A 55,130-nucleotide genomic window follows, 5' to 3' on the forward strand; every position below is an offset into this window, starting at 1 on the left:
ATGGTGGGGCTCGGGATCGACTTCGCGATCCACCTGATGGCGCATCTCGAGGAGGATCTGGCGGCCGAGCCGCTGCCCGGCGCGCTGCGGGCCTGCGGGCGCCGGCTCGGCGGCGCGCTGGCGCTCACCGCGGCGACCACGGCGGCCGCCTTCCTCGCCTTCGCGGGCACCGATTTCATCGGCATGGCGCAGCTCGGGCTGATCGGCGCGATGGGGGTGGTGATCGCCTTCCTCGTCGCCATCACGCTGCTGCCGGCGGCGGTGGCGCTGCGCCCCCGGCTGGCCGCGGCGCCGCGCCGCCGGGCGGTGCCGGCGCTGCCGCCGATGCCGCGGCTCGGGCGGCTCGGCGCCGGGCTCGCGGCGGCGCTCGGGCTGGCGGCGCTGCTGCTGGTGCCGCAGGCCCGCTTCGATGCCGACCCGATGAGCCTGCGCAACCCCGAGGCGCGCTCGGTCGCGGTCTATGGCTGGCTCGCCGCCGATCCGCTGCGCGCGCCGCTGCGGCTCAGCCTGCTGACGGAGACCGCCAAGCAGGCCTCCGCCGCGGCGCGGGCGCTGAAGCCGGTGGTCGAGGTCGACGGCACCACCTGGCTCGGCGATCTGGTGCCGAAGGACCAGGATGCCAAGCTGGCGCTCTTCGACATCGCCTGGCCCTCGATCGACTTCGCGGTCAATGGCGAGCCGGTGGCGCTCGCCGAGCCGGGCTCGGGCGATCCGGCCGCGCTGGCCGCGGCGCTCGGCGCGGAAGGCGCGGCGGGGCGGCTGGCGGCGGCGCTGGCGGCGCTCGGCGCGGCGCCGGAGCCGGCCACCCGCGCCCGCGTCGAGGCGGCGCTGTTCCGCCATTTCCCCGCGCTGATCGGCCGGCTCGAGGCGCAGCTCGGCGCCGACCGGGTGACGCTGGAGAGCCTGCCCCCGGCGCTCGCCGCGCGCTATCTCGCCGCCGATGGCCGCTACCGCGTCGAGATCCGCGCCGCCGCCGACATCTCCGACCCGGCGGCGCGGGCGCGCTTCGTCGAGGCGGTGCAGCGCGTCGCGCCGGAGGCCGGCGGCCCGCCGGACCAGATCGAGGGCGCCGCCCGGGCCGTCGCCGGCGCCATGCTGCAGGCGGTGCTGGTGGCGCTGGCGGCGACCGCGGGGCTGGTGCTGCTGGCCGCTGGGCGGGTCTGGCCGCTGGTGGCGATCCTCGTGCCGGTGGCGCTGGCCGGCGCGGTGACCGCGGCGGCGACGGTTCTGCTCGACATGCCGTTCAACTATGCCAACGTGATCGTGCTGCCGCTGCTGATCGGGCTCGGGGTCGATGCCGGGGTGCATCTGGCGCTGCGCACCGAGCGCTCGGCGGCGGTCTATGCCACCTCGACGCCGCGCGCGGTGCTGGCCTCGGCGCTCACCACCATCGGCGCCTTCGCGACGCTGGCGCTGTCGGACCACCGCGGCACCGCCTCGATGGGGGTGCTGCTGGCGATCGCCGTCGGCGCCGCCGTCGCCATGGCGCTGGCGCTGTCGCCGCCGCTCGCCCGCCTCGGCGCCCGCGCCCGAGGCCGCGCCCGTTCCCGCGTCGCCCCGGCGCCGCCGCAACCCGACCCGAATGAAGGAGACCGCAGATGACCCGTCTCGCCCGCCTCGTGCTCGTCCTCGGCCTTGCCGCCGGGGCTCTGCTGCCGGCAGCCGCCGGCGCCGCGGAGACCGAACCCGCCGCCGCCCGCGCCACCGCCGAGGCGCTGGTCGAGGGCGCCCATGGCGCGCTGGCCGATCCCGGCCTCGACGAGGCCGCCCGCAACGACCGCCTGCGCGCCGCCGTCTCCGAGGCCTTCGCCTTCGACATCTGGGAGCGCTTCCTGCTCGGCGAGCGCGGCGACGGCTTCTCGGACGCCCAGCGCACCGCCTTCCGCGCCGCGCTGCCGGGCTTCCTCGCGCATCTCTACAAGAGCCAGTTCGGCAAGGGGCTGGAGGCGAAGCCGGAGATCCGCGACACCCGCGCCGTGCGCTCCGACGTCATCGTCTCCGCCGGCATCCCGCGCGCCAACGGCAAGACCCTGCCGGTGGACTGGCGGATCCGCGAGTTTGCGGCGCGCGGCGCGCTGGTGATCGACGTGATGGTGGGCGGGGTCTCCTTCCTCGTGCTCAAGCGCGAGGAGTTCGGCGCCATCCTCGACGAGCGCGGGCCGGAGGGCCTGCTCGCCTTCATGGCCGAGAACAGCATCTGAGCCGGCTGCGGCGGCCGCGGCGGCATTGCGGGGGCGGCGCGCCGCCCCCGCAATGCCGCCGGCTAGCTCTTCGACTGCTTGGCGATCATCTCGGCGAGGCGTTTCTCCAGCGCGGCGATCTTCTTTTCGAAATGGGCGCTCTGCTGCTTCTCGTATTCGGCCATGCGCTTGGCGTAGTCCTGCCCCTCGGCCCGCACCTCCTTCACCATCCGCTCCAGATAGTCGGTCTGCTTCTTCTCGTAGACCTCGAGCTTCTTCACCCAGTCGCCGATGCCCTTGTCCAGGTCGCTGACCTTCTTCTCCAGATAGTCGGTCTGCTTCTTCTCGTAGTCCGTGTTCTTCTTGACCCAGTCGCTGACGCTCTTGTCGAGGTCGCTGACCTTCTTTTCCAGATAGGCAGTCTGCTTGGTCTCGTAGACATCGAGCTTCTTGACCCAGTCGCCGATGTTCTTGTCGAGCTCGGCGATCTTCTTGTCGGTATACTCATTGGCCTTGCGGCCCTGATCGCCGAGGGTCTTCTGCAGCTGGGCGAGCTGCTTCTTGACCTCTTGGGCGAGCTTGAGCGCCTCCTTTGCCGTGTCGGCCATGGTTTTCCTCCGCCATTGCGGAGCGCTCCGGTGCCGGGCCCCGCTTCCCCGGGGCCCAGCCTGCGGGTTCGGCGCCCGCACATCAAGCATCGCGTTCCGTCAGGGCAGGAGGCCCGCGCCGGGCCGGCCGGCACGGGCCGGCCGGGTCACTCCCGCGGCAGCAGGCGCAGGCCGAGCTCGCGGAGCTGCTCGTTGGTCGCCTCGGAGGGCGCCTGCATCATCAGGTCCTCGGCGCGCTGGTTCATCGGGAACATGATGACCTCGCGGATGTTCTCCGCCCCGGCCAGCAGCATCACGATGCGGTCGACGCCGGGCGCGATGCCGCCATGCGGCGGGGCGCCATAGCGGAAGGCCGAGATCATGCCGCCGAAATGCTCGTCGACGAAATCGCGCGACTTGCCGGTGATCTCGAAGGCCTTGTACATGATCTCCGGCCTGTGGTTCCGGATCGCGCCGGAGCTGAGCTCCACCCCGTTGCAGACGATGTCGTACTGGTAGCCCTTGATCTCCAGCGGATCCATGGTCTCCAGCGCCTCGAGCCCGCCCTGGGGCATCGAGAAGGGGTTGTGGCTGAAGTCGAGCGCGCCGGTCTCCTCGTCGCGCTCATACATCGGGAAATCGACGATCCAGCAGAAGCGGAACTCCTCCTTCCAGGCCTCGTCCGGCTGCAGCTCGGCCCAGATCACGTTGCGCGCCTTGCCGGCCACGTCGATGAAATCCGCCGGCCGGCCGCCGAGGAAGAACGCCGCGTCGCCGGCGCCGAGGCCGAGCTGGGCGCGGATCGCCTCGGTGCGCTCCGGCCCGAGGTTCTTGGCCAGCGGGCCGGCGCCGACCGTCGCGCCGCCCTCGTCGCGCCAGAAGATGTAGCCCATGCCCGGCAGGCCCTCCTTCTGCGCCCAGGAGTTCATCCGGTCGCAGAACGCGCGGGAGCCGCCCTTGGGCGCCGGGATGGCGCGGATCTCGGTGCCCTCGCCCTCGAGGATCCTGGCGAAGATCTTGAAGCCGGAGCCGGCGAAATGCTCGCTGACCACCTGCATCTCGATCGGGTTGCGCAGGTCCGGCTTGTCGGAGCCGTATTTCAGCATCGACTCGGCATAGGGGATGCGCGGGAACGTGGCCGTCACCGGCCATTTCCCCTCGCCGTGCGCGCGCTCCGGGGCGAACTCCTCGAAGACGCCGCGCATCACCGGCTCGATCGCCTGGAACACGTCCTCCTGCTCGACGAAGCTCATCTCGATGTCGAGCTGGTAGAACTCGCCGGGCGAGCGGTCGGCGCGCGGGTCCTCGTCGCGGAAGCAGGGGGCGATCTGGAAATAGCGGTCGAAGCCGGCCACCATCACCAGCTGCTTGAACTGCTGCGGCGCCTGCGGCAGCGCGTAGAACTTGCCCGGATGCAGCCGGCTCGGCACCAGGAAGTCGCGCGCGCCCTCGGGCGAGGAGGCGGTGAGGATCGGCGTCTGGAACTCCATGAAGCCCTGGCCGGTCATGCGGCTGCGCAGGCTGGAGATCACCTTCGAGCGCAGCACGATGTTGGCATGCAGGCGCTCGCGGCGCAGGTCGAGGAAGCGGTAGCGCAGCCGCGTCTCCTCCGGGTAGTCGAGCTCGCCGAAGACCGGCAGCGGCAGCTCCTCGGCGGCGCCGAGCACCTCCACCGCGCGGGCATAGACCTCGATCGCGCCGGTCGGCAGCCTGGGGTTCACCAGGTCATCGGCGCGGGCCTTCACCTCGCCGTCGATGCGGATCACCCATTCCGCGCGCACCGTCTCGATATCGGCGAAGGCCGGGCTGTCCGGGTCGGCGAGGACCTGGGTGATGCCGTAATGGTCGCGCAGGTCGAGGAACAGCACGCCGCCATGGTCGCGCACCCGGTGGACCCAGCCCGAGAGGCGGACGGTCTGGCCGACATGGGCGGTGTTGAGCTCGGCGCAGGTATGGCTGCGATAGGCGTGCATGGGGCTCCCTCCGGATCGCGGTTGCGGCCCGGATAGAGCCCCTGCCGCGCGCGATGTCAACGCCCCGCCGGCGCGCGGTGCCAAACCGTGGCGAAAGCGGCGCGCCGTGGCCGCCCGGGCGCCGCCGAAGGGCGGGGGTGCCGCCGAAGTGCGGGGAGCACGGCCGAGAGGACAGGGACGCTGCCGAAGGGCTGCGCTCGGCCGAAATGCGGACGGCTTTGCCGAGAGGCAGAGGACTCGACCGTAGGACGGGGGCTCGGCCGGAGGGCCGGAGGCTCGGCCGAATTGCGGGCGGCTTTGCCAAGAGGCAGAGGACTCGGCCGAAGGACCGGGGACTCGACCGAAGGACCGGGGGCCCGGTCGAAGCGCAGAGGGTTCGGCCGGAGCGCCGGAGGCTTTGCCAAGGGGCAGCGGAACCGACCGAAGGACCGAGGGGCTGGGGCGCCGCCGAATGACGGGGGCTCGGCCGACGGGCTGGCAACTCGGCCGAAGGGCAAGTGGCTCAGCCGAAGGGCCGGCGGCTTGGCCGAAGGGCGAGTAGCCCGGCCAAGGGGTGGCCGGCGTTGCCAAGGGGCACGGGACTCGACCGAAGGACCGGGGCTCGGTCGAAGCGCAGGGGGCTCGGCCGAGGGGCTGGGGCGCCGCCAAAGGGCGGGGGCTGGGCCGACGGGCGGGCAACTCGGCCAAAGGGCTAGTGGCTCAGCCGAAGGGCCGGCGGCTTGGCCGAAGGGCAAGTAGCTCGGCCGAACGGTGGGCGACTTGGCCGAAGGGCAGGGAGTACGGCCGAAGGGCAGGGAGTACGGCCGAAGGGCAGGGAGCTCGGCCGAAGGGCAGGGGAGCTCGGCCGAAGGGCAGGGGAGCTCGGCCAAGGGGCAGGGCTCGGCCAAGGGGCGAGCGAGCTTGGCCGAACGGCCAGGGAGTCCGGCCATGCGGCAGCGAGCCCGGCCAATGGGCGGGGCCCGGCCGCAGGGCGGGTGCGCTCAGCCGAAGGGCAGGGGGGCGATGCCGGCGAGCTTGCCGGTGAGGCCGGTCAGCCCGGCGGCGAGGCCGAGCGCGAAGGGCAGGGCGAGCCAGGCCGCCTCGCGCAGCGCCGAGGGGGCGCGGCCCGAGAGCCGCGGCCGGTCGCCGTCGGTGCGCACCAGGACGCGCCCGCCGGTGGGATCCTCGACGGTGCGGGTCTCGGCGACGAAGCGGCGCCGGCGGCCGGTGCGGTCCTCGTAGGTGATCACCGGGTGGAAGCCGCCGCCGATCGCCGGCTCGGCCTCGACCACCTTGCCCTCGGCGACCCGGGCGATCAGCCGGGCATGCAGGAGCTGCAGGAGCTTCACCAGGCTCACCGCGAGGCAGAGCGCGGCCAGCGCCAGCAGCCCGGCGCCGATCAGCCCGGTCTCGATCCCGTAGCCGAGCAGCAGCTCCTCGACCCCGGCGGTGACACCGCCGGATGCGCCGCCGGTCTCCGGCTCGGGGGCCTTCAGGAATTTCGCCATCACCCTCTCCTATGCCGTTGCATGACACCCCAGGCCGGGGATACGGCAGAATCGCCGCGGTTTCCATGCCCGGCGCATCGCCGCCGGCCACAGCTTTGCGCGAGACACGGGCGCCGCCCGCCGCTATCACGGGCGCGGCCGGACCGCGGCAGCCGACAGGATGGAGAGAACCGATGAGCCGAGCGCTTGCCAGCATCGCCCGACGCCTCGCCCCGCAGGGCATGCGCAAGGCGGTCGCCGCCGAGGTGATCGAGGGCCTGCGCGCGGGCTTCCGCGCCCAGCTCGCGGCGCAGCCGCAGGTGGAGCTCGGCGCCCGCCATCTCGCCAGCACCGTGGTGCTGCCGGATCGCGAGGCGATGCTGGAGCGGCTGCCGAAGGGCGGCCGGGTGGCCGAGATCGGCGTGGCGGCGGGAGACTTCACCGCCGAGATCCTCGCCCGCACGGCCCCGGAGCGGCTCGACCTCGTCGATGTCTGGGGCAGCGCGCGCTATTCCGGCGACCTGATGGAGAGCGTCGCCCGGCGCTTTGCCGGCGAGATCGACGCGGGCCGGGTGCGGATGCATCGCGGCCTCTCCACCGAGATCGGCCCGGGCTTCGCGGACGGCTGCTTCGACTGGGTCTATATCGACACCGATCACAGCTATGCCACCACCCGCGACGAGCTCGCGCTCTATGCCGCCAAGGTGAAGCCCGGGGGCATCCTCGCCGGGCACGACTACACCTCCGGCAGCTGGGTCAGCCTGCTGCCCTATGGCGTGATCGCCGCGGTGCACGAGTTCTGCGTCGCCGAGGATTGGGAGCTCCTCTATCTCACGGCCGAGCAGCGGGTGCCGCCGAGCTTCGCGATCCGGCGAATCGGCGGCTGAGCGCCGGGGTGCCGGGCGGCCCGCCGCCTCAGGGCGTGCGGCCCACCGCGCCATGATAGAAGAACACCCCTAAACCCGAGGTGAACATGATCTGCCCGGCCAGCGCGTGCAGCAGCACCGCGAAGAGGAAGCAGTTGGAGCGCAGATAGGCCGCGCCGAAGATCGCCCCGGCGACCACGGTGGAGAGGATCGTCACCGGGTTCATGTAGAACAGGTGGCCGAGCCCGAAGGCCGCAGCATTGGCCGCCAGCGCCCAGCGCTCGGAGCGGAACAGCCCGCCATAGCGGCGGAAGAACAGCGGCCGGTAGATCAGCTCCTGCGGCAGCGCCGAGGCCAGCGGGTAGAGCAGCATCACCATCAGCCAGAGCCTGGTGTTGTCGCGCGGGAAGGCGAGGTAGCGGTCGGGCACCAGCCAGAGCGCCAGCGCCGAGCAGATCACGAAGGTCGCGATCCCCATCAGCACCGCGATCAGCGCCGAGCCGGGGGCGGGCCAGCGCAGCAGCTCGCGGAAGCCGAAGCCGGGGGTGATCGCCAGCAGCCCGGCGGCCACCACGGTCAGCGCGATCAGCACCGGGAACAGCGGGTAGCTGCCGAAGAAATACGCCATCAGCACCGGCACGCCGACGAAGAGCGCCAGCATCTCGCCCCAGAGCCGCAGCCGCGTCGGCCGCGACATCGCGGCGGCGGCGGGCTCGCGCGCGGCTGCATCCATGAATCGCCTCCATCTCGGGTCACGGCGCCCGGCGGAGCGCCCGCAAAGGCCGGGGCCCCGATCACCAGATCGGGACCCCGGGCGGTCATTGCAATGGACGGCCCGCGGCGGATCGCGCCGCGCCGCGGTCAGGCCTGGGCCGGGATGATGACGATCTCCACCCGCCGGTTCTCCTGGCGGCCCTGCGGCGTCTCGTTGCTGGCGATCGGCTGGCTCTCGCCCATGCCGAAGGAGGCGACGCGCCCCGGATGCACGCCCTGGCTGCGGAAGAAGTCGGCCACCGCCAGCGCCCGGTCCTCCGAGAGCCGCTGGTTGTACTCGTCGGTGCCGCGGCTGTCGGTGTGGCCGATCAGGTCGATGAAGCTCTCGGGGTATTCCTGCAAGGTGATCGCGATATCGGCCAGCGGGCCCTGGAAGCCCGGCGCGATGCGCGCGCTGTCGGTGGCGAAGGTCACGTTGCCCGGCAGGATCACCACCAGCCGGTCGCCGCGGTTCTCGACATAGGCGCCGGTGCCGGCGAGGTTCTGCTCGAGCGCCGCCTGCTGCTGGTCGAGATAGACCCCGACGGCGGTGCCGGTGAGCAGCCCGATGCCGGCGCCGACCAGCGCGTTGCGGCGGTCGTCGCCGCCGGCCAGGGTGCCGAGCGCGGCGCCCGCGCCGGTTCCGACCACCGCGCCGCCGGCGGTGTAGGCGCCGGGTGTGTCGCAGCCCGAAAGGGCCAGGGCTGCGGCCCCGGCGATGAGAGTGGTCCGGATCATGCTGGTCTCCCTCGCAACTTGCGATCTCACTGCCCGCCCGGCGGAGGCCGGGCGCCTGTGCCCAATCATCTATGGCGATCCGGCGCGGATCAAGGGGCTGCCCCGCCGGCTGCCCCCGCGACAACCTGTGCCGTCCCGCGGGCGATTCGAGGGCGGTTCAGGCGATTGCACAGCCGTCGGGGTCGGTCTACAACGTGCGACCATGCAGCCAGTGACCGATACGGATACGCTCGCGGCGCTGTGCCGCGCCTATGCCGACGCCCCCTTCGTGACCGTCGATACCGAGTTCATGCGGGAGCGCACCTATTACGCGCAGCTCTGCCTCGTGCAGATGGCCCGGCCCGAGGGCTCGGGCGGCGGCGACGGCCTTGCCGATGCCGTGCTGATCGACCCGCTGGCCGAGGGCATCGACCTCGCGCCGCTGCTCGAGCTGATGGCGCGGCCGGTGCTCAAGGTGTTCCACGCCGCGCGCCAGGACGTGGAGATCTTCTTCAACCTCGCCGACGAGATCCCGGCGCCGCTGTTCGACACCCAGATCGCCGCGATGGTCTGCGGCTATGGCGAGCAGGTCGGCTACGAGACCCTGGTGCGCCGCATCGCCAAGGCCGAGCTCGACAAGAGCTCGCGCTTCACCGACTGGTCGCACCGCCCGCTCTCGGCCAAGCAGCTCACCTATGCGCTGGCCGATGTCACGCATCTGCGCCCGGTCTACGAGGCGCTGGCGAAGCGGCTCGACGAGTCGGGCCGCGCCGGCTGGGTCGCCGAGGAGATGGCGGTGCTGACCAGCCCGGAGACCTACCGGACCGATCCGGACGAGGTCTGGCGCCGGGTCAAGGCGCGCTCCACCAGCCCGCGCTTCCTCGCCGTGGTGCGCAGCCTCGCGCGCTGGCGCGAGCTCACCGCGCAGGCCCGCGACGTGCCGCGCAACCGCATCCTCAAGGATGACGCGCTGGTCGAGGTCGCCTCGGCGCGGCCGACCAGCCCGGAGGAGCTGCACAAGCTGCGCCTGCTGCAGCGCGAGGGGCGCAAGGCCGAGACCTCGGCCGAGATCCTCGCCGCGGTGGCCGAGGGGCTGGCCTGCCCGGAGGACCGGCTGCCGCGGGTGCCGCCGCCGCCCCGGCGCAAGGAGGGCTCGGCCGCCGTCGCCGATCTGCTGCGGGTGCTGCTGAAGGCGCGCGCCGACCAGCTCGGCATCGCCTCCAAGCTGCTCGCCTCCTCGTCGGATCTCGACGCGCTGGCGGGCGAGGAGGCGCCGGACCTGCCGGTGCTGCGCGGCTGGCGCTTCGAGAGCTTCGGGCGCGACGCGATGCGGGTGCGCGACGGCGAGGTCGCGCTCGCGGTCGGCCGCCAGGGCATCGAGCTGATCGAGCACCGCCCCGCCGCCGGCTGAGCCCGGCGAAGGCCGCGCGGCCGGAGGGCGGCGCCCGGGTTCCGGCCGTGCCGGCGGCGCGGCTCTCCGGGCGGCGCCGGTCCCGGCAGGTGTCGATGCCGCGGCGGTTCCGCGGTCCGGAGCGGGCCGGGGTCGCCGGGGGCCTTGTGCGAAGCGTAGGTTGTGCGAAAAAACCCTGCGCCGACACGACACAAGGAGAACGCCATGAAACCCGCCATCATCGCCCTGGTCGCCACGCTGTCCGCCGCCCTCCCGGCGGCCGCGCAGGACGGTGCGAAGCCGGCCCTGTCCACCGTCATCGCCGGTCTCGAGGCCGACGGCTACCGCGTCACCGAGGTGGATGTCGACCGCGACGCCATCGAGGTCGAGGCGGTCACGCCGGACAGCCGCCGCGTCGAGCTCCGCATCGACCCTGCGACCGGCAAGATCCTGAGCGAAACCCCCGACGACTGACGCCCGCGCCCGCCACCACCGGCGCACCCGCGGCGGCCCCCGGACCGGACCAGCCAGCGCCCGCGGCCCGTTGCCACCGGCGTGCCCACGGCGGTTGCCGGACCGGACCAGCCGGCAATGCCGCGCGCGCGGGCGGTCGGGCACGTCAGCGGAGCGGGTGCGCCAAGCTGGCCGGCGCGCTTGCCCCGTAGCCCCGCCATGACCGCGGCCAGCGCGGACGGACGGCCGGGCGGCGTCGGGCAGGGCCGGGTTTCAGGGGGCATGGAGGCCGGCAGGGCTCGGCTCCGTCCTCACTTTCCGGATCGCGGCGACGACAACGGCTGCGGCGGCGACGACAGCAGCGGCGGTGCCGTAGCCCGGGGGCCGACCGCCGCGAAACCAGCCCTGTCCACCGCAATCGCCGGGCGGCCCGGCCGCCTCCGCGGCGCGGGCGTGCCCTGCCTGTCGGCGCTCTCGCCCCGCGGCCCCGTCAAGACCGCGGGCCGCGCGGACGGGCTGCCGGGTTGCGCGTGCCGGGCCGACCTTCGGGGGTATGGAGAACGGCAGGGCTCGGCTCCGGCCTCCCGGCGGCTGCGCAGGCAACCGCGAAACCGGCCTTCTCTACCGTCATTGCCGGGCGGTCCGGCCGCCTCCGCGGCGCGGGTGCGCAGTGCCTGCCGGCGGGCTTGGCTCGCGGCGCCGGCATGACCGTAGCCCGCGCGGACGGGCTGCACGGGCAGGGCCGACCTTCGGGGGCATGGAGACCGGCGGGGCTCGGCTCCGGTCTCCCGGCGGCTGCGCAGGACGGTGCGAAACCGGCCCTGTCCACCGTCGTCGCCGGGCGGTCTGGTCGCCTCCGCGGTGCGGGCGCGCCCTGTCTGCCGGCTGGTTTGCCACGCGGCCCCGGCATGGTCGCAGCCCGCGCGGACGGGCGGCCGGCCTGCGCGGGGCAGGGCCGACCTTCGGGGGTATGGAGACCGGGAGGGCTCGGCTCCGGTCTCCCGGCGGCTGCGCAGGACGGTGCGAAGCCAGCCCTGTCCACCGTCATCGCCGGCCGGCCCGGCCGCCTCCGCGGCGCGGGCGTGCCCTGCCTGTCGGCGCGCTCGCCCCGCGGCCCCGGCATGACCGCGGCCCGCGCGGCCGGGCTGCGCGGGGCAGGGCCGGCCTTCGGGGGGCATGGAGACCGGCAGGTCTCGGCCCCGCCCTCCTGGCGGCTGCGCAGGATGCCGTGAAACCGGCCCTGTCTACCGTCATCGCCGGGCGATCTGGTCGCCTCCGAGGTGCGGGCGCGCCGTGCCTGCCGGCGGGCCGCGGCCCCGTCAAGACCGCGGGCCGCGCGGACGGGCTGCCGGGTTGCGCGTGCCGGACCGACCTTCGGGGGTATGGAGACCGGCAGGGCTCGGCCTCGCCCTCCCGGCGGCTGCGCGGGATGCCGCGACGCCGGCCCTGTCCACCGTCGTCGCCGGGGGGTCGGGGCGCCTCCACGGTGCGGGCGCGCAGTGGGCTTGCCCCGCGTCCCCGGCATGATCGCAGCCCGCACGGACGGGAGGCCGGGCTGCGCGGGGCAGGGCCGGTTTTCGGGGGGGATGGAGGCCGGCAGGGCTCGGTTCCGGCCTGCCTTCCCGGATCGCGGCGGCGACGATGGCTGCGGCCGTGGCGACAGCAGTGGCGGCGGTGGTAGCGGCGGTGCCGTGGCCTGGCGGGCGGCCGCCGCGGCTCCGGCCGGCCGGGGCGCCGCGGGTAGAGCCGCGGGAACGGGGGTTCGCCGCGGCGCGGTTTCGCCGGCCGGGAGGTTCGCGCGAACCTCCGCCTGCGCGCCCTGGCGCCGCGCGAACCGATGTTCGCGCGAACAGGTGTTCGCTTAGGCCGCGGCCGGGATGCGCAAAAGTTCCGGGGAACGGGGTTTCCGGGAACGAAGGTTCAGAAGAACATCTGCACGCCGCCGACGGTCGCGTGCACGCGCACCCCGCGGGCGGTGCGGGCGGTGTCGATCTGGAGCTCGGCATCGGCGCGCACGGCGCGGGCCTTCAGCGTGCCCGGCGGCATCGTCAGCCCGCGCGGCGGGGTGTCGACCACGAAGTCGTAGTCCAGCATCCCGTCCGAGGCCGGGGCGCCGCCGCGCCGCGCCACCAGCCGCGGGTTGGAGAAGCCGAGCCCCGGCGCGGTGCCGTAGGCGGTGAGCATCAGCCCGGCGCGGGTGCGCCCGATCTCCAGCCGCTGCACCGCCTGCACGTTCTCGGTCTGCACCTCGATCGCGGAGAGCACCTCCGGCGGCGCGGCCTCGCCCTCGGCCTCGTCCGAGCCGAACAGCGAGCAGCCGCCGAGCGCCGCCAGCGCCGCCGCCGCCGCCATCGTCCAGATCAAACGCAAACGCATCGCCACCTCCCTCGAGCTTTGCCTCTCGATATCATCAGCCCGCGCCGATGAAAGGGGAAATCCGCCGCAGCGGTGCCGGATCCGCCATTCCGCCGCCGCCGGACTGGACGGAGCCCGCCGCTGCGCTTAAGTCGAGGGCACGTTACGGGAGGACCGCATGGCCTCAGAGGCTTTCGAGGACCTGGTCGCGGAGTTCGAACTCTTCGACGACTGGGAGGAGCGCTACCGCTACGTCATCGAGCTCGGCAAGGCGATGCCGCCGCTCGGCGAGGGCGAGCGCGTGCCGGCGCACAAGGTCGAGGGCTGCGTCAGCCAGGTCTGGCTGGTGCCGGAGCTGGCCGGCGCCGGCGCCGATGCCCGGCTCGATTTCCGCGGCGACAGCGACGCGATGATCGTGCGCGGGCTGATCGCGGTGCTGCACCGGCTGTTCGCCGGCCAGCGGCTCGCCGACGTGGCGCGCACCGACGCCCATGCCGAGCTCGCCCGGCTCGGGCTCGACACCGCGCTCTCGGCGCAGCGCTCGAACGGGCTGCGCGCCATGGTGGCGCGGCTGCAGGGCCTGGCGCGGGCCGCCGCCCCGGCCTGAGCGGCCCCCGGCTCGCCCGGCCTGACGGCTTCGGCCCGGCCTGACGGCCCCGGCTCGGCCCTGTCTGACCGGCCCGGTCTGTCCCGGTTGGCCCGACCCCGCGACCTGGCCCGGCCTGACCTGCCCCGGCTCGCCCGAGCTGGCCCCGCCTGACGGGCCTGACCTGCCCCGGTTGGACCAATCTGGCCCGGCCGGACGGGCCAGATCTGCCCCGGCTCGCCCGAGCTGGCCCGGCCTGACCTGCCTGACCTGACCCGGTTCGCCCGACCTGACCTGGCCTGACGGGCCTGACCTGCGCCGGCTCGCCCGTGCTGGCCCGGCCTGAGCGGCCTGTCCTGCCCCGGTTCGCCCGTGCTGGCCCGGCCTGAGCGGCCTGACCTGCCCCGACTCGACGGACGCGGCACGGCCTGACGGGCCTGACCGGATTGGCCCGACCGGCCCGGCCCGGTCTGTCCCGGCTGGACCGGCTCGACGCGCCCGGCAGATCGCCCCGGCAGTCCGCCCCGCGAGGCCGCCCCGCGAGGCCGCCCCGCGAGGCCGTCCCGCGAGGCCGCCCCGGCCTGGCCGGCGGTGCCATTTGCGTGACCTTGGCGGCGCCCCTATAGGATGGGGCCACGCGACTCATGGAGGATCCGCAGATGACCGATGCCCTCACCGCGCTCCTGGCCCGGCGCGACTGGCTGCTGCTCGACGGCGCCACGGGGACCAATCTCTTCGAGATGGGCCTGCAGTCCGGCGAGGCGCCCGAGCTCTGGAACCTCGACGCGCCGGAGAAGATCCGCGCGCTGCATGACGGCTTCATCGAGGCCGGCTCGGACGTGATCCTGACCAATTCCTTCGGCGGCTCGCGCTACCGGCTGAAGCTGCACGCCGCCGAGGACCGGGCCTACGAGATCAACCGGGCCGCCGCCGCGATCGCCCGCGGCTGCGCCGACGCCTCGCCGCGCGAGATCATCGTCGCCGGCTCGGTCGGCCCCACCGGCGAGATCCTGGCGCCGGTCGGCTCGCTCTCCGAGGACGATGCCGCCGCCGCCTTCGCCGAGCAGATCCGCGGGCTGATGGATGGCGGCGCCGACGTGATCTGGGCCGAGACGATCAGCTCCGAGGAGGAGATGCGCGCCGTGCACCGCGCGGCGGCCGGGCTCGGCGCGCCGTTCTGCGGCACGCTCAGCTTCGACACCGCCGGGCGCACCATGATGGGCGTGACCTCCGAGGGCTATGCCGCGCTGGCCGCGGGCCTCGCGCCGCAGCCGATCGCGATCGGCGCCAATTGCGGCACCGGCGCGCCGGACCTGCTGCGCACCGTGCTCGGCATCACCGCCGCGGCGCCGGAGCGGGTGGTGATCGCCAAGGGCAATGCCGGCATCCCGAAATATGTCGACGGGCACATCCACTACGACGGTACGCCGGAGCTGATGGCGGATTACGCCCGCCTCGCGCGCGATGCCGGGGCGCGGCTGATCGGCGGCTGCTGCGGCACCAAGCCCGAGCATCTGCGGGCGATGCGCGCGGCGCTCGAGGCCCATGTGCCGGGCGCCCGGCCCGGGCTCGAGGCGATCACCGCGCGGGTCGGCGGCTTCACCTCGGCCTCGGACGGCACCGGCGACGACGAGGGCGCCGAGGGCCGCACCCGCCGCCGCCGCCGCCGGGGCTGACCCGCCGCCCCTGCCGCCTGGGCTGATCCGCCGTCGAGGCGGACGGTGCTCGCGCGCCGCCGCTGCTGCGGCCGGGGCAGGTCCGCCACGGCCGAGGCAGATCCGCCGCCGCCGCCGCCGCCGGGGCTGACCGGCAGCCGTCGAGGCGGACGGTGCTCGCGCGCCGCCGCTGCTGCGGCCGGGGCAGGTCCGCCGCGGCCGAGGCAGATCCAACGCCGCTGCCGCCGCTGGGGCCGACCGGCAGCCGTCGAGGCGGACGGTGCTCGCGCGCCGCCGCTGCTGCGGCCGGGGCAGGTCCGCCACAGCCGAGGCAGATCCGACGCCGCCGCCGCCGCCGGGGCTGACCGGCAGCCGTCGAGGCGGACGGTGCTCGCGCGCCGCCGCCGCTGCGGCCGAGGCAGGTCCGCCGCGGCCGAGGCAGATCCGCCGCCGCCGCCGCCTGGGCAGATCCGCCGCCGCCGCCGCCTGGGCAGATCCGCCGCCGCCGCCGCCGGGGCAGATCCGCCGCCGCCGGGGCAGATCCGCCGCCGCTGCCGCCTGGGCTGATCCGCCGCCGCCGCCGAGGCGGACGGGGCTGACCCGCCACCGCTGTCGGATCACCCCGTCGGCAAACCGCCCGCTCCCCGCCACGCCCATCCCGAACCGTTGCAGGCGCCAGCGGACGTGCTCGCGGCCGAGCGGACCGGCGACGTCACCGCGGCCCCGGACAAGAGGGCAGCCGGCCTGCGCGCAGCCGCGCGCGCCGGTGCCTTCCCCGCAACCTCGGACGACACCGGCGGCAACAAGGGCGCCCAAAGCCGCACCCGCCGCCGCCGAGGCAGATCCGCCGCCAGACCGCCCACCCTCCGCCACGCCCATCCCGAACCGTTGCAGGCGCCAGCGGACGTGCTCGCCGCCGCGCGGACCGGCGACGTCACCGCGGCCCCGGACAAGAGGGCAGCCGGCCTGCGCGCAGCCGCGCGCGCCGGTGCCTTCCCCGCACCCTCGGACGGCACCTGCGACAACAAGGGCGCCCAAAGCCACCCGCCGCCGCCGAGGCAGATCCGCCGCCAGACCGCCCACCCTCCGCCACGCCCATGCCGAAACACTGCAGGCGCCAGCGGGCCTGCTCGCGGCCGCGCGGATGGACGACGTCACCGCGAACCCGGCTAGCCCCGGCGACGCCAGGGGCGCCGAGGCCCGCTTTCACACCGCCGCCAGGGCTGATCCGCCGCCGCTGCCGGAGCGCCCCGCCGGCAGGCCGCCCGCCCTCCGCCATGCCCATGCCGAAACCTTGCAGGCGCCTGCGGGCGTGTTCCTGGCAGCACGGGCCGGCGATCCCGCCGCAGCCTCGGACGACACCTGCGACGACGCGAGGCCCGAGGGTCGCACCCGCACCCACCACCGCCCCCGAGGCCGACGCGCCGCCGCGGGGGTGTCCCGCTACCAGACCGCCCGCATCTCTCCCAGTCCTTGCCGAGGGAAGCCGAGGGCAGCCGCCGTCGTCGTCGCGGCGCGGGCAGGCGGCTTCACCGCAGCTTCGGTCGGCACCAACGACGACGAGTGTCCCGAGGGCCTCCACCCCCGCCATCGCCGGGGCAGATCCGCCGCCGACGCCGGATCACACCGCCGGCAGATCGTTCGCCCCCTTCCCTGTCTTCGCCATGTGATGCCGAGAGCCGCCGGCGTGATCGTGGCAGCGCTGGCCGGCGACTTCCCTGCAACCTCGGACGACACCGGCGGCGACGAGCGTCCCGAGGACCGGCACCCCCACCATCGCCGGGGCAGAGCTGACGCCGGCGCCGGATCGCACCGCCGGCAGATCGTTCGCCGCCTTCCCTGTCCTCGCCAGGTGAAGCCGAGAGCCGCCAGCGTGATCGTGGCAGCGCTGGTCGGCGACATCCCCGCAACCTCGGACCACACCGGCGACGACGAGGGTCCCGAGGGCCTCCACCCCACCATCGCCGGGGCAGATCTGACGCCGACGCCGGATCGCACCGCCGGCAGATCGTTCGCCCCCTTCCCTGTCTTCGCCAGGTGAAGCCGAGAGCCGCCGGCGTGATCGTGGCAGTTCTGGTCGGCGACTTCCCGGACCTTGGACGACAGCGGCGACGCCGAGGGTTCCGCGGACCGCCACCCCCACCATCGCCGGGGCAGATCCGACGCCGACGGCGGAGCGCCCCGCCGGCAGATCGTTCGCACGCCGCCCCGCACTCCCCGAGCCTGGCCGAGAGCAGCCGGTGTGCGCGGGTCGGCCGCTGCACCGCGGCTTCGGACAGCACCGGCGGCGGAGCGCACGCCGAGGGCTGGGCCCGCCGCCGGGGATGATCCGCCGCCGCAGCCGGAGCGCCTCGCCGGCAGGTCGCGGCACCCGCCATGCCCGTGCCCGGTGAAGCGGGGGCAGTGGGCGTGCTGGAGACCGCGCGGCGGGCTGACCGCTGCCGCTGGCAGGGCGCGGACGAGTTGCCTTTCCCCATGGTCCCGCACCGCCGGCCGCGCGGGCGCTGCGGGGCGGGCGCCGCTCTGGCGGCTTGCCGGGAGCGGTCCGGCGCGGAGGCATGGCAGCCGGCGCGGATCGTCTCCGGGCCGGTCGCGGTCTGCGGCGGCAAGGCCTCGGAGCCTCCGCCCCCCTATGGCTCGCGGCGCCCGTCCGGCAGCGATCCCGGCGCCCGGCATATCCCCAGCGAGCGCGACGGAAGGTCCGCTGGCGATCCGGGCGGCGGCGCGGCCGGCGCTGGCGCCATCCGTTCCGGTGTCCGCTTGGGCTCAGGGGAGGTCTGCCGCGAAGCCGGCGCCTGTCCGCGAGAGGATCTCGCCCGACGGCATTGCCGCCGTTCCGGGTGCGACAAGCCGGGCGAGGCCGGCCGCATGACCGGCACCGCCGGCGGAAGGGTGACGGTTCCCTCCCCGGTGCCCGGATGGCGGCGCCGCGCGGCTGCCCGGATACCGCCTCGGCCGCGCTCAACGGGGGCGAAGACGGCCGCAGCGCCCCGGCTCGTCCGCAGCGGCCGGGTTCGCCATTGTCAACGGCCATGGCTCGCGGTCGCGGTGCGGCATGGCTCGATGTCCCGACAACGCCGCCGGCGGGCTGCAGGGGATGCGCCTCGGCGCGCCAGACGATGTGATCAAGACACGGGCCAGCGACACCTCGCCCGAAGGCGCGGCCTGGACCGGCCGAGTGTCCGGATGATGCCGCCGGAAGGGTTGTCCCGAATGCGCTTCGGCGGCCCCGAAAGGGGGGCGACAGCCGCGGCGGTCCCGGCTCGACCGCAATGGACGGGTCTGGCAACGGCGGCGGCCATGTGCCGGGGGCCGTGCCGGGGATGATCGGCGCCATGGCCATGACTGCGACCTCGCCCGGCCCGATGTCCGGACAATCCGCCGGCGGGCAGCAGGGGATGAACCTCGGCGCGCCAGACAGTGGAACCATGACAGGGGAGACCGACACCTCGTCCGAGGGCGCGGTCTGGCCCGGCCCGGTGTCCGGATGATACCGCCGGAAGGGTTGTCCCGAATGCGCTTCGTAGGCACCGAAAGGCGGAATGACAGCCCCGGCTCGACCGGAATGGCCGGGTCTGGCAACGCCGGCGGCCATGGATTGGGGGCGTGGCGCGGCTGACCGGCGTTCCGCTCGCGGCGGCGATCTGGCCCGGCCCGATGGTCGGACAACGCCGCCGAGGGGTTGCGCCGGATGCGCTTCGGCGCATTGGACAATGGGGCAGTGGCGCAGCTCATCGGTGGCTCGCCCGGGGGCGTGGTCCTTCCGCGCATGGTATCTTGGCAGCATCGCCGGAGGGGTCCCGGGGCGCATCCCGGCCGCACTGGACGTGGGCGACGGGCGATGGCAGCCGCGGCGACCCCGGCTCGTCCGCGGCGGCCGGGTTCGCCATTGCCGGCGGCCGTGGCTCGCGGTCTTGGTCCTGCCTGGCCCGATGTCGGGACAACACCGCCGGAGGGGCTGCCCGGGATGCGTTTCGGGCGCGCCGAAAGGGGGCGACAGCCGCGGCGGTCCCGGCTCGACCGCAATGGCCGGGTTTGGCAACGCCGGCGGCCATGTCCGGAGGGCATGGTGTGGGTGACCGGCGCCCCGCTTGCGGCTGCGATCTGGCCCGGCCCGATGTTCGGAGAGCACGGCCAGCGGGGCAGCTCGGAATGCGGCCTGGCTGCGCTGAACGAGGGTGACGATGGCTGCGGCGGCTCCGGCTCGACGGCGGCGCGCGGAGTTGCCAACGGCGGCAATGCCCCCGTGGCCGTGGGGCGGGCGATCGACACCTCGAACGACGGCGCGGTCTGGCCCCGCCCGGTATCCGGGCACCACCTCCGGAGGGATCCCGGGGCGCATCTCGGCGGCACCGGTTGGGGCGACGGGTGACGGCGGCAGCGGCGGCCCCGGCTGGACCCGGTGGCGGGTTCGGCAGCTCGGCGGTCATGTCCCGGTGGGCGCGGCGGAGGGGGACGGGGGCCTTGCTCGCGGCCGCGGTCTTGCCGGGCTCGGTGGCGGGGCCATGACCGCCGAGGGGGTGTGCGGGATGCGGCTCGGCCGTGCTGGCCGGGGTGAGGAGGGCTGCGGCGGTCGGGCCTCGACCGGGGCGGACGGGGGTGCCCTTGACGGCGGCCATGTGCCGGGGCGGTGGCGCGGGGGATCGGCATCCGGCTCCTGGTTGCGGTGTGGCTCGCCCGATGCCCGGTCGGGTGCCGGATTGCGGCATCGCGGGGGCGGGCGGTTCCGTCGCTGCGCGGCTGGATCGCCTCGGCGCGCTGGGGGGCGTGCTGGCGCATCGCGAGATCTGGCTCTTGGTTGCAGTGTGGTGCGCCCGATGTTCGGTCGGGTGACGGATTGTGGCATCGCGGGGGGCGGGCAGGTCCGTCCCTGCGCGGCGTGATCACACCGCAGCAATGCGGGGCGTGCTGGCGCATCGCGAGATCTGGCTCCTGGTTGCGGTGTGGTGCGCCCGATGCCCGGTCGGGTGCCGGATTGCGGCATTGCCGGGGGCGGGTAGGTCCGTTCCTGCGCGGCGTGATCGCCTCGGCGCACTGGGGAGGCGTGCTGGTGCATCGTGAAGGCCCGGAGGTGGTTGGCTGCGGCGTGGTGTGCGGCCTGGATTGCGGTTCGGACCGGGGCCGGGACTGCGGCGCGATGGGCCGGGCGCTGTCGGCCCCGGGCTGCGCCGGCTTGTGGCTGGCCGGCTTCGGGCCGTTGCGGCGGATTGTAGTCGTCGGGCTTCGGGCCTCTGCGGCTGCGCCGGATTGTGGGCTGCCGGCTTGGGGCTGCTGCCGTGCCGGCATTCGGCCGGCCGGCCCCGGGCGCCGCTGCCGCGTCGGCGTCCGGACGGCCGGACCCGGCGGTTTCGGGCCGCTGCGGCCGCTGCGGCTGCTGCGCGGGCGGAGGAGGAGGCGCTGGCGCGGCCGGCGCGGGGAGCGCCTCGTGTCGCGGCGGCCCGTGGGCGGCCGGGGGCGCCGCGCGCCGTGGCTGCGTCCGAAATGCAACGCCCGGGGCTTGCCGTGGCCGCGTCGGTTTGGGGCCAGAAAATGCCGCGTTTGTGGGCGGTTTCCGGCCCCGCCTGCTCCAGATTGGGGTAGCAGCGACACCTATCGAAGCGGGAAGCGAGATGTCAGACGAAGAAGACGATATCGTTCTGTCCGAACTCGACGACGACGAGCTCGTCCAGCAGATGCATGACGACCTCTACGACGGTCTCAAGGAAGAGATCGAGGAGGCCGTGAACATCCTGCTCGAGCGCGGCTGGATGCCCTACGACATCCTGACCAAGGCCCTGGTCGAGGGCATGCGCATCGTCGGGATCGACTTCCGCGACGGCATCCTCTTCGTGCCCGAGGTGCTCCTCGCGGCGAACGCGATGAAGGCCGGCATGTTCATCCTGAAGCCGCTGCTCGCCGAGACCGGCGCGCCGAAGCTCGGCTCGATGGTGATCGGCACCGTGAAGGGCGACATCCACGACATCGGCAAGAACCTCGTCTCGATGATGATGGAGGGCGCCGGCTTCGACGTCTACGACCTCGGCATCAACAACCCGGTCGAGAACTACATCGAGGCGCTGGAGCGGCACGAGCCCGACATCCTCGGCATGTCGGCGCTGCTGACCACCACCATGCCCTACATGAAGGTGGTGATCGACACGCTGAAGGAGAAGGGCATCCGCGACGACTACATCGTGCTGGTCGGCGGCGCCCCGCTCAACGAGGAGTTCGGCAAGGCGATCGGCGCCGATGCCTATTGCCGCGACGCCGCGGTGGCGGTCGAGACCGCCAAGACCTACGTGACGCGCAAGCACAACCTGCTCGCCGCCGGCGGCTGAGCCGCGCGGAGCGCCGCGTTTCCCGGGGGCCCTGCCGGAAGGCGGGGCCCGCCCGCGTTGCGCGGAGGGGCGCATCGCGGGGCGTGGGGAGGCCGGGCGGGCGCTCGGCGGACCTCCGCCCCTCGGCCAGAGCGGCAGCGAATGGCCGGGCATCCCCGACACACGGGCGCGCGGCCCCTGCGGACGGCCGCCCGCCGCGGGCGAACGGTTCCTGCGGACGAGCGACCCATGTGCGCGAACGGCCCGTCCGGGCAAGCGAGCGCCCGCTGCGGCCGAGCCTCATCGCGCCGCGGCTCCCCGCCGGGCCCTGCCGGATGCCGGGGCCCTGCCGCGTTGCGCGGAGGGGCATCGCGCCGCCGCAGGAAGGCGGGGCGGGCGCCCGACGGCGCTCCGGCCTCCCGGCCGGACCAACCGTGCAGGGCCGGCATCCCCGCTGCGAGGGCGCGCGGCCCCTGTATCCTGCCGGCCCACGACGCTCCGCTAGATGCGGAGTTCGGCAAGGCGATCGGCGCCGATGCCTATTGCCGCGACGCCGCGGCGGCGGTCGGGACCGCCAGACCCTACGTGTCGCGCAGGCACCACCTGCCCGCCGCGGGCGGCCGAGCCGCAACGCGCCGCGGCCCCCCGCAGGGCCCTGCCGGACGGCGGGGCCCTTTCGCGTTTCCGAGGGAGGTTGACGGAGGTCAAGGCCGGGTCCGGAGGCCGGTTTATATATAATGACATTCATATGTGTTGCTGTTTCACGCGCAACCGGCAGCACAGGCCAAGGAGGACCTTCCGCATGAACAAGACCCTCTCCCGCATCGGCGCCGCGCTGGCGCTCGCCACCGGCCTCGCCGCCGCCCCGGGTGCCGTCGCCGGCGAGCGCACGTCGCTCGTCACGGTTCTCACCGCCGCCGATCCGCAGACCCAGCTCATGAGCATGGTGCTCTCGATGCAGGCGCTGATGGCCGGCGCGCCGGTGCATGTCCTGCTCTGCGGCCCGGCCGGGGATCTCGCGCTTGCCGAGCCGCCGGCCGGCGCCACCGCGCCGCAGAAGCCGAAGGGCATGAGCCCGCAGGGGCTGATGCGGACGATCATGGCCAAGGGCGGCACGGTGGAGGTCTGCGCGCTCTACCTGCCCAACAGGGGCGTCGGCCCGGAGGCGCTGATCGCGGGCGTCGCGGCGGCCCGGCCCGGCCCGATGGCGGCGCGGCTGCTGGCCGACGACACGCGCATCATGTCGTTCTGAGGAGGAAACCCGATGCGATTCGCACCGCTGGCCGCGCTTGCGGCCGCCATCCTGCTCGCCGCGCCGGTCATCGCCGCGCCCGAGCCGGAAGACCCGAAGATGCAGACCGCCTGGGGGCTCTACCTCACCGCGCGGGAGGCCTACGAGATGAAGATGGCGGAGGGCGACGGCGTGCTCTTCGTCGATGTCCGCGAGCCGGTCGAGATCATGTTCACCGGCTTCACGGATGTGGTCGATGTGAACCTGCCCTACCTGCTGGTGAACCCGGCGAAGTGGAACCCGGAGAAACCGGTGCTCGCCATGGAGCGGAACCCGGACTTTGCGGCGGGCGTCATGGCGGCGCTGGCGGCACGGGGGCTCGGGCCGGAGACGCCGGTGATCCTGATGTGCCGCTCGGGCGGGACCCGCGGCGCGCCCTCGGCACGGGCGCTCGAGGGGCAGGGGCTCGCGAAGGTCTATGTGGTGGTGGACGGCTTCGAGGGCGCCGCCGTGAAGGACCACCCCAACGGCCCGTGGCGGCTCAGGAACGGCTGGAAGAACTCGGGCCTGCCCTGGGGTTACAGCCTCAACCCGGACAAGATCCACCTCCGTGCGGCGGGGTTCTGAGCGCCGGCCACGAGGTCGCCTGCGGGCTGCGGGATGCCGGTCCGGGTGCTGTGGCGCGCGGGCCGGCTGCCTATATTCGCTGGCATGAGACGTGGAAGAACAGCCAGACACGGTCGCACGGGGGCGTTGCCCGACGCGTTGCCCGACGCGCTGCCCGGGGCGCTGCCCGGGGCGCTTCCCCCGGCACCGCCGGCGGCCGGGCCGCTGGACGATGCGACGCTGACCGAGCTGGGCGCCGAACTGGGGGCCGAACTGGGGGCCGTTTCAGGGACCGGACCGGGCGCCGAGCTTGCCACCCCGCGGGCGGGGCCGGGCTCGGTGCTGGTGATCGCCTGCGGCGCGCTGGCGCGCGAGGTGCTGGCGCTGCAGCGGGCGAACGGGCTGGAGACGCTGACGCTGGCCTGCCTGCCGGCGAAGCTGCACAACCGGCCCGAGCAGATCCCCGAGGCGGTGCGCGCGCGCATCCGCCGGGGCCGCGCCGAGGGCTTCGGCCGGATCTTCGTGCTCTATGCCGATTGCGGCACCGGCGGGCAGCTCGACGCGGTCTGCGCCGCGGAGGGGGTCGAGCGCATCGCCGGCCCGCATTGCTACAGCTTCTTCGAGGGCAACGAGAGCTTCGCCGCGCGCCACGAGGCCGGCGAGATCACCGCCTTCTACCTGACCGATTTCCTCGCCCGCCAGTTCGACACGCTGATGTGGAAGGGGATGGGGCTCGACCGCCACCCCGAGCTGCTGCCGATGATCTTCGGCGGCTATGACCGGCTGGTCTACCTGGCCCAGACCGACGACCCGGCGCTGACCGCCCGGGCCGAGGCCGCGGCGGCGCGGCTCGGGCTCGCCTTCGAGCGGCGCTTCACCGGCTATGGCGAGCTCGGCGATGCGCTGGCCCGCGCCGCGGCGCCCTGAGCCGGGGCTGCGGGGCAACGGGGCAGCGGGGCAGCGGAGGGCAACCGGGGCGAGCTGCGGCCGGCCGGGATCATCCGGGATCGGCAGCGGCTATCCGGGCTCGGGCGGGGTCAGTCGTCCTTCACCACGCGCAGATGGGTGCGCGGCAGGCGGCGCGGCGCCGGCGGGTTCTCGGCCTCGGAGCGGCCGCCCTCGATCGCCGTGAGACGGCCCGGCCCGCCGACCGGCCGCGGGCCGGCGAAGGCCTGCTGGCCGCCCTCGGCGAAGCCGGCCACCGGCACCGGCGCGCGGAACGGCGCGGCCTCCGGCGCGGCGTCGCGCACCGGCCTGATCGTCATGTCCTCGATGCGGAAGCGCAGGCGCTCATCGCCCGCCGGCGCCGGCTTGCCCGAGACCGGGACCAGCGCGCCGAGCACCCGGTCGACCGCGCCGAAATCCGAGCGCAGCGGCAGCAGCAGGATCTCCCAGGTCTCGCCCCCGCCGATCACCGAGGAGAGGCGGGCATAGCCGATGCCGGGCTCGGCCAGGGTCTCCTCGATCAGCGCCGCGAAGGACTCGCGCGCCCGGCCCTCCATCAGCGTGCGCGCCGACATGCCGCGCAGCTCCATGCCGAAGGCCTCGACCAGCGCGGTGCCGGCCAGGCGGAAGCGCAGGTTGCCGCCGCCGAGATCCTCGAGGATGAAGAGGTTGCGGGCGTTGCAGGCCATGTCCCGCGGATCGACCTCTGCACGATACGGCACCGGGCGACCGGCACGCAGCGATTCCCAGTAGTCGTGAAGCGACCGGATCTCAGGGTGGATCATGTCCTTGTTCCTCCGGAGCCGCGCCTGAGTCAGGTCGAGGCAACTGTCACGCCGGTCCCCTTCGTTGTGCATCGCTTTCCCTTTTCTTAACAGGTTGCTGGACCGACTTCCACTTCGGCGTTCGGTTGCCCGGGACCGAGCAAGCCGCGTGCCAAGGCCGCGCGGATCGGGCTTGTCTGGGCAATTGACCCGGGCAGCACTTCCGAGCAGGTTGCGCCCAAACCAGCGAGAGGGCGGTACATGGGTGGCGGCGGAGAGATGTCGGAAGGCTCGGCGGCACGGGGGCCTGGGGGCGATGCGCCAGTGCGGCGCCGGCGGGGCATCCTGTTCGTGCTGTCCTCGCCCTCGGGCGCGGGCAAGTCGACGCTGACCCGCCGCCTGCTCGACACCGACCCGGATTTCGAGCTGTCGATCTCGGCCACCACCCGGGCCAGGCGCGCGGGCGAGATCGAGGGCAAGCACTATTTCTTCGTCAGCCGTCCCGAATTCGAACGCATGGTGGCCCAGGACGAGATGCTGGAACATGCCGAGGTGTTCGACAACCGCTACGGCACCCCGCGCGCGCCGGTCGAGAACGCCATCCGCAGCGGCCGCGACGTGCTCTTCGATGTCGACTGGCAGGGCGCGCAGCAGCTCCGCGCCTCCGATCTCGGGCAGTCGGTGGTGCAGGTCTTCATCCTGCCGCCCTCGATCGCCGAGCTGGAGCGGCGCCTGCGCGCCCGCGCCCAGGACAGCGAGGCGGTGATCGCGCGGCGCATGGCCAAGGCCCGCGACGAGATCAGCCACTGGGCCGAGTATCCCTATGTGCTGGTCAACGACGACATGGACCGCTGCTTCGAGCAGATGACGACGATCATTGCGGCCGAGCGGCTCCGCTGGGAGCGCCAGTCCTGGGTGTTTCCCAAGGTGAACGCGCTCTACGAGGAGTTCGGCCGTCGACACGGGCAGGACAACGGAGGGTGCCGATGAGTCTCTATGCCTTGGGGGAGGATGCGCCCCGACTGCCGGACGGGCCGCACTACATCGCGCCGGGGGCGGCGCTGATCGGGGACGTGACGATCGCACCGGACGTCTCGATCTGGTTCAACGCCGTGCTGCGCGGGGACAACGAGCCGATCACCATCGGGCGCGGCTCCAACATCCAGGACGGCGCGGTCTGCCACACCGATCCGGGCTTCCCGCTGGTGGTCGGCGCCGATGTCACGGTGGGCCATCTGGCGATCCTGCATGGCTGCACGGTGGGCGACGGCTGCCTGATCGGCATGGGCGCCGTGGTGATGAACGGCGCGCGGGTCGGCAGGGGCTGCCTGATCGGCGCCAAGGCGCTGGTGCCCGAGGGCCGCGAGATCCCGGACGGCGCGATGGTGCTCGGCAGCCCCGGCAAGGTGGTGCGCGTCCTCGATGCCGAGGCGCAGGCCGGGCTGCTGCGCGCCGCCGAGGCCTATCGCGAGAAGCTGGCGCGCTATTCCGCCGGGCTCAGGCCGGCCGGCGGCTGAGCGCTCAGGCCGCCCGCAGGCAGAGCGCCGCGCCGGCGGCGACCAGCGCGGGCCCGAGCAGGTGAAACCCGATCAGCCGCGGGTCGATCCGCCCGGGCTCCGCGCCCGTGTCTTCGCCGGGGGCCGCGGCGGCTGAGCGCTCAGGCCGCCAGCAGGCAGAGCGCCGCGCCCTCGGCCGCGGTCTCGAGCGCCAGCGCGGCGCCGGCGGCGGTGACCGCGGGGCCGAGCAGGTGGAACCCGATCAGCCGCGGGTCGATCCGGTCAGGCTCCGCGCCCCGGTTCGCGCCCGTGGCCGCGCCCGTGCCCGCACCCGTGTCCACGCCGGAGGTCGCGGCGGCCGCGCCGGCGAGCAGCGCCAGCCGCGCGGCGCGATGCGCCAGGGCGGCGCCCTCGGCGGCGATCCGCGCCGGCCAGGCGCCGTCGGCCGGGATCGTCAGCATCAGCCGGCCCCGCATCCGGGCTCGGGCCGGCCGGCGGCTGAGCGCTCAGGCCGCCCGCAGGCAGAGCGCCGCGCCGTCGGCCGCGGTCTCCAGCGCCAGCGCGGCGCCGGCGGCGGTGACCGCGGGGCCGAGCAGGTGGAATTCGATCAGGCGCGGGTCGATCCGCCCAGGCTCCGCGCCTTGGCTCTCGCCCGTGGCCTCGCCCGTGCTCGCACCCGTGTCCTCGCCGGAGGTCGCGGCGGCCGCGCCGGCGAGCAGCGCCAGCCGCGCCGCGCAATGCGCCGGGGCGGCGCCCTCGGCGGCGATCCGCGCAGGCCACGCGGCCTCTGCCGGGTTCGTCTGCATCAGCCGGACCTGCATTCGGGCACAGGCTGGCCGGCGGCTGAGCGCTCGGGCCGCCCGCAGGCAGAGCGCCGCGCCGGCGGCGGCGACCGCGGGGCCGAGCAGGTGGAAACCGATGAGCCGCGGGTCGATCCGCTCAGGCCGCCCGCAGGCAGAGCGCTGCGCCGTCGGCCGCGGTCTCGAGCGCCAGCGCGGCGCCGGCGGCGGCGACCGCGGGGCCGAGCAGGTGGAACTCGATCAGCCGCGGGTCGATCCGCCCGGGCTCTGCGCCCGGGTTCTCGCCCGGGTTCTCGCCCGTGGCCGCGGCCTTGTCCGCGCCCTTGTCCGCGCCCGTGCCCGCACCCGTGTCCTCGCCGGGAGCCGCGGCGGCCGCCCGGGCGAGCAGCGCCAGCCGTGCCGCGCGATGCGCCGGGGCGGCGCCCTCGGCGGCGATCCGTGCCGGCCAGGCGCCGCCTGCCGGGATCGTCAGCATCAGCCGGCCCTGCATGCCGAGCAGCCCGCGCGCGCAGAGCGTTGCCAGCGCGACGGCGCGGGCCGCGGGCCGGGGCAGCGCCGGGCCCCCGGCGCCGTCGAGATCGACCCGCACCCGGCTGCCCGCCAGCATGTCGCTCAGCAGCGCCGCCAGCGCCGGCCGGGCCATCGGCGGCGCATCGGCGCCGGCGGCGCCGAAGGCGAGCCGGTGGAAGGCCAGCATGGTCGCGGCCCGCGCCGCGCTCTGGCCGATCATCGCGATCTCCTCGGCGCCGGCGGAGCCGAGCTCCTGCACCAGGTCGACGCCGTTGGTGATCGCGCCGACCGGGCTGACCAGATCGTGGCAGATCCGGCTCGCCAGCGCTTGTGCAAGGGCCGCGGAGCCGTCTAGGCTCGCCGGAGGCGCGGCGGTAATGGGGGACTCCTGCATGACGTCGTATTTCCTCGAGGTCGGCGCGCTGGTGCGCCATCGGGACCGGCCGGATTGGGGACTCGGGCAGATCCAGTCGATCGTCGGCGCCCGGGTCACGGTGAACTTCGAGAACGAAGGCAAGGTCGTGATGCTGAACGCCGCGGCGTTGGACCTCGTCTCGCTCGACAGTTACTGAGATGCCAACGCAAGATTAACAAACTGTCAACCGTGGCATGCCCTTCGGGGCGGCCGCTCCACCGCTGGCAGGGGGCCGGCAGGCGCGCGGCAGGGGCCGGTCGGTCGGCGGAAGGCCATCCGCCGGTTGCGCCGTCACGCTGCTGTCAATATGGTCGCGCCGATCGGTGCCGGGTGCGAGAGGCAAGCGCGGCGCCAGTGCTCGGGAAGGGATTGCTGCATGCAGATCGACGCTGGCCGGTTCAGGGTGAGGCTGGCCGAGAGCGATCAGGACGTTCGCGCGGCGCAGCGCCTGCGCTATCGCGTGTTCGTCGAGGAGATGGGCGCCAAGGCGGGCCCCGAGGCCGTTGCCGAGCGGCGCGAATCCGACCGTTTCGACCCCTATTTCGAGCATCTGCTGCTGATCGACCGGGAATGCGAGGACCCGGACAAGGAAGGCGGCGTCGTCGGCGTCTACCGGCTGATGCGCGGCGACCGGGCGCGCGAGGGCATCGGCTTCTACGGCGCCGGCGAATACGACCTGGCGCGGCTCTCCGAGCATCCGCGCGAGGTGCTCGAGCTCGGCCGCTCCTGCGTCGATGCCGACTATCGCGGCGGCGCCGGCATGCACCTGCTCTGGGCCGGGCTCGGCGGCTACGTGACCGAGAACGACATCGGGCTGCTGTTCGGCGTGGCGAGCTTCCACGGCACCGACCCCTCGGCGTTCTCGCAGGCGCTGAGCTATCTGCACCATTTCCACCTCGCGCCGGAGGAGCTGCGGGTCCGCGCCGTGCCGGAGAACTACACCGACATGGCGATCCTGTCGAAGGACGAGGTCGACAAGGCGGCGGCGATGCGCCAGCTGCCGGCCCTGATCAAGGGCTATATCCGGATCGGCGGGCATGTCGGCGACGGCGCCTTCATCGACCGGGATTTCAACACGATCGATGTTTGCCTCTTGATGGACACCGCCCTTATGAAGCAGAGCGTGCGCAAGTTCTACTCGCGCAAGCGCGGCGGCTCGGTGGACCGTATCCTCGGCTGACCCCGCCCGCGCCGTGCCCCGGATGATCGAACCGCGATGACCGACACCACCTGGAACGAGGCCGATCCGCCGGAACTCGCGCCGCTGACGCTGGCGCAGAAGCTCCGCGGCGGCCTGCGCGTGCTCGGCCTGGTGGCGGTGACGCTGGTCTGCCTCGGGCTGTTCCTGCTCGGGCACAACCTGCGCCGGGCGCTCGGCCGCAAGGGGATGGGGCGCTGGATCGTCTTCCATTTCGGCGCCGCGCGGGCCTGGAGCCGGCTCGGCCTCGCGCTGCTCGGCCTGCGCCACCGGGTCGAGGGCACGCCGATCGGGCGCGGCGCGATGGTGGCCAACCACTGCTCCTGGATCGACATCCTCACCCTGCGCGCCTGCCGGCTGGTGTATTTCGTCTCGAAGGCGGATGTGGCGGAATGGCCCGGCGTCGGCTTCATCACGCGGGTCACCGGCACCGTCTTCATCGAGCGCAAGCGCACCGAGGCGAAGCGGCAGGAGGCGGTGCTGCTGGAGCGAATCGCCGCCGACCAGGTGCTCTGCTTCTTCCCGGAGGGCACCTCGACCGACGGCCTGCGCGTGCTGCCGTTCAAGAGCTCGCTGTTCTCCGCCTTCTTCCACGATGGCCATGCCGAGCCGGTGCTCGTGCAGCCGGTCTCGGTGCGCTACCATCCCGGGCCGGGCTTGCCGGCGGCGCTCTATGGCTGGTGGGGCAGCATGGGCTTCGAGGAGCATATCTGGCAGATCGCCTGCCGCTCGCGCGGGGGGCTTGCCGAGGTGATCTTCCACGCGCCGGTGCGGCCCGACGATTTTGCAAATCGCAAAGCGCTCGCTGCAGCCTGCCATGCTGCGGTTGCAAAGGGCCATGCCGAGGCCGGCCGGCGGCAGGCCGGCGCCGCCCCGGTCGACGCCTGAGCCCGGCCCGAGCCGGGCCTGGCCGAGACCCGAGCCGGGCCTGAGCCGAGCTTTAGTCGAGACCCGCGCCGAGCCTTTGCCGAGACCCGCGCCGGGCCTGAGCCGAGGCCCGCGCCGGGGCCGGAGACCCGGCGGCCGACATCGCCGATGTCGGCTTTGGTTGCGCCGGCCGCCCCGCGGCGTGCTAGGTAGTTGGGATTGCAGCAACCTGCGCGAGGCGTCATGTACGATCCCCTCTCCATCTCCCATACCGGCATCCGGCGGCCGCAATCCGGGCCCGAGATCAGCCTCGACGTCTCGCCGAACGCCTCGGTGCGCTCCGAGGCGGCGCTGTCGGCCTGGCTGCGCGAGCACGGGGTCGAGGAGGTCGAATGCGTCGCGCCCGACTTTGCCGGGATCGGCCGCGGCAAGGTGATGCCGGCGGGCAAGTTCGCGCAGTTCCGCCCGATCTACCTGCCGACCTCGCTGTTCTTCCTGACCATCACCGGGGACTATCCCGACCTGACCGACTTCTCGGCCTATGACATCGACGCCGATCTCGAGCTGCGCCCCGATCTCTCCACCACCCGCGCCGTGCCCTGGGCCAACGACCGCTCGGTGCAGGTGATCCACGACGTGACCGACCGCGAGGGCAACCTGGTCGGCTTCGCGCCGCGCTCGGTGCTGCGCCGGGTGCTCGGGCTCTATGCCGAGCGCGGCTGGCGCCCGGTGGTGGCGCCGGAGATGGAGTTCTACCTGACCAAGCCGAACACCGATCCCGACTATCCGCTCGAGCCGCCGGTCGGCCGCTCCGGGCGCCGGGCGCAGAAGGCGCAGGCCTATTCGATCGCCGCGGTCGACGAATACGACGTGATCGTCGAGCACATCTACGACTATGCCGATGCGCTGGGGCTCGACATCGACACGGTGATCCAGGAGGGCGGCGCGGCGCAGCTCGAGATCAACCTGCGCCACGGCGACCCGCTCGACCTCGCCGACCAGGTGTTCTTCTTCAAGCGGCTGATCCGCGAGGCGGCGCTGCGCTGCGGCTGCTACGCCACCTTCATGGCCAAGCCGATGGAGGGCCAGCCGGGCTCGGCGATGCACATCCACCAGTCGATCGTCTCGGAGGAGACCGGGCTGTCGCTGTTCTCGGCGCCGGACGGCGCGCCCTCGGCGCAGTTCTTCAACTTCATCGGCGGCCAGCAGGCCTATTTCCGCGCCGCCTGCTGCCTCGTGGCGCCCTATGTGAACTCGTATCGCCGGCTGGTGCCGCAGCTCACCGCGCCGATCAACCTCGACTGGGGGCGCGACAACCGCACCACCGGCCTGCGGGTGCCGATCTCCGAGCCCGAGGCCCGGCGCGTCGAGAACCGCGTGGTCGGGGCCGATGCCAACCCCTATCTGGCGATCGCGGCGACGCTGGCCTGCGGCTATCTCGGCATGGTCGAGGGGCTGAGCCCGCGCCCCGAGGTCACCACCGACAGCTACGACCGGCCGCGCGAGCTGCCCTATTCGCTGCTCGACGCGGTCGCCGAGTTCCGCGCCCAGCCGGCGCTGCGCGAGGTGCTCGGGCCGGAGTTCTGCGCGCTCTACGCCACGGTGAAGGAGCACGAATACGACGAGTTCATGCGGGTGATCAGCCCCTGGGAACGCGAGCACCTGCTGCTCAACGTCTGAGCCCCGGCGCCGGGGCCCCGGCGTGCGGGCCAAGTGCCCGGGCCTCGACGCAGGGACCTCCCCCGACGCCGGGCCCCCGGCGCCCGGGGTCAGGTGCCCGAAGCTCGGCCTCCGGACCTCAACGTCCGAACCCTGGCGTCCGAACCCTGGCGTCCGGGGCCATGTCTCCGGACCTCAGCCTCCGGACCACGGTGTCCGGTCCTCAACCTCCGAACCGCAGCCTCCGGGCCCCGCCTCCGGGCCTCAGCCGCTGGACCTCAGCATCCGGGCCTCAGCCGCCAGACCTTAGCGCCTGAACCTTGGCGTCCGGGGCTCGGTGTTCAGGCCTCAGGCTCCGGGTCCCGGCGTCCGAGCCTCAGCCTCTGGACCTCGGCGTCCGGACCTCAGCCTTTGGGCCCCAGTGTCCGGGCCTCAATCGTTGGACCTCAGCATCCCGGCCTCAATCTTTCGACCTCAGCGTCCGGCCTCAGCCTATGGGCGTCAGCGTTCGGGCCGTAGCGTCCGGGGCCTTGTGTCCGGGCCTCGGCCTCTGGACGTCAAGCGCCCGGCCCCAGGCGTCCGGGCCGGCGGCAGCGGGGCGCGGGGCGCGGGCGGGGCGCCCCGGCCGGGTGCCGGGGCCGCGCCCTGGCGTCAGGAGATCGCCTCGACATAGGCGGCGAGCGCCGCGGCCGGGTCTTCGGCGGTCCAGACCCCGGCGCCGGGCACGAGGAAATCGGTGATGCCGGCGAGCCGCGCCGCATCCTCCGGCGTCAGCCCGCCTTCGGCGACCACCGGCACCTCGATCATCTCCGACCACCAGGCGAAGAGCTCGTCGGTCGCCGCATCCGGCCCGTGCAGCGGCCCGAGCGCCACGTAGTCCGCACCGGCCTCGGCCAGCGACATCGCCCGGTGCCGCTCCGAGCCGCCGAAGCCGCCGAGGATCGCATCCTTGCCGAGCCGCTTGCGCAGCGGCCCGAGCGCCGCGCCGCCGGGCCCGAGATGCACGCCGTCGAGCCCGAGCTGTTCCACCAGCTCGGGCCGGTCTGCCGCGACCAGCGGGACATCCGCCGCATGCGCCAGCGGCAGCAGCAGATTGGCCGCGCGCAGCCAGGCATCCGCCCCGGCGGCGCCGAGATCGAGCCGCAGGCAGGCCACCGCGCCGCCGGCGAGCAGGCGCTCCGCCGCCGCCGCCAGCTGCTCCGGCGCGAGATCGTGGGGGGTGACGAGATAGAGGCGGGGGGCGGCCTCCGGCGCGGTCTCTGCGCTCATCGCTCAGCTCGCGCGCGGGCGGATCTTCATCGGCTCGCGCGCCGGGCGGGGCTGCGATGCCGGCGGTGCCGACGGTGCCGGCGGCGCCTCGGCCGATGCACCGAGCCGGCGGCCGGTCTGGCTCTCATAGGCCGCCATGTGCTGGTTGAAGAAGCCCACGAGCTGCGCGAAATCCGCCTCGCGCATCACCACGCTGGCGACATCCTCCGGCGGCAGCGGCCGGGCCTGCCCGCCCTGGGTCGCCACCGCCTGATCCTGCAGGGTGAAGCTGACCATGCCCCCCTGGATCATGAAATTCGCCATCGAGTTCACGTAGTATCTTGGCATCGGCTGGGTTCCCTTCGGCTGCGGCGCGGCTCCGGTCCGGACCGGCTCCGGTCTGGCGCGGGGCGGCGCGGCTTGTCAACCGCGGCGGCGCGCGGGCGCGGGTTTCAGGCGCCGTCCCAGGGCGGGGCGCCGGTGTCCCTGCGGGCGAGCAGCCGCGGCGGGCGGCGCCGGGCGGCCTCGGCGAACATCGGGCCGACATTGCGCCCGAAGCTCGAGACGTTGTCGACCATCCGGACATGGCGCGCGAGGGCAGGGGTGTCCGCCGCCTCGAACAGCTCCGGCAGCAGCGCCGGGTCGTCGAACTCCGGCAGCAGATAGGCCAGCGGATCGCCGCGGCGGATCACCCAGTCGCGGTCGCGGTCCTGCCATTCCAGCACCGCGTTGAGCGCCCGCGGCCAGTGCGTGAGCGGGAAGCGCCCGCAGGTCAGCGTGCCGGGCCAGCCCCTGAAGCTCTCGGCCAGGAAGGGCGGCAGCAGGCTCAGCGTGCAGGGCCGGTCGGTGACCAGGTGGAGGTTGAGCGAGAGCTGGAGCGCCGGGTGGTCCGGGCCGCGCTGGGCGGCCGGCAGGACATGCGTGGCGAGCCCCTGGAAGCCCGCCTCCGAGAGCCCGCCGGGCTCCGCCACCCGCATGAAGCGCACCGGCCGCACCGCCGGCGGCGAGATCCGCACCCGCAGGTCGAAACCGGCGCGGGCCTGGATCAGCCGCGCGCCGAGCCCGCCGGCCAGCGCCGCGACCGCCGGCGGCAGCGGCTCCGGCGGCAGGAAGGCGAGCGCGGCCTGCGGCGACTGCATGCGCCAGCCGATCGGCGCACGCGGGGCGGCGCGATCAGGCGACATCGGCCCGCGCCTTGTCGGCCCCTGCGGCATTGGTCCGTGCGGTATCGGCCCGTGCGCCATCGGCCCGCGCGGCGTCGGCCTGTACGGCGTCGGTCCGCCCGGCATCGGCCGGTACGGTATCAGCCTGCGCGGCGTCGGCCCGCGCGGCGTCGGCCCGCGCGGCATCGGCCCGCGCATCATCGACCCCTGTGGCATCGGCCTGTGCGGGATCGGCCCGCGCAGCATCGGTCCGTGCGCCATCGGCCCTTGCGGTATCAACCCGCGCGGCGTCGGCAAGCGCGGCGTCCGCCCGCGGGACATCGGACCCCGCAGCATCGGCCCGTGCGCCATCGGCCCGCGCGGCGTCGGCCTGTGCGGCGTCGGTCCGCCCGGCATCGGCCGGTGCGGTATCTGCCCGCGCGGCATCGGCCCGTGCGCCATCGGCCCCCGCGGCATCGGCCTGCGCGGCGGCGGTCTCGCGCGGCACCAGCAGGCGGCGCGGGCGGCGGGCGCCGGCGGCGGCCCAGATCGCCTCGAGATCGCCGGTGATGTGGTGGATGCCCTGCATCCCGGCGCGGTAGTCCGCCAGCTCCGGGGTCAGCTCGGCCTCGACGAGGCGCGGGCGCTTCTGCGGGTGGTTGAACTCGAGCAGCGCATAGGCCAGCGGCTCGCCCTGGCGCAGCGTCAGCTGCTCGCCCGGCCGGTCCCACTCGAAGGCCCAGACCAGGGTCTGCGGCCAGAGCCAGAGCGGCCAGCGCGCGGCCACCATGCTGCCCGGCCAGCGCCGCATCGGCGCGCCGAGGAAGGGCGGCACCAGCGAGACGCAGCAGGGCGTGTCGGTCACCAGGAACAGCGGCAGGGTCAGCGTCAGCACCGGCTTTTTCGGGTGGCGCCAGCGCGCCGGCGGCTCGAGCGCGAGCATCTCGCCGATCCGCTCCGGCTGCACGAAGGTGCCCTGGTCGATCACCGCGAGCGCCGGGCCGCCGGCCTCCTCCTCGAGCGCCAGGCGCAGCGTGACCGGCGAGGGGATCTCGACGATCTGCCGCTCCAGCGCGTTCACCGCCGGGCAGTTCTGGATCGCCCGCGCGCCGAGCGGCCGGCTGCGCGTCGAGAACACGGTGCGCGGCGGCGCGAAGGCGAAGCCGCCCTCCGGATCGGTCAGGCACCAGCCGATGTCGCAATGGGTGATCTCGCCGAACATGGGCGGCTCCGTCGTTGCCGCGGCCCCGGGGCGGGGCGCGCGCCGGGGCGACCATAGCCATCCCGCGCCGGCCGCGCACATGCCTGCCCGTGAATTTCGCTTGAAGATTTGGTGACGGATCCTAATCTGCCACCGGATAATCGTGGGCGTTGGGAGTGTGTCTTGGATTTGCGCAGGTTTTCCGCGGCTGCTGCCGTGGCGGGTCTCGCCCTTGCCGGATCGGCACAGGCGGCGACCTATAACGAATCGACCGACGGCGATGTCAGCAATGCCTTCGGCGCGCCGACCGCGATCCCGGCCGGGATCGACCTGATCACCGGCACGATCTTCGGCGGGGACAGCGACTATTTCGTCTTTCCCGACCTGCCGGACGGCGTGCAGACCCTCACCGTGACCTTCACCGCGCCGAATTTCGACGGCAGCCTGAACGTGCTCGCCAAGGACTCGCCCTTCACCGGCGCCTTCGACGGCTTCCTGGCCTCGGCCAACCCGCAGAACAACGTGCCGCTGGTGATCAATATTCCCACCACCGCGGGGTTCACCGCGCCGCTCTATGTCGGCTTCGTCGGCAATTCGGGCAGCGCGAGCTATTCCTTCGCCGTGCCCTCCAACCCGGCGGCCTCCGGCGACGTGCCGCTGCCGGCAGGCGGGCTGCTGCTGGTCTCCGGCATCCTGCTGCTCGGCAGCCGGCGCCGGCGGGGCTGAGCCCTCAGCCCGGCGCGCGGGGGGTCGGCCGCCAGTCCGGCGGGGCCATCTCGAAGCCGGAGAACTCGAAGCCCGGCGCGACGGTGCAGCCGACCAGGGTGAAGGCGCCGAGCGAGGCCGCGGTCTGCCACCAGCCCTTCGGCACGCAGAGCTGCGGGCGCTGGCCGGCGAGGATCTCCGGCCCGAGGCGGTGGCTCTCGGCGTCGTGCCCGTCCGGCGAGAGGGTGAGCGCGAGCGGCCCGCCGGCATACCAGTGCCAGATCTCCGCGGCATCGACCCGGTGCCAGTGCGAATGGTCGCCGCCTTCGAGCAGGTAGTAGATCGCGGTGCCGGCGGCGCGGCTGCCCTCCGGCGCCTCGGCGCGCCAGGTCTCGCGATACCAGCCGCCCTCGGGATGGCGCTCGAGGCCGAGAACCCGGATCAGCTCCGCTGCGGTCATGCATGTCCCTCCGCCGTCCGGCCGCGCTGCGGCGCGGCGCCCGCGGGCTTGTTCCAGGTCAATGCCGCGCACCCCGTCCGGGGCCATTGCCGGAGCAGCAAACAGGAGGCTGCATCCATGCTCACCATTCCCCTCGAGACCATCGGCTGGATCATCGTCAAGGCCCGCGAGCTCGATGTAAAGGATGTCGACACCGCCGGCGCGGAGGCCGAGGAGGACGACGCGATGGGCGTGCTGGAGGACCGCGGCAACGACCCCTCCGCCGAGGAGCTGACCAACTGGATCCAGGATCTCAACCTCGACCAGCAGGCCGAGCTGGTCGCCGTGTTCTGGATCGGGCGCGAGGGGGCCGGCGCCGACGAGTTAGCCGACTATGTCGCCGAGGCGCAGGCCCGGCGGGCCGGGCCGACCGCGCGCTACCTGCTCGGCTCGCCGCTGCTGGCCGATCACCTCGAGGCCGGCCTCGAGACGCTGGGCATCAATGTCAACGATCTGGAGAGCAGACTCTGAGCAGCGGCGCCGGTCTGCCGCCGCTCGAGGCAGGCCCGCTGCCCAAGAGCCATGCATCCGGCGAAAGGCGGCTTCTCATTGGGCAGTCTTGCTGCGGCGCAATATAATACCGATTATCAGGACATGGAAACGCGGGACGGGTGCCCGGCCTAATCGAACAGGAGCACTCCCATGACGATCAAGAGCACAATCACAGGCAGCATGTTTCACCAGGCACCGGCCGTTGGCGGACAGGGCGACGGCAGGTCGATCCCGCTCCGCGTCTGGCAGGGGGTTCTCGCGGCCCTCTCCGGGATCGGCCGGATCTTCGTCGCGATGTCGGCGATCCCGCAGGTCAACCGCGCGATGCGGGAATACGAGTGGCTCTCGCGGATGAGCGACGAGCAGCTCGAGAAGCGCGGCTACCGCCGCGAGACCCTGATCGAGGACGTCGTCCTGCGCAACCTGCCGCCGATCTGAGGCGGGCGCGGACGACCGACCCGGGGCTGCACGGACACCCCGCCGCGAGCGGCGGGGTGGCGGGCAGCGCGGCGCGGCCGGCGATCAGGCCTTGCCGCGATAGATGTCGACCAGCTTGCCCAGCATGTCGAGCGCGTCCTCGCGCGGGCGCTGGAAGGTGTTGCGCCCGATGATCGAGCCGTTGCCGCCGCCGTCGCGGATCGCGCGGGCATCGTCATAGACGCTGTCGGCGCCCTTCTTGGAGCCGCCGGAGAAGACGATGATGCGCCGGCCGTTGAAGGCCGATTTCACGCAGTCCGCCACCCGCGCCGCCTGGGTGGAGATGTCGATCTTCTCGCCCTCGTAGACCTTCCTGGCCTCCTTCAGCTCGAGATGGTCGGTGGAGAGCTTCACCTTGATGACATGCGCGCCGAGCAGCGCCGCGATCTGCGTCGCATAGGCCGCGATGTCGATCGCCGTCTCGCCGTCCTTGGTGAGCGCCTCGCCGCGCGGATAGGACCAGATCACCGTGGCGACGCCCTTGGCCGCGGCCTCCTCGCGCATCTGCGAGATCTCCTCGAACATCTCGAGGCCGGCCGAGGAGCCGGGATAGATCGTGAAGCCGATCGCCGAGCAGCCGAGGCGCAGCGCGTCGTCGACGCTTGCGGTGATCGCCTGGTCCTTCGGCGCCTCGCTCGGGATCAGCGAGTTCGCCGAGTTCGCCTTCAGGATGGTCGGGATCTGCCCGGCGAAGGTGTCGGCGCCGGCCTCCAACATGCCGAGCGGCGCGGCGAAGGCGTTGAGCCCGGCATCGATCGCGAGCTGGTAGTGGTAGTGCGGGTCATAAGCCGCCGGGTTGGGGGCGAAGCTGCGCGCCGGGCCATGCTCGAAGCCCTGGTCGACCGGCAGGATGATCATCTTGCCGGTGCCGCCGAGCTTGCCGGTCATCAGCATGCGGCAGAGATTGCCCTTCACGCCGGGATTGTCGGCTTCGTAGTTGCTCAGGATCCGCTGAACGGCGCGGGTTGCCTTCATCGCCATGCCCTCAATTCTGCCTCGGTCGAAGATCTGCCTTCGAGGTATCCGGGGCGGGCTGGCCGGTCAAGCGGGCGTGGGCCCGCAGGGGGTTCCGGGGCCCTCGAGCCCCGGAACGATGCTGTCGGCGCTGCCGCCGGGCGTTACTGGACGCCGTAGCGGGTCATCACCTGGTTGGCGATGCCGCCGGTCCAGGCGCCCAGCGCGGCCGAGGCGGCGGCGTTGCCGGCCTCGACCCAGGCGGCCTCGCGGGTGCCGGTCACGTCGGTGAAGCGGGTGTCGATCCGGTCACGCAGCGCGGCGGCGCCGCTGTCGCCCCCGGCCGCCGCGAGCGCCGCGAGGTAATAGGCCTCGCGATAGCTGCGGGGCATGCCGCGGCCGGCGCTGGCGGCGAAGGCGAGCCGGCGCAGCTCGGCGATGTCGCCGGTCGACTGGGCCGCCTCCTTGGCGTTGATCCAGCCGGCCAGCGCCGGCCAGCTCTCCAGCGCGCCGGCCTGCGCGGCCAGCACCTCGGCGGCGCCGAGCCGGGCCTCCAGCGCATCCGCCGCACCGGTGGCGCCGGCAGCACCGCCGGCCGCCGCCTTCAGCGCCATGTCATAGGCTTCGGCGGTCTGGCCGCTCGCCGCCAGCGCGTCGGCGACCAGCTTGGCGGCCTCGGCGTTCCAGGCATTGGCCATCGGCGCCAGCAGCGCGATGCCGTCGGCCTGGGCCTTGGGCGCGCCGATGCCGGTGATCAGCGCCGCGCCGGCCTTCAGGCGGGTCGCCTCGTCGAGACCGCCGCCGCCGGACATCGCCGCCGAGAGCTCGCTCGGCGAGAGCATCCGCGAGATGCCGATCGGGGCGCCGGAGAGCCGCGGCTGCAGCGCCGCGAGGGTCGATTGCGGGGTGTCGAAGATGTCGTCGGAGAGCCAGAGCCCGCCCTCGGGCTCGATGCTCAGCACCAGCCGGTCGCCGTTCTCGATGAAGCGGGCGAGCTCGCTGGAGAGGTTGTCGATGAAGGCCTGGGCATCGGCGCCGGGCGCCTGGCCGGGCTCGGCGAGCATCTGGCCGAGCATCGGGCCGACCATCGCCGGGATCTGGTTGAGATCGCCGAACTGCTGGCCGAGCATCGGCGAGACACGCTCCCACAGCCCGGCATTCTCGAGCACCAGCTCGGCCGAGGCGAGCTTGGCCACCGGCTCGGGGTCGTCGCCCTCGAGCAGCCCGGTGAACCAGACATAGTCGAAATCGGCCGAGACGGTGATGTCCGCGGCATCGGGAATGTCGGCCGAGACAAGCATATGCGCGCCGGAGCTCGGGACGTCGTAGGCGATGGTGATGGCGGCGCGGTCGACGCCGAGGGTCGGGTAGCCGAAGCTCGAGAGCATCGCGCCGGTGCCCGGGTCGAAGCAGGCGGCCGGAACGCTGACGCCGCTCAGCTCGATGACGCTCTCGAGAACCTCGAGGCTGGGCGAGCTGGTGGCCGCGACCCGGTCGATGGCGATCGCGCAGGCGCCCTCGGTATCCCAGTCGAGATCCGGGCGCAGCACCAGCCCGTTGATGACGGTCTCCTGGCCGCCGGTGTCGATGGTCAGGCTGTCATAGGTGAGATCGACGGCGGCGCGCGCGATCAGCACCACATAGGTGGCCGCGAGGCGCTGGACGAAATTCAGAGCGGCCTCGGCGCTGGCGATATCCGCCGGGCTCTGGGCGCGGGCCGGGGCGGAGCCGACGGCGAGCGCGAGCGCTGATGCGAGGCAAAGGGAGCGCTGGAGTTTCATGTATTCTCCTCCGGGTCATGCTTGGCGGAGAATGCCTAGCACGATTCGCCGCCCGACAATGCGAGAATCTGCCCATGCGTCAAATGCTTCGCCGCCGGCCGGGCGGCGGCGGCCGGCTGGCGGGGGGCGGCGCGGCCGCTGCGCGCGGCCGGCGCCATGCCCGGGCTCAGGCCTCGAGCGCCGCGACCCCGGGCAGCGTCTTGCCCTCGAGCCATTCGAGGAAGGCCCCGCCGGCGGTCGAGACATAGGAGAACCGCGCCGCCGCGCCGGAGACGTTGAGCGCCGCCACCGTGTCGCCGCCGCCGGCGACCGAGAGCAGCCGCCCGGCCTCGGTCAGCGCCGCGACCGTCTTCGCCGCCGCATCGGTCGCGGCGTTGAACGGGGGCAGCTCGAAGGCGCCGAGCGGGCCGTTCCACACCACCGTCCGGGCCGCCTCGAAGCGCGCGGCGAGGGCGGCGACGGTCTCCGGCCCGGCATCGAGGATCATCGCATCCTCCGGGCAGGCATCGGCGGGCAGGGTCTCGTGCGGGGCGTTCGCCTCGAAGGCGCGGGCCACCACGATGTCCTTCGGCAGATGGATGGCGCAGCCCGCGGCGGCGGCCTTGCCGAGGATCTCGCGCGCGGTGCCGCCCATCTCGTGCTCGCAGAGCGAGCGGCCCACGGGCAGGCCCTGCGCGGCGAGGAAGGTGTTGGCCATGCCGCCGCCGATCACGATCTCGTCGACCTTGTGGATGAGGTTGCCGAGCAGGTCGAGCTTGGTCGAGACCTTGGCGCCGCCGACGATGGCGACCACCGGCCGCTCCGGCGCGGTCAGCGCGCGCTCCAGCGCCGAGAGCTCCGCCGCCATCAGCCGCCCGGCATAGGCGGGCAGGGCGCGGGCCAGCCCCTCGGTCGAGGCATGGGCGCGGTGCGCGGCCGAGAATGCGTCGTTGACATAGGCATCGCCGAGCGCCGCCAGCTTGGCGACGAAGGCCGGATCGTTGGCCTCCTCGCCGGGATGCATGCGGATGTTCTCCAGCAGCATGACGTCGCCATCGGACATCGAGGCGATCCGCTGGGCGACGTCGAAGGCGCCGCTCTCCTCGGCGAACATCACGCTGAGGCCGGTGGCGCCGACCAGCGCCGGCACCACCTGGGCCAGCGAGAGCGCCTCCACGACCTTGCCCTTGGGCCGCCCGAAATGCGCCAGCAGGATGACCCGGGCGCCGGCCTCGGCGAGCGCGCGGATGGTCGGGGCATGGGCCTCGATGCGGGTCGCGTCGGTCACCCGGCCTTTGCTGACCGGCACGTTGAGATCGACGCGCACGAGGACGCGTTTGCCGTGGGGATCGAAGTCGTCGAGTGTGCGGAAGGGCATCGGGGTTCTCCGGGACAGGGGTCTCGTCGCACCCCCACGCTTTGGCTTTCCCGGCGCGCCAATGCAAGGGGAGAGGCCGGCGGGAGAGGGGGGCGGGGCAACTGGCGCGGCGGCGGGCGGCCGCGCCAGGGCGGGCCGGGCGGGCCGCGGATGCGCCTGCCGCGTCAGCTCAGCCCGAAGGCCGCGAGAACCTTGCGGAAGGCCGGGAACTCGCCGGCCAGCCAGGTGATCGCGAAGAGCGTGCCGAACACCAGCCCGAGGATGGCGAGGCCCGATGGAAGCCTGGTACCCATGGGGCTTCTCCCCCTGGTTGTTTCCGTCAGGTCATCCTGCCATACGGTTGAAGGGCTGCAACCCGGCAGGTTGCAACCCTTCGCAATGGCTCCGGCGATGTCGGGCGCGGGCGCCTCAGATATGCGCGGCCATGGCCACCGCGGTGTCGGCCATGCGGTTGGAGAAGCCCCACTCGTTGTCATACCACGACAGCACCGAGACGAGGGTGCCCTCGAGCACCTTGGTCTGGTCGCAGTGGAACACGCTGGAATGCGGGTCGTGGTTGAAATCGGAGCTCACCAGCTTCTCGTCGGTGAAGCCCAGCACGCCCTTCAGCGACTGGCCGGCGGCGGCGCGGATCGCGTCGTTGATCTCCTCGGCGCTGGTCTCGCGGCTGGCGACGAACTTGAGATCCACCAGCGAGACGTTCGGCGTCGGCACGCGGATCGCGAAGCCGTCGAGCTTGCCGTTGAGCTCGGGCAGCACCAGGCCCACCGCCTTGGCGGCGCCGGTCGAGGTCGGGATCATGCTCATCGCCGCGGCGCGGCCGCGGTAGAGATCCTTGTGCATGGTGTCGAGCGTCGGCTGGTCGCCGGTATAGGAGTGCACCGTGGTCATCACGCCGCGCTCGATGCCGATCGCGCTGTGCAGCACATGCGCCACCGGGGCGAGGCAGTTGGTGGTGCAGGAGGCGTTGGAGATCACCCGGTCGTCGGCGGTGATCGCGGTGTGGTTCACGCCGTAGACGATGGTCTTGTCGGCGCCCGAGGCCGGGGCCGAGACCAGCACGCGCTTGGAGCCGTTCTCGAGATGCGCGGCGGCCTTCTCCTTCGAGGCGAACACGCCGGTGCACTCCATCGCGATGTCGACATCGCCCCAGGGCAGCTCGGCCGGGTTGCGCACCGCGGTGACGCGGATCGGGCCGCGGCCGACATCCATGGTGTCGCCATCCACCGTCACGGTGCCGGGGAAGCGGCCATGCACGCTGTCATAGCGCATCAGGTGGGCATTGGTCTCGACCGGGCCGAGATCGTTGATCGCCACCACCTCGATATCGGTCCGGCCCGACTCCACGATGGCGCGCAGCACGTTGCGCCCGATGCGTCCGAACCCGTTGATCGCGACCTTCACCGCCATGGCATCCTCCGGTTTATGGGACAGGGGCGGTCTCGCCGCCCTTTGACGGGCTCTCCTAGCCCGCGGCCGCCCACATGGTCAATCGCCGCGGCAGGGCGCGCGACCGGGTTTCGCGGGAATGCAAGGCTCCGTCGCCCGATGCGGGGCCCGATGCGGGGCCCTATGCGGCGCCCGGAAGGCCGGGTGCCGGCCGCGGGAAGGGCCGGCGCGGGGCGGGAGCGGCGGCGCTCAGGCCGCCGCCTTGCGCCGGCGCATGGCGGCGAGCCCGCCCAGCCCGCCGAGCGCGGTGAGCAGCAGCGGCAGCGCGCCGGGAACCGGCAGCTCCATCACGTCGTCGCCGCCGAAGCAGAAGGCCGAGCCGCCCTCGGAGACGCAGCTCCGCCGCAGCCACTGGTCCGGGCCGCCGGATTCGAGGCTGTCGGTCCAGGTGAACTGCAGCGTGTCGTTGCCGGTGAAGATGCCGGTGTTGTTGGCGTTCTGGTCCTGCGCGGCGCGCACGAAGGCGCCGACCGGTACATAGACCGCGATGTCCGTCGCGGTGCCGAGCAGCGAGTTCTGGCCGCCGGAGTTGTCGTTGACCACGAGGATGTCGTCGGTGATCTGGAAGACGTTGATGGTCTGGTTGGTCTGGGTCAGCACGTCGATCCGCAGATCCGCCACCAGGCCGTTGATGACCGCGGTCCCGGTCTCGTTGTTGGTCTCGTTGAAATCGAGCGCGAACTCGAAATAGCCGAGCGGGTCCTCCATGACGTTGGGGTCCTCGACCCCGTTCTCGTCATAGATCACCGGCCGCGTCACCACCGGGATCAGGCCGAGCGAGACCGTGTCGGTGGTGCTCGCGGAGGCCGGGAAGGGGCCGCCGGGGTTCACCTTGGCGAACTCGTTCTGCGAGTTGTAGAGGCTCTGCTGCCCCGAGAGGCCGGCGCTGACGAGTGCCGTTTCCGATGCCGTGCCGCCACCGTTCAGGTCGCGCGTGCCCGCCGCCGTGCCGGAGAGATCCCCGGTCTCGGTGGACGGAACCGGCGTGGTGTTGATCGACGTTCCGACCGGCGAGAGGACGAGATCCCCGACGGTCAGGGTATAGAGATCGTTCGGCTCGTCATAGGTTACCGCAACGGCGCTTCCGGCGGCGGCGAAAACACCGCAGAAGCCCGCAACCGACGCGATCGTCAAACGACGCAAGCTGGTCGACTGTGCCATGCACTCACCCCCAAAAATAAACACCTTACCCATGCCTGATCCTAGAGCTTGCGATCCCGGGCCGCAAATCAATTTACGCGTGCGTCTTTCGATTGTGACATTAATTCGCAGAATGCATGTCTTTTTTGCACAGATCTGACCGGATCGGCGCGATGGTGCCGGGGCGGCGGCGATGCAGGCAGCGAATCGGGGGCATCGGCCCTTGCGGGGGCGATGCGGCCGGGTCGGCGCAGCCGGCGCGCCTCCGGCCTGGTGCCGAGATTGTCATCGCCCGGGAAAACGGTTGCAGCGGCAAATTTCTTGTGTGTCGGTTGCCAGTCCTGTATCACCTTATGCGTGTGGGTGAGGGAGAAGTGACGTGCGGTATGTCAAGCGCGTTGTCATGGCTGCGGTGTCCGCAGGCGTGATGTGGTCGGCGGGGCCGGCCGGTGCGGTGGTCTTCGACTTCGACTATGGCGAGTTCCCGGACATACCGGGGCAGGACGTGATGGATTCACCGTCCTCGAGCCGGATCGGCGTGATCGAGCTGCTCGACCCCGATGGTCTCTCCGTGCGATTCGGCCTCTCGGCGCTGCAGGGCACGACGGCGCGCGACGTGACGCTGTTCGTCCCCTCGCTCGACAGCCCGGCGCAGGACCCGGACCTGGTGCCGGTCGCCATCGACACCGACCCGATCGTCAACCTGGCGCTGAACGGCGTCGAGGATATCAATCCGCTCTTCAACGTGTCGGAAAACTCGCTGGTGGTGCAGGACAGCGGCAGCTCGGTGCCGAACGATCTCGCGGCCACCACGCTGCTCACCTTCACGCTGCTCAGCGACATGCCCGTGCGCCTCGACCGGCTGACCTTCATCGACGATGTCGACGCGACGGTGATCGTCAACGGCGTCGCATGGGGCGAGATCGAGATCGACGGCGTCGCCGGGGGCGACGGCTCGTGCAACCCGGCGCCGCCGAGCACCGGCACGGCGGGCGACAACTGCGTGGCAGGCCTCGCCTTCACCGATGCCTTCATCCAGCCGAACCAGAATTTCTCGGTGCTGTTCAACGGCTCCGGCGGCGTGCTCGGCTTCGAGGTCGTCGAGCTGCCGGTGCCGGCGGCGCTGCCGATGATGTTGGCAGGGCTGGCCGGCCTCGGCCTCGCCGCGCGGCGCCGGCGCCGGGCCGCCTGAGCGGACGGCGCGCCGCGGCGGCAGGCCCGCCCGGCGGCGGGAGCGGAGAGACGAAAAGGGCGCCCCGCGGGGCGCCCTTTCGCGTTGCGGCAGGGCCGGCTCAGAGCAGGCGGCGCACCTCGGCGGCGACCGCCTCGGCGGTGATCCCGAACGACTTGTAGAGCTCCTGATAGGGCGCCGAGGCGCCGAAGCCCTCCATCCCGACGAAGCCCGCCTTCTTGGCCGAGCCGCGCTCGCCGCAGAGCCAGCGGTCCCAGCCGGTGCGGACCGCCGCCTCGACACCGACGCGCACCGGCCCCGGCGGCAGGACGCGCCGGCGATAGGTCTCGTCCTGCGCCTCGAAGAGCTCCCAGCAGGGCATCGAGACGACCCGCGTGCCGATCTCCTCGGCCTCGAGCATCGCCTTGGCGGCCATCGCGATCTCGACCTCCGAGCCGGTGGCGACGATGACCGCCGCGCGCTTCGCCTCGGCCTCGGCGAGGATGTAGGCGCCGCGGCCGACCTCGTTGCGGTTGACATGGGCGGTGCGCACCGCCGGCAGGTTCTGCCGGGTCAGCGCCAGCACCGAGGGGCCGGCGGCGGAGAGCGCCAGCTCCCAGGCCTCCGCGGTCTCCACCGCATCGGCCGGGCGGAACACGTTGAGCCCCGGCGTCGCGCGCAGCATCGCCAGATGCTCGACCGGCTGGTGCGTCGGGCCGTCCTCGCCGAGGCCGATCGAGTCGTGCGTCATCACGTAGACCGTGCGCACGCCCATCAGCGCCGAGAGCCGGATCGAGGGCCGGGCATAATCGGCAAAGCAGAGGAAGGTGCCGCCATAGGGCGCCAGCCCGCCATGCAGCGCGATGCCGTTCATCGCCGCCGCCATGCCGTGCTCGCGGATGCCGTAATGGATGTAGCGGCCCTTGCGGTCGGCGGCCGAGAACACGCCGAGATCGGCGGTGCGGGTGTTGTTGGAGCCGGTCAGGTCGGCCGAGCCGCCGATGGTCTCGCGCATCACCGGGTTGATCTCGGCCAGCGCCACCTCGGAGGCCTTGCGGGTGGCCATCTTCGGCGCCTCCTCGGCGAGGCGGCGCTTCAGCTTGCGCACCGCCGAGGCGAGCTTCTTCGGCGCCTCGCCGGCCATCACGCGGTCGATCTCGGCCTGGCGGGCGGGGGTGAGCGCGGCGAAGCGGGCCTGCCACTCGGCGCGGGCCTCGGCGCCGCGGGCGGCGGCGCGGGCCCAGTCGGCGCGGATCGCGGCGGGGATCTCGAAGGGCGCCTTGCCCTCCCAGCCGATCGCCGCCTTGGCGCCGGCGATCTCGTCGGCCCCGGTGATCGCGCCATGCGCCTTGGCGGTGTCCTGCAGGGTCGGCGCGCCGAAGCCGATATGCGACTTGCAGGCCAGCATCACCGGCTGCTTCTGCGCCTTGGCCCAGGCGAGCGCCGCCTCGATATCGGCATGGTCATGGGCGTTGACCGCGCGGGTCACCCAGCCCGAGGCCTCGAAGCGGGCGCGCTGGTCGGTGCTGTCGGTCAGCGAGACCTTGCCGTCGATCGAGATGCCGTTGTCGTCCCAGAGCACGATCAGGCGCGAGAGCGCGAGATGGCCGGCGAGGGTGATCGCCTCCTGGCTGACGCCCTCCATCAGGCAGCCGTCGCCGGCGATCACCCAGGTGTGGTGGTCGAACACCCTGGCGCCGAAGCGCGCCCGCAGCGCCTCCTCGGCGATCGCCATGCCGACGGCATTGGCCAGGCCCTGGCCGAGCGGGCCGGTGGTGGTCTCGATCCCGGCGGCATGGCCGAACTCGGGATGCCCGGCGGTGCGGCTGCCGAGCTGGCGGAAGGCGCGGATCTGGTCCTCGCCCATGTCCTCGTAGCCGGTCAGGTGCAGCAGGCCGTAGAGCAGCATCGAGCCGTGGCCGGCCGAGAGCACGAAACGGTCGCGGTCGTGCCAGCGCGGCGCCTTGGGATCGAAGCGCAGATGGCTGTCGAACAGCACGGTGGCGACATCCGCCATCCCCATCGGCATGCCGGAATGCCCGGAATTCGCGGCCGCCACCGCGTCGAGCGCCAGCACGCGGAGCGCGTTGGCCATCGCGAAACGGCGCGCGTCCGTGCGGGCCTCCGCCGGTATCTCGGTTGTCGTGTTCACGCTCGGTCCCCGTATGTCTCAGTGCGCCGGTCCCACGGCGCCGGTTGCTGCCGCCAGAGCGCCCCGCGAGGGGGCCCTTCCTGCCGCGCGCGACAATGCTCGGGGCCATCCCTGCGGTCAACCCCGGCCGGACCGGCGGATGCGGCCTTCGGCAGGGCGCGCCGCGATCGTCCCTCCGGCTGCGCCCGCTGCCGCCATGCATGTTACGGGTGTGCATGTTGCCGGTGTGCGGGATGCCGGACCGCTGGATGGCGGGGCGCCGGGCGACGGGCGCCGGATGCCGGGCGCGCCGCGATTGCATTGTCCGGCGCTTGCGATATCGTCGGGACCGAAGGGTCGCGCGGCGGGGTGCCGGGCGGCGCCCGCCCGTGCAGGCGGGCCGGCGCGGCCGCGGCGAGCAGCAACGGGGCGGAAACGGGACGGCATGACGGGCAGCGACCCCATCTCGGAATTGGCGTGCGGATGATGCGGGCGGAAGAGAGCCAGGACGGCGAGACCGGCGCGGGAGACCGTGTCGCGGCGGCGCTCGGGCGGCTCTGCTCGGCGATCGACGGGCTCGAGGGCGCGCTGATGGCAGCGCTGCGCAGCGGGCCCGACCGTGAGGAGAGTGCGGCGCTGGCGGCCGATCTGGCCAGCGCCGAGGCCGAGCGCGACCGGCTTGCCGCCGAGGTCGAGGCGCTGAAGGCGGCGGCGCTGCGCGATGCGGAGCTGCGCAACGAGGCGACGGCGGCGGTGAAGGCGGCGCTCGAGGATCTCAAGGGGCTCATGCCCGAGGGGGAGACCCATGTCTGACGTGACCGTGGAAGTGGCCGGCCGGGCCTATCGTCTCGGCTGCGCGGATGGCGAGGAGGGGCATCTGCGCGGGCTCGCCCAGGCGGTGGACGGCGAGGCCCGCCGGCTGCTGCGCCAGCTCCAGACCCAGCCCGACGAGGGGCGGCTGCTGCTGATGGTCGCGCTGACCCTCGCCGATCGGATGGTCGAGCTCGATGCCGGCTCGGAGGCGGAGACCGCGCGAATCGCCGAGGCGGAGGCGGCGGCCGCCGCCCATGCCGAGGCGATGGCGGCCGCGGAGGCGCGGATCGCCGAGCTCGAGGCCGCGCTTGCCGAGGGCGGCGAGCGGCATGCCGAGGCGGCCGAAGCCGAGATCGAGGCGGCGGAGGCGGCGGCCGAGGCCGCCCGCGCCGCGGCCGCCGAGGCCGGGCGCCGGGCCGAGGCGGAGGCCGCCGCGCGCAAGGAGGCGGAGGGCCGTGTCTCGGCGCTCGAAGGCGCGGTGGCGGCGGCGCTCACCGAGACCGCGGAGCTGCGCCGGGCGCTCGAGGAGGCGCGTTCGGGCGCGCTCGGCGACGGCGAGGCGGCCCCCGATCTCTTCGCCGGCGACGCGGCGCAGGGCGACGAGCGGGCGGAGCGCATCGAGCAGCTCGCCAACCGCATCGAGCACCTGACCGAGCAGATCTCGCTGCATCTCGGCGACCGCTAGGGCGGTGCGAGGGCGGCGCCGGCCGCCCCCAGCCGCCCCCCGCCGCTCAGTGCTTGGTGTAGAGGTTGCCCCAGGCGCGGCGCAGATAGTCCTCGCGCAGCGCCGGCTTGGTCCCCTCATAGGTGCAGATCGCCAGGATCTGGTCGATCAGGAAGCGCGGGTGGAAGGCCTGCACCTTGGCGCCCTCCTCCTTCTCGTAGAGCTCGAACATCACGAAGCTGAGGATCTCCTCGGTGAGCTCGAGCCCCGCACGCTTGGCGGCGCGGTGGAAGATGTCGACGAAGGTCTCGATATCCGGGCTGTCCACCAGGATCTTGTAGCGCAGCCGGCGCAGCGCCGCGCCATCGACCAGCTCCTTCGGGTTGATGTTGGTCGAGAACACCACCAGCGCGTCGAAGATGATCTGGAACTTGCGCCCGGTCTGCAGCGACAGGAAGTCCTTGTTCGCCTCGAGCGGGATGATCATGCGGTTGACCAGCGCCTGCGGGCTCTCGCGCTGGCGGCCGAAATCGTCGATCACGAACACCCCGCCGCAGGCCTTCAGCTGGATCGGCGCCTCGTAGATCTTGGAGATCGGCGAGTAGGAGAGATCGAGCATGTCGAGGTTGAGCTCGCCGCCGGTGATGATCACCGGCCGCCGGGTGCGGATGAAGCGCTCGTCGAAGGCGCGCTCGTGGCGGATGCTGCCGGGGTCGCGGTTGTCCTCGACCATCAGCCGGTGCACGGTGGGGTCGTAGAGCGTGATGACCTGGCCGTCGACCTCGAGCGCATGGGGGATGAAGATGTAGTCCTCATAGGCCGCGGCCACCGCCTCGGCGATCGAGGACTTGCCGTTGCCCGGCGGGCCGTAGAGCAGGATCGACTGGCCGGAGTTCACCGCCGGGCCGATCTGCTCGGTCATCCAGTCAGGCATGGTGAGATGCGAGAACTGCCGCTCCAGCGCCTCGCGGGTCAGCACCTCGGAGCGGATCGACTGCTTGCGCACCTGGGCGGTGAACATGTCCACCGGCACCGGCGCCGGGCCGATATACTCCGACTGCGCCAGCGCCTCGAGCGCCCAGGCCTTGCCGGCGGAGGGCAGCTGGTAGCGCATCTCCGCGGTCAGCGAGGCGCCGAGCTGGCCCTTCACCTCGATCAGCCGCTTCTCCGAGAGGATCTGGATCAGCTTGTCGATCAGCGGGATCGGCAGCTTGGTCGCCTTCGACATCTCCGAGGGGAGCTGCAGGTTCTGCCGGTAGATCGTCTTGATCAGCAGATCCGCCATCCACTCGGGGTCGAGCCCGGTTTCCTTCAGCGTCATCGGCGGCTTCGGGTGCGGGATGATCCGCTTGCCCGGCTTGGTCGGATTGTCCAGTCTCAGATTCATGGTCCCACCCTGAATTGACGCCTGGCAGAGTAGCAAACTAATCGTCAGGCGGAAACGCACGGATGCCAAGCACTTGGCCCGGCAGGCTGCGAGATCGCTTCGACCGGGACCGGATGATGATTGCACAAGGGGGGTTAATGAACAACGGCAAGGAGCTTCGGGCGAAGATCGCGACGCTGTTCGGCGGCGCGGTCTGGGGGGCGTTCTGGGTTCCGGTGCGCTGGCTCGAGGCGGCGGGCATCGCCGGGATCTGGCCGGTGGCGCTGCTCTACGGCGTCGGCGCGCTGGCGCTCCTGCCGCTGGCCGCCTGGCGCTGGCGCCAGCTCCGGGCGGGGGGCTGGCGGCTGCACCTGGCCGGGCTGATGCTCGGCTCGGCGATGGCGGTCTATGCCACCGCCTTCCTGTTCACCGAGGTGGTGCCGGCGGTGCTGCTCTATTATCTCAGCCCGGTCTGGGGGTTCCTGCTGGCCTGGCTGGTGCTGGGCGACCGCATGACGCCGCCGCGCTGGGCGGCGCTGGTCCTTGCGCTGGCCGGGGCGGCGCTGGCGCTCGGGCCCGAGAGCTGGCCGCCGATGCCGCGCAACATCGGCGACTGGATGGCGCTCAGCTCCGGCATGCTCTGGGTGCTGGGCTCGATGCTGATGCTGGCGCGGCCGGTGGCGGGCAGCCTCGACTACGGGATCTCGTTCTTCCTCTGGGGCGCCTTCGTGATGTGCCTCGCGGCGGTGATCGTCGGCCCGCTGCCGGAGGCCGGGGCGGTGACCGGGGCGCTGCCCTGGCTGGTGCCGCTGGTGATCGTGCTGGTGCTGCCGGGCTGCATGGCGGCGATCCACGGCGCCTCGGTGCTCAATCCCGGGCTCGTCGGTATCCTCTTCATGGCGGAGATCGGGGTCAGCCTGGTGCTCGCCTGGCACCTCACCGACGAGCATATCGGCATGCCGCAGCTCGCCGGCGTGGCGCTGATCGCGCTGGCCGGAGCGGCGGAGGGGCTGTGGTCGATCGGCCGCGGGCGGGTGCTGCGGCGGCGGGCGCGGCAACTCGAGTGAATTTTTCTCGAAAAATTCACAGATCCGTGTTGACACCACGGCAGGCGGGCTGAATAAAAACATCATCGTTCATTCTTCGCCGAGGAGTCCCATGCCCCCCGATGCCTCGCACCATGCGCCCGACGCGCCGCCGGCCAATGGCGGCCGGGCGCTCGCGGCGCGCGCCGCCGGCTTCATCGTCGCCAACCGCTGGCTGTGGGTGCTGAGCACCCTGGCGCTGATCGCCTTCTCCGCCGCCCGGATCGACCAGATCTGGCCGCCCGACCCCTCGGCCCGCATCTTCTTCGCCCCCGAGAACCCCGACCGGCAGGCGCTCGACCAGTTCGAGGCGCGCTTCGCCAAGGACGACAACCTGATGATGGTGGTGGTGCCGGAGGGCGGCGACGTCTTCACCCCGGAGACGCTCGCCGCCATCGGCGCGCTCACCGAGGCCTCGTGGCAGCTGCCGCTGGTGCGCCGCGTCGACAGCCTCACCAACTTCCAGCACACCTATGCCGAGGGCGACGAGCTGATCGTCCGCGATCTGGTGCCCGACCCGGGCAGCGTCACGCCCGCCGAGGCCGAGGCGGCGCGCGCCGTCGCGCTCGACCGCATCGAGCTGCTCGACCGGATGGTGTCGGCGGATGGCGCGGTGACGCAGGTCCTGGTGCGCTTCATGCTGCCGGGGGCCGATCCGCAGCAGGAGGTGCCGCTGATCGTCGCCGAGACCCGCGAGATGCTCGAACGGGTGCTCGCCGGGCATCCCGGCATCGAAGTCCGCCTCACCGGCTCGGTAATGATCAACAACCAGTTCGCCACCTCCGGCAAGGAGGACAGCGCCAACCTGCTCGGCCCGATGTTCCTGGTGATCCTGGTGATCGTCGGGCTGGCGCTGCGCTCGGTCTTCGCGACGCTGGCGGTCTTCGTGGTGATCAGCCTCTCGGCCTTCGCCGGGCTCGGCGCGCTCGGCTGGATGGGCATCCCGCTCAACTCGGTGACGGTGCTGGCGCCGCTCTACATCATGACGCTGGCGGTGGCCTCGACCGTGCACATCCTCGCCGCGGCGCGCCAGACCATGCCCGAGACCGCCGACCGCAAGGAGTGGATGCGCCGCGCCCTCACCGACCATCTCGGCGCCATCATCGTCGCCTGCGTGACCACCGCCATCGGCTTCTTCTCGCTCAACTTCTCGATCTCGCCGCCGTTCCGCCAGCTCGGCAACATCGTCGGCTGCGGCGTTCTGGCGGCGCTGGTGCTGACGCTGACGCTGCTGCCGACGCTGGTCACCGTGCTGCCGATCCGCCGCCGTACCGAGCCGCCGGCCACCGGCGTCGCGATGGGCCGGCTGGGCGACTGGGTGGTGCGCCGCTGGCGCCTGCTGCTGCCGGGGATGACGGTGTTCGCCATCATCTGCGCCGGCGGCATCACCCGCATCGCGCTCGAGGACGATTTCCTGCGCTATTTCGACGAGCGCTACGAGTTCCGCCAGGACACCGACTTCACCGAGGCCAGGCTCACCGGCGTCAACGCGCTCGAGTTCGCGCTGCCGGCCGGCGAGGCGCAGGGCATCAACGACCCGGCCTATCTGCGCGAGGTGGAAGCCTTCTCCGCCTACATGCGCGGCCAGCCCGGCGTCACCTCGGTGGCGACGCTGACCGACACGATCGCCCGGCTCAACATGGACATGCATGCCGACGATCCGGCCTATCACCGCCTGCCGGAGAACCGCGACGAGGCCAGCCAGTACCTCTTCCTCTACGAGCTCTCGCTCGGCTACGGCATGGACCTGACCGACCAGATCGACATCGACCGCTCGGCGATGCGCGTGACCGTGGCGCTGGCCCATGTCACCACCGCCGACATGCGCGCCGTCACCGCCGATGCCGCGGCATGGCTCGACGCCAACGCCCCGATCATCGCCGCCGCCTGGAAGGAGAGCCATCCCGGCCTGCCGCAGGTCACCCCGACGGGCGTGACGCATGTCTTCAACATCATCTCGCACCGCGACGTGCGGGCCATGCTCACCGGCACCTCGGTGGCGCTGGTGCTGATCTCCGGCGTCATCATGCTGGCGCTGCGCGACGTGCGGATCGGGCTGATCTCGCTGGTGCCCAACCTGCTGCCGGCGGCCATGGGCTTCGGCCTCTGGGGCTATGGCGTCGGCGCGGTGACGCTGGCCATCGCGGTGGTGATCGCCGGCACGCTCGGCATCGTGGTGGACGACACGGTGCATTTCCTCTCGAAATACGCCCGCGGCCGGCGCCAGGGGATGAGCGCCGAGGATGCCGTGCGCTACGCCTTCCGCTCGGTGGGCATGGCGCTGCTCGTCACCACCATCGGGCTGTTCGGCGGCTTCGCCGTGCTGGCCCAGTCCGGTTTCGCGGTCAACGGCGACCTCGCCAAGCTCACCGCGATCACCATCGTCCTCGCGCTGGTGGCGGATTTCCTGCTGCTGCCGGCCCTGCTGATCTGGCTCGACAAGAGGAGCACCACCATGACGACCCGCACCGCCGCCGTCACCGCCGCCCTCGTCCTGGTCCTCGCCGGCGCCGCCACGCTGCCGGCGCTGGCCGAGACGCCCGAGGAGAAGGGGCTCGCCATCGCCGAGGCGGCCGACCGCCGGGATCTCGGCTGGGGCTCCTACACCGTCGAGGGCGAGATGGTCCTGCGCGACAGCGCCGGCAACGAGAGCCGCCGCGCCTTCGAGAACTTCACCTACGAGCGCGAGGACCCGAGCCTCGGCGACATGGGCATCATCGTGTTCCAGCGCCCGCGCGACATCCGCGGCACCGGCCTGCTGACCCATTCCAACATCGAGCCGCAGGACGACGACCAGTGGCTCTACCTGCCGGCGATCAAGCGGGTGAAGCGGATCTCCTCCTCGAACCGCACCGGCAAGTTCGTCTCCTCGGAGTTCTCCTACGAGGATCTCGGCAGCCAGGAGGTGCCGGACTACACCTACAGATGGCTCGCCGACGAGCCGTGCCCGACCGATGCCGGGCTGACCTGCCATGTCGTCGAGAGCTATCCGAAGAACCCGAAATCCGGCTACTCCAAGCGGGCCGCCTGGATCGATACTGCCGAATACCGGGTGCAGAAGATCGATTTCTACAATCGCCGCGGCGATCTTGAGAAAACCCTGACCTATGCCGGCTACAAAGAGTATAAGGGTCAGTACTGGCGGCCGGATTTCATGCGCATGGTCAACCATCAGACCCGGAAGGAGACCGATCTGGTGTGGTCGGCCTACGACTTCTCGGCGCCGCTCGGCGAGAGCGATTTCGACCAGAGCCGGCTGCCGCGGCTGGCGCGCTGAGCCGGCAGGCCGACAAGCCGGCAGGCTGAAGGGGCAGGGTGAGGAACCCGCGTGAAAGGGGCCCGAGAGAAAGGGGAATGCAGATGGTGATGCGACATCGCAGACCGGAGGCGACGCGCTTTGCCGCCGGCGTCTTCTGCGCGCTGGCCGGGATCGCGGCGCTGATCGCCCTGGTCTCGCCGGCACCGGCCGGGGCGGAGGAGGCGAACCGCCTCGCCTTCCTCGAGCCGGAGCATGCCGAGATCTACGGCAATGTGGAACTTGAGGGCACGCTGTTCTTCCAGCCGCCGCAGTTCGACGACCAGCGGCGCGACGACGTCTCGATGGCGATCGAGCCGACGCTGCTGCTGGAGTGGAACGACGGCGACACCGTGTTCACCTTCACCCCCTTCACCCGCTTCGACAGCCAG

51 protein-coding genes and 1 pseudogene (2 of these 52 only partly in view) are annotated in these 55,130 nt (G+C 72.9%); 29 read left to right on the plus strand and 23 right to left on the minus strand.

Going from position 1 to position 55,130, the window contains the following annotated elements; genetic code table 11:
- Window positions 1–1,602: the 3' portion of an MMPL family transporter gene (locus tag QSJ97_RS02505; protein ID WP_285669963.1), read on the plus strand. It extends 1,014 nt beyond the left edge of the window; the window shows 1,602 of its 2,616 coding nt (coding positions 1,015–2,616); its start codon lies off the left edge, out of view; its stop codon occupies window positions 1,600–1,602.
- Complete coding sequence (locus QSJ97_RS02510; protein ID WP_285669964.1) at window positions 1,599–2,201, plus strand: MlaC/ttg2D family ABC transporter substrate-binding protein; 603 nt, start codon at window positions 1,599–1,601, stop codon at window positions 2,199–2,201. Before QSJ97_RS02505 ends, QSJ97_RS02510 begins: the two co-directional genes overlap by 4 nt.
- Before the next feature lie 62 nt (window positions 2,202–2,263).
- Here the strand turns inward: QSJ97_RS02510 and QSJ97_RS02515 are convergent, their stop codons facing one another.
- From QSJ97_RS02515 to QSJ97_RS02525, 3 genes are all read right to left on the minus strand, one after another.
- Window positions 2,264–2,788: a hypothetical protein gene (locus QSJ97_RS02515; RefSeq protein ID WP_285669965.1), complete on the minus strand. Its 525-nt coding sequence runs from the start codon at window positions 2,786–2,788 to the stop codon at window positions 2,264–2,266.
- Between the two features lie 146 nt (window positions 2,789–2,934).
- A complete protein-coding gene (aspS, locus tag QSJ97_RS02520) occupies window positions 2,935–4,740 on the minus strand; it encodes an aspartate--tRNA ligase (protein WP_285669966.1) in 1,806 nt (601 codons plus the stop codon).
- A gap of 980 nt (window positions 4,741–5,720) precedes the next feature.
- Window positions 5,721–6,227: a DUF3592 domain-containing protein gene (locus QSJ97_RS02525; RefSeq protein ID WP_285669967.1), complete on the minus strand. Its 507-nt coding sequence runs from the start codon at window positions 6,225–6,227 to the stop codon at window positions 5,721–5,723.
- 173 nt (window positions 6,228–6,400) lie between these two features.
- On the opposite strand from QSJ97_RS02525, the gene QSJ97_RS02530 reads away from it, so the two are divergent.
- Window positions 6,401–7,093, plus strand: coding sequence for a class I SAM-dependent methyltransferase (locus tag QSJ97_RS02530; RefSeq protein WP_285669968.1), 693 nt, complete (start codon window positions 6,401–6,403; stop codon window positions 7,091–7,093).
- 28 nt (window positions 7,094–7,121) lie between these two features.
- Here the strand turns inward: QSJ97_RS02530 and QSJ97_RS02535 are convergent, their stop codons facing one another.
- Window positions 7,122–7,805 (minus strand): CPBP family intramembrane glutamic endopeptidase, encoded by a 684-nt coding sequence (locus tag QSJ97_RS02535; RefSeq protein WP_285669969.1) that lies wholly within the window; start codon window positions 7,803–7,805, stop codon window positions 7,122–7,124.
- Between the two features lie 128 nt (window positions 7,806–7,933).
- Window positions 7,934–8,563, minus strand: a complete 630-nt coding sequence (locus QSJ97_RS02540) for a YiaD family glycine zipper/OmpA-like lipoprotein (protein ID WP_285669970.1) — start codon at window positions 8,561–8,563, stop codon at window positions 7,934–7,936.
- A gap of 202 nt (window positions 8,564–8,765) precedes the next feature.
- Here QSJ97_RS02540 and rnd point away from each other — a divergent pair, with 202 nt between their 5' ends.
- On the plus strand, window positions 8,766–9,953 hold the full coding sequence (gene rnd, locus QSJ97_RS02545) for a ribonuclease D (RefSeq protein WP_285669971.1): 1,188 nt from the start codon (window positions 8,766–8,768) through the stop codon (window positions 9,951–9,953).
- 204 nt (window positions 9,954–10,157) lie between these two features.
- Window positions 10,158–10,406, plus strand: coding sequence for a PepSY domain-containing protein (locus QSJ97_RS02550; RefSeq protein ID WP_285669972.1), 249 nt, complete (start codon window positions 10,158–10,160; stop codon window positions 10,404–10,406).
- Window positions 10,407–12,305: 1,899 nt separating this feature from the next.
- On the opposite strand, the gene QSJ97_RS02555 is transcribed toward QSJ97_RS02550, so the two are convergent.
- Entirely contained in the window at window positions 12,306–12,761 is a 456-nt protein-coding gene (locus tag QSJ97_RS02555; protein WP_285669973.1) for a hypothetical protein, read from the minus strand.
- 157 nt (window positions 12,762–12,918) lie between these two features.
- Between QSJ97_RS02555 and QSJ97_RS02560 the strand changes: the two genes are divergently transcribed.
- From QSJ97_RS02560 to QSJ97_RS02600, 9 genes and pseudogenes are all read left to right on the plus strand, one after another.
- Window positions 12,919–13,347 (plus strand): SufE family protein, encoded by a 429-nt coding sequence (locus QSJ97_RS02560; protein ID WP_285669974.1) that lies wholly within the window; start codon window positions 12,919–12,921, stop codon window positions 13,345–13,347.
- Window positions 13,348–13,985: 638 nt separating this feature from the next.
- On the plus strand, window positions 13,986–15,002 hold the full coding sequence (bmt, locus tag QSJ97_RS02565; RefSeq protein WP_285669975.1) for a betaine--homocysteine S-methyltransferase: 1,017 nt from the start codon (window positions 13,986–13,988) through the stop codon (window positions 15,000–15,002).
- Between the two features lie 1,123 nt (window positions 15,003–16,125).
- A complete protein-coding gene (locus tag QSJ97_RS02570; RefSeq protein ID WP_285669976.1) occupies window positions 16,126–17,022 on the plus strand; it encodes a hypothetical protein in 897 nt (298 codons plus the stop codon).
- 2,025 nt (window positions 17,023–19,047) lie between these two features.
- On the plus strand, window positions 19,048–19,353 hold the full coding sequence (locus QSJ97_RS02575; protein ID WP_285669977.1) for a hypothetical protein: 306 nt from the start codon (window positions 19,048–19,050) through the stop codon (window positions 19,351–19,353).
- Window positions 19,354–20,590: 1,237 nt separating this feature from the next.
- A complete protein-coding gene (locus QSJ97_RS02580) occupies window positions 20,591–21,298 on the plus strand; it encodes a corrinoid protein (RefSeq protein ID WP_285669978.1) in 708 nt (235 codons plus the stop codon).
- 474 nt (window positions 21,299–21,772) lie between these two features.
- Window positions 21,773–21,889 (plus strand): annotated as a pseudogene (locus QSJ97_RS02585) (cobalamin-binding protein); the annotation flags it as partial.
- 190 nt (window positions 21,890–22,079) lie between these two features.
- Window positions 22,080–22,529 carry a DsrE family protein gene (locus QSJ97_RS02590; RefSeq protein WP_285669979.1) on the plus strand — a complete coding sequence of 150 codons (450 nt, stop codon included), beginning with the start codon at window positions 22,080–22,082 and terminating at the stop codon, window positions 22,527–22,529.
- A gap of 12 nt (window positions 22,530–22,541) precedes the next feature.
- Complete coding sequence (locus QSJ97_RS02595) at window positions 22,542–23,135, plus strand: rhodanese-like domain-containing protein (RefSeq protein ID WP_285669980.1); 594 nt, start codon at window positions 22,542–22,544, stop codon at window positions 23,133–23,135.
- Between the two features lie 252 nt (window positions 23,136–23,387).
- Window positions 23,388–24,041 (plus strand): DUF1638 domain-containing protein, encoded by a 654-nt coding sequence (locus tag QSJ97_RS02600; protein ID WP_285670111.1) that lies wholly within the window; start codon window positions 23,388–23,390, stop codon window positions 24,039–24,041.
- Between the two features lie 110 nt (window positions 24,042–24,151).
- Here the strand turns inward: QSJ97_RS02600 and QSJ97_RS02605 are convergent, their stop codons facing one another.
- Window positions 24,152–24,844 (minus strand): PAS domain-containing protein, encoded by a 693-nt coding sequence (locus QSJ97_RS02605; RefSeq protein WP_285669981.1) that lies wholly within the window; start codon window positions 24,842–24,844, stop codon window positions 24,152–24,154.
- Between the two features lie 258 nt (window positions 24,845–25,102).
- Between QSJ97_RS02605 and gmk the strand changes: the two genes are divergently transcribed.
- Together gmk and QSJ97_RS02615 are read left to right on the plus strand one after the other, a co-directional pair.
- Complete coding sequence (gene gmk / locus QSJ97_RS02610; RefSeq protein ID WP_434220878.1) at window positions 25,103–25,813, plus strand: guanylate kinase; 711 nt, start codon at window positions 25,103–25,105, stop codon at window positions 25,811–25,813.
- Entirely contained in the window at window positions 25,810–26,340 is a 531-nt protein-coding gene (locus QSJ97_RS02615) for a gamma carbonic anhydrase family protein (RefSeq protein ID WP_285669983.1), read from the plus strand. Before gmk ends, QSJ97_RS02615 begins: the two co-directional genes overlap by 4 nt.
- A 140-nt stretch (window positions 26,341–26,480) precedes the next feature.
- Here the strand turns inward: QSJ97_RS02615 and QSJ97_RS02620 are convergent, their stop codons facing one another.
- The 3 genes from QSJ97_RS02620 to QSJ97_RS02630 form a co-directional block, all read right to left on the minus strand.
- Entirely contained in the window at window positions 26,481–26,780 is a 300-nt protein-coding gene (locus QSJ97_RS02620) for a hypothetical protein (protein WP_285669984.1), read from the minus strand.
- Between the two features lie 45 nt (window positions 26,781–26,825).
- Entirely contained in the window at window positions 26,826–27,125 is a 300-nt protein-coding gene (locus QSJ97_RS02625) for a hypothetical protein (protein ID WP_285669985.1), read from the minus strand.
- A 133-nt stretch (window positions 27,126–27,258) separates the two neighbouring features.
- Window positions 27,259–28,023, minus strand: a complete 765-nt coding sequence (locus QSJ97_RS02630; protein WP_285669986.1) for a hypothetical protein — start codon at window positions 28,021–28,023, stop codon at window positions 27,259–27,261.
- Here QSJ97_RS02630 and QSJ97_RS02635 point away from each other — a divergent pair.
- The 4 genes from QSJ97_RS02635 (at window position 28,022) to QSJ97_RS02650 (ending at window position 31,789) form a co-directional block, all read left to right on the plus strand.
- Window positions 28,022–28,201, plus strand: a complete 180-nt coding sequence (locus QSJ97_RS02635) for a DUF3553 domain-containing protein (RefSeq protein ID WP_285669987.1) — start codon at window positions 28,022–28,024, stop codon at window positions 28,199–28,201. The two genes, QSJ97_RS02630 and QSJ97_RS02635, sit on opposite strands and share 2 nt — an antisense overlap.
- A gap of 219 nt (window positions 28,202–28,420) precedes the next feature.
- Window positions 28,421–29,224, plus strand: a complete 804-nt coding sequence (locus QSJ97_RS02640; RefSeq protein WP_285669988.1) for a GNAT family N-acetyltransferase — start codon at window positions 28,421–28,423, stop codon at window positions 29,222–29,224.
- Between the two features lie 36 nt (window positions 29,225–29,260).
- Window positions 29,261–30,130 (plus strand): lysophospholipid acyltransferase family protein, encoded by an 870-nt coding sequence (locus QSJ97_RS02645; protein WP_285669989.1) that lies wholly within the window; start codon window positions 29,261–29,263, stop codon window positions 30,128–30,130.
- Between the two features lie 222 nt (window positions 30,131–30,352).
- On the plus strand, window positions 30,353–31,789 hold the full coding sequence (locus QSJ97_RS02650) for a glutamine synthetase family protein (protein WP_285669990.1): 1,437 nt from the start codon (window positions 30,353–30,355) through the stop codon (window positions 31,787–31,789).
- A gap of 630 nt (window positions 31,790–32,419) precedes the next feature.
- On the opposite strand, the gene QSJ97_RS02655 is transcribed toward QSJ97_RS02650, so the two are convergent.
- The 4 genes from QSJ97_RS02655 to QSJ97_RS02670 form a co-directional block, all read right to left on the minus strand.
- Window positions 32,420–33,037, minus strand: a complete 618-nt coding sequence (locus QSJ97_RS02655; RefSeq protein WP_285669991.1) for a thiamine phosphate synthase — start codon at window positions 33,035–33,037, stop codon at window positions 32,420–32,422.
- A gap of 3 nt (window positions 33,038–33,040) precedes the next feature.
- Complete coding sequence (locus QSJ97_RS02660) at window positions 33,041–33,364, minus strand: hypothetical protein (RefSeq protein WP_285669992.1); 324 nt, start codon at window positions 33,362–33,364, stop codon at window positions 33,041–33,043.
- A 104-nt stretch (window positions 33,365–33,468) separates the two neighbouring features.
- On the minus strand, window positions 33,469–34,200 hold the full coding sequence (locus QSJ97_RS02665) for a hypothetical protein (protein WP_285669993.1): 732 nt from the start codon (window positions 34,198–34,200) through the stop codon (window positions 33,469–33,471).
- A complete protein-coding gene (locus QSJ97_RS02670; protein ID WP_285669994.1) occupies window positions 34,190–35,380 on the minus strand; it encodes a hypothetical protein in 1,191 nt (396 codons plus the stop codon). The genes QSJ97_RS02665 and QSJ97_RS02670 overlap by 11 nt, the downstream gene beginning before the upstream one ends.
- A gap of 162 nt (window positions 35,381–35,542) precedes the next feature.
- Here QSJ97_RS02670 and QSJ97_RS02675 point away from each other — a divergent pair, with 162 nt between their 5' ends.
- The gene (locus QSJ97_RS02675; RefSeq protein WP_285669995.1) at window positions 35,543–36,085 is read left to right on the plus strand and encodes a hypothetical protein; all 543 of its coding nucleotides are present in this window, start codon (window positions 35,543–35,545) and stop codon (window positions 36,083–36,085) included.
- Window positions 36,086–36,089: 4 nt separating this feature from the next.
- On the opposite strand, the gene QSJ97_RS02680 is transcribed toward QSJ97_RS02675, so the two are convergent.
- A complete protein-coding gene (locus tag QSJ97_RS02680) occupies window positions 36,090–36,524 on the minus strand; it encodes a cupin domain-containing protein (protein WP_285669996.1) in 435 nt (144 codons plus the stop codon).
- Window positions 36,525–36,641: 117 nt separating this feature from the next.
- Between QSJ97_RS02680 and QSJ97_RS02685 the strand changes: the two genes are divergently transcribed.
- Both QSJ97_RS02685 and QSJ97_RS02690 read left to right on the plus strand, forming a co-directional pair.
- A complete protein-coding gene (locus tag QSJ97_RS02685; RefSeq protein WP_285669997.1) occupies window positions 36,642–37,034 on the plus strand; it encodes a DUF3775 domain-containing protein in 393 nt (130 codons plus the stop codon).
- 171 nt (window positions 37,035–37,205) lie between these two features.
- The gene (locus QSJ97_RS02690; protein ID WP_285670000.1) at window positions 37,206–37,493 is read left to right on the plus strand and encodes a hypothetical protein; all 288 of its coding nucleotides are present in this window, start codon (window positions 37,206–37,208) and stop codon (window positions 37,491–37,493) included.
- A gap of 84 nt (window positions 37,494–37,577) precedes the next feature.
- Here QSJ97_RS02690 and QSJ97_RS02695 read toward each other — a convergent pair whose 3' ends face one another.
- From QSJ97_RS02695 to QSJ97_RS02720, 6 genes are all read right to left on the minus strand, one after another.
- Window positions 37,578–38,507: a class I fructose-bisphosphate aldolase gene (locus QSJ97_RS02695; RefSeq protein ID WP_285670113.1), complete on the minus strand. Its 930-nt coding sequence runs from the start codon at window positions 38,505–38,507 to the stop codon at window positions 37,578–37,580.
- Window positions 38,508–38,650: 143 nt separating this feature from the next.
- Entirely contained in the window at window positions 38,651–40,267 is a 1,617-nt protein-coding gene (locus QSJ97_RS02700) for an aq_1923 C-terminal domain (RefSeq protein ID WP_285670001.1), read from the minus strand.
- A 166-nt stretch (window positions 40,268–40,433) separates the two neighbouring features.
- The gene (locus tag QSJ97_RS02705) at window positions 40,434–41,624 is read right to left on the minus strand and encodes a phosphoglycerate kinase (protein WP_285670002.1); all 1,191 of its coding nucleotides are present in this window, start codon (window positions 41,622–41,624) and stop codon (window positions 40,434–40,436) included.
- Window positions 41,625–41,788: 164 nt separating this feature from the next.
- Window positions 41,789–41,917 carry a hypothetical protein gene (locus QSJ97_RS02710; protein ID WP_285670003.1) on the minus strand — a complete coding sequence of 43 codons (129 nt, stop codon included), beginning with the start codon at window positions 41,915–41,917 and terminating at the stop codon, window positions 41,789–41,791.
- A gap of 115 nt (window positions 41,918–42,032) precedes the next feature.
- Window positions 42,033–43,034, minus strand: coding sequence for a type I glyceraldehyde-3-phosphate dehydrogenase (gene gap, locus QSJ97_RS02715; protein WP_285670004.1), 1,002 nt, complete (start codon window positions 43,032–43,034; stop codon window positions 42,033–42,035).
- Window positions 43,035–43,262: 228 nt separating this feature from the next.
- The gene (locus tag QSJ97_RS02720; RefSeq protein ID WP_285670005.1) at window positions 43,263–44,234 is read right to left on the minus strand and encodes a hypothetical protein; all 972 of its coding nucleotides are present in this window, start codon (window positions 44,232–44,234) and stop codon (window positions 43,263–43,265) included.
- Between the two features lie 382 nt (window positions 44,235–44,616).
- On the opposite strand from QSJ97_RS02720, the gene QSJ97_RS02725 reads away from it, so the two are divergent.
- Complete coding sequence (locus QSJ97_RS02725) at window positions 44,617–45,405, plus strand: hypothetical protein (protein WP_285670006.1); 789 nt, start codon at window positions 44,617–44,619, stop codon at window positions 45,403–45,405.
- A 100-nt stretch (window positions 45,406–45,505) separates the two neighbouring features.
- Here the strand turns inward: QSJ97_RS02725 and tkt are convergent, their stop codons facing one another.
- The gene (gene tkt, locus QSJ97_RS02730; protein ID WP_285670114.1) at window positions 45,506–47,479 is read right to left on the minus strand and encodes a transketolase; all 1,974 of its coding nucleotides are present in this window, start codon (window positions 47,477–47,479) and stop codon (window positions 45,506–45,508) included.
- Window positions 47,480–47,998: 519 nt separating this feature from the next.
- Between tkt and QSJ97_RS02735 the strand changes: the two genes are divergently transcribed.
- The gene (locus QSJ97_RS02735; protein ID WP_285670007.1) at window positions 47,999–48,328 is read left to right on the plus strand and encodes a hypothetical protein; all 330 of its coding nucleotides are present in this window, start codon (window positions 47,999–48,001) and stop codon (window positions 48,326–48,328) included.
- Window positions 48,321–49,013 carry a cell division protein ZapA gene (locus QSJ97_RS02740; protein WP_285670008.1) on the plus strand — a complete coding sequence of 231 codons (693 nt, stop codon included), beginning with the start codon at window positions 48,321–48,323 and terminating at the stop codon, window positions 49,011–49,013. The genes QSJ97_RS02735 and QSJ97_RS02740 overlap by 8 nt, the downstream gene beginning before the upstream one ends.
- A gap of 46 nt (window positions 49,014–49,059) precedes the next feature.
- Here the strand turns inward: QSJ97_RS02740 and QSJ97_RS02745 are convergent, their stop codons facing one another.
- Complete coding sequence (locus QSJ97_RS02745) at window positions 49,060–50,379, minus strand: DUF8689 domain-containing protein (RefSeq protein ID WP_285670009.1); 1,320 nt, start codon at window positions 50,377–50,379, stop codon at window positions 49,060–49,062.
- A 137-nt stretch (window positions 50,380–50,516) separates the two neighbouring features.
- Between QSJ97_RS02745 and QSJ97_RS02750 the strand changes: the two genes are divergently transcribed.
- The 3 genes from QSJ97_RS02750 to QSJ97_RS02760 form a co-directional block, all read left to right on the plus strand.
- Window positions 50,517–51,425 carry a DMT family transporter gene (locus QSJ97_RS02750; RefSeq protein ID WP_285670010.1) on the plus strand — a complete coding sequence of 303 codons (909 nt, stop codon included), beginning with the start codon at window positions 50,517–50,519 and terminating at the stop codon, window positions 51,423–51,425.
- A gap of 91 nt (window positions 51,426–51,516) precedes the next feature.
- Complete coding sequence (locus tag QSJ97_RS02755) at window positions 51,517–54,720, plus strand: outer membrane lipoprotein-sorting protein (RefSeq protein ID WP_285670011.1); 3,204 nt, start codon at window positions 51,517–51,519, stop codon at window positions 54,718–54,720.
- Between the two features lie 89 nt (window positions 54,721–54,809).
- Window positions 54,810–55,130, plus strand: partial view of a hypothetical protein gene (locus QSJ97_RS02760; RefSeq protein WP_285670012.1) — the 5' end (the start) only. Its footprint extends 957 nt past the window's final position; 321 of the gene's 1,278 nt are visible here — the first part of the coding sequence; the start codon lies at window positions 54,810–54,812; the stop codon falls past the right edge of the window.

This window comes from Paralimibaculum aggregatum (assembly GCF_030270585.1).
Lineage (GTDB): Bacteria > Pseudomonadota > Alphaproteobacteria > Rhodobacterales > Rhodobacteraceae > Thermohalobaculum > Thermohalobaculum aggregatum.

Excerpts from the sequence above, each read along its gene's own strand:
- QSJ97_RS02745 (WP_285670009.1), bottom strand. The coding sequence starts at position 50,379 with ATGAATCTGAGACTGGACAATCCGACCAAGCCGGGCAAGCGGATCATC.
- QSJ97_RS02650 (WP_285669990.1), top strand. The coding sequence starts at position 30,353 with ATGTACGATCCCCTCTCCATCTCCCATACCGGCATCCGGCGGCCGCAA.
- QSJ97_RS02645 (WP_285669989.1), top strand. The coding sequence starts at position 29,261 with ATGACCGACACCACCTGGAACGAGGCCGATCCGCCGGAACTCGCGCCG.
- QSJ97_RS02755 (WP_285670011.1), top strand. The coding sequence starts at position 51,517 with ATGCCCCCCGATGCCTCGCACCATGCGCCCGACGCGCCGCCGGCCAAT.
- QSJ97_RS02510 (WP_285669964.1), top strand. The coding sequence starts at position 1,599 with ATGACCCGTCTCGCCCGCCTCGTGCTCGTCCTCGGCCTTGCCGCCGGG.
- QSJ97_RS02550 (WP_285669972.1), top strand. The coding sequence starts at position 10,158 with ATGAAACCCGCCATCATCGCCCTGGTCGCCACGCTGTCCGCCGCCCTC.
- gmk (WP_434220878.1), top strand. The coding sequence starts at position 25,103 with ATGTCGGAAGGCTCGGCGGCACGGGGGCCTGGGGGCGATGCGCCAGTG.
- QSJ97_RS02685 (WP_285669997.1), top strand. The coding sequence starts at position 36,642 with ATGCTCACCATTCCCCTCGAGACCATCGGCTGGATCATCGTCAAGGCC.
- QSJ97_RS02710 (WP_285670003.1), bottom strand. The coding sequence starts at position 41,917 with ATGGGTACCAGGCTTCCATCGGGCCTCGCCATCCTCGGGCTGGTGTTC.
- QSJ97_RS02680 (WP_285669996.1), bottom strand. The coding sequence starts at position 36,524 with ATGACCGCAGCGGAGCTGATCCGGGTTCTCGGCCTCGAGCGCCATCCC.
- tkt (WP_285670114.1), bottom strand. The coding sequence starts at position 47,479 with ATGGCCAACGCGCTCCGCGTGCTGGCGCTCGACGCGGTGGCGGCCGCG.
- QSJ97_RS02515 (WP_285669965.1), bottom strand. The coding sequence starts at position 2,788 with ATGGCCGACACGGCAAAGGAGGCGCTCAAGCTCGCCCAAGAGGTCAAG.
- gap (WP_285670004.1), bottom strand. The coding sequence starts at position 43,034 with ATGGCGGTGAAGGTCGCGATCAACGGGTTCGGACGCATCGGGCGCAAC.
- aspS (WP_285669966.1), bottom strand. The coding sequence starts at position 4,740 with ATGCACGCCTATCGCAGCCATACCTGCGCCGAGCTCAACACCGCCCAT.
- QSJ97_RS02590 (WP_285669979.1), top strand. The coding sequence starts at position 22,080 with ATGAACAAGACCCTCTCCCGCATCGGCGCCGCGCTGGCGCTCGCCACC.
- QSJ97_RS02535 (WP_285669969.1), bottom strand. The coding sequence starts at position 7,805 with ATGGATGCAGCCGCGCGCGAGCCCGCCGCCGCCGCGATGTCGCGGCCG.
- QSJ97_RS02655 (WP_285669991.1), bottom strand. The coding sequence starts at position 33,037 with ATGAGCGCAGAGACCGCGCCGGAGGCCGCCCCCCGCCTCTATCTCGTC.
- QSJ97_RS02690 (WP_285670000.1), top strand. The coding sequence starts at position 37,206 with ATGACGATCAAGAGCACAATCACAGGCAGCATGTTTCACCAGGCACCG.
- QSJ97_RS02530 (WP_285669968.1), top strand. The coding sequence starts at position 6,401 with ATGAGCCGAGCGCTTGCCAGCATCGCCCGACGCCTCGCCCCGCAGGGC.
- QSJ97_RS02750 (WP_285670010.1), top strand. The coding sequence starts at position 50,517 with ATGAACAACGGCAAGGAGCTTCGGGCGAAGATCGCGACGCTGTTCGGC.
- QSJ97_RS02540 (WP_285669970.1), bottom strand. The coding sequence starts at position 8,563 with ATGATCCGGACCACTCTCATCGCCGGGGCCGCAGCCCTGGCCCTTTCG.
- QSJ97_RS02615 (WP_285669983.1), top strand. The coding sequence starts at position 25,810 with ATGAGTCTCTATGCCTTGGGGGAGGATGCGCCCCGACTGCCGGACGGG.
- QSJ97_RS02740 (WP_285670008.1), top strand. The coding sequence starts at position 48,321 with ATGTCTGACGTGACCGTGGAAGTGGCCGGCCGGGCCTATCGTCTCGGC.
- QSJ97_RS02570 (WP_285669976.1), top strand. The coding sequence starts at position 16,126 with ATGGACGACGTCACCGCGAACCCGGCTAGCCCCGGCGACGCCAGGGGC.
- QSJ97_RS02555 (WP_285669973.1), bottom strand. The coding sequence starts at position 12,761 with ATGCGTTTGCGTTTGATCTGGACGATGGCGGCGGCGGCGGCGCTGGCG.
- QSJ97_RS02630 (WP_285669986.1), bottom strand. The coding sequence starts at position 28,023 with ATGCAGGAGTCCCCCATTACCGCCGCGCCTCCGGCGAGCCTAGACGGC.
- QSJ97_RS02640 (WP_285669988.1), top strand. The coding sequence starts at position 28,421 with ATGCAGATCGACGCTGGCCGGTTCAGGGTGAGGCTGGCCGAGAGCGAT.
- QSJ97_RS02525 (WP_285669967.1), bottom strand. The coding sequence starts at position 6,227 with ATGGCGAAATTCCTGAAGGCCCCCGAGCCGGAGACCGGCGGCGCATCC.
- QSJ97_RS02635 (WP_285669987.1), top strand. The coding sequence starts at position 28,022 with ATGACGTCGTATTTCCTCGAGGTCGGCGCGCTGGTGCGCCATCGGGAC.
- QSJ97_RS02560 (WP_285669974.1), top strand. The coding sequence starts at position 12,919 with ATGGCCTCAGAGGCTTTCGAGGACCTGGTCGCGGAGTTCGAACTCTTC.
- QSJ97_RS02705 (WP_285670002.1), bottom strand. The coding sequence starts at position 41,624 with ATGCCCTTCCGCACACTCGACGACTTCGATCCCCACGGCAAACGCGTC.
- QSJ97_RS02720 (WP_285670005.1), bottom strand. The coding sequence starts at position 44,234 with ATGGCACAGTCGACCAGCTTGCGTCGTTTGACGATCGCGTCGGTTGCG.
- QSJ97_RS02575 (WP_285669977.1), top strand. The coding sequence starts at position 19,048 with ATGGTGTGGGTGACCGGCGCCCCGCTTGCGGCTGCGATCTGGCCCGGC.
- QSJ97_RS02695 (WP_285670113.1), bottom strand. The coding sequence starts at position 38,507 with ATGAAGGCAACCCGCGCCGTTCAGCGGATCCTGAGCAACTACGAAGCC.
- QSJ97_RS02580 (WP_285669978.1), top strand. The coding sequence starts at position 20,591 with ATGTCAGACGAAGAAGACGATATCGTTCTGTCCGAACTCGACGACGAC.
- QSJ97_RS02670 (WP_285669994.1), bottom strand. The coding sequence starts at position 35,380 with ATGTTCGGCGAGATCACCCATTGCGACATCGGCTGGTGCCTGACCGAT.
- QSJ97_RS02735 (WP_285670007.1), top strand. The coding sequence starts at position 47,999 with ATGATGCGGGCGGAAGAGAGCCAGGACGGCGAGACCGGCGCGGGAGAC.
- QSJ97_RS02620 (WP_285669984.1), bottom strand. The coding sequence starts at position 26,780 with ATGCTGACGATCCCGGCCGACGGCGCCTGGCCGGCGCGGATCGCCGCC.
- QSJ97_RS02725 (WP_285670006.1), top strand. The coding sequence starts at position 44,617 with ATGGCTGCGGTGTCCGCAGGCGTGATGTGGTCGGCGGGGCCGGCCGGT.
- QSJ97_RS02605 (WP_285669981.1), bottom strand. The coding sequence starts at position 24,844 with ATGATCCACCCTGAGATCCGGTCGCTTCACGACTACTGGGAATCGCTG.
- QSJ97_RS02665 (WP_285669993.1), bottom strand. The coding sequence starts at position 34,200 with ATGTCGCCTGATCGCGCCGCCCCGCGTGCGCCGATCGGCTGGCGCATG.
- QSJ97_RS02700 (WP_285670001.1), bottom strand. The coding sequence starts at position 40,267 with ATGAAACTCCAGCGCTCCCTTTGCCTCGCATCAGCGCTCGCGCTCGCC.
- rnd (WP_285669971.1), top strand. The coding sequence starts at position 8,766 with ATGCAGCCAGTGACCGATACGGATACGCTCGCGGCGCTGTGCCGCGCC.
- QSJ97_RS02595 (WP_285669980.1), top strand. The coding sequence starts at position 22,542 with ATGCGATTCGCACCGCTGGCCGCGCTTGCGGCCGCCATCCTGCTCGCC.
- QSJ97_RS02660 (WP_285669992.1), bottom strand. The coding sequence starts at position 33,364 with ATGCCAAGATACTACGTGAACTCGATGGCGAATTTCATGATCCAGGGG.
- bmt (WP_285669975.1), top strand. The coding sequence starts at position 13,986 with ATGACCGATGCCCTCACCGCGCTCCTGGCCCGGCGCGACTGGCTGCTG.
- QSJ97_RS02625 (WP_285669985.1), bottom strand. The coding sequence starts at position 27,125 with ATGCAGACGAACCCGGCAGAGGCCGCGTGGCCTGCGCGGATCGCCGCC.